Here is a 57,671-nt window from a genome sequence, read left to right as displayed (position 1 = left end):
TGCGGGGGGCGCAGATTCTGGCGGCCGCGCGGCGGCCGGAGCAGGTCAAGGAGTTGCAGGCGCAGGGTTATTCGACGATTCAGCTGGATAAACCCGAAGACCTCGGCGCGCAGGTCAACGCGGTATACAGCGGCGGCGCCGACGTGATCTTCGATACCACCGGTTTCTGGCTGCCGGCCTCGGTAGCGGCATTGGCACCGTTCGGGCGCATTGCGATCATTGCCGCACCGATCGACGGCCATGTGCAATTGCCAGCGCTGGCGCTGTACCGCAAGGGTGGTTCGGTGGTCGGGATCAACTCGCTGCTGTACAGCGTGCAAGCCTGTGCGGCGATGCTCGAGCAGTTCGGACGCTTCTTCGATGAGGATCGGCTGCCGTTGCCACAAGGCCTGGTGGAGGTGCCGCTGGCGGAGGGGTTGCAGCGCTATGCGGAGGTGAATCAGGGCGGTGGCGACAAGATTATCCTTATCCCCTAACACCGCAAAACAACTGTGGGAGCGGGCTTGCTCGCGAAAGCGGTCTGTCAGTCACCGGATTTGTTGACTGGTAAGACGCCTTCGCGAGCAAGCCCGCTCCCACATTTTTTGCTGCGCAGGTTTCAGGATTGCGGGACGCCGTTTTCCCACGCCGACCAGTTTTTCAGGATGTCCTGCACCAGCGGATTGCCGGCGCGATAGAGGTTTTCCAGCGCCGGCACGAACCCGCCCTGATCGGCGTATTTCAGCAGGTTGTCCACCTCACTGCCGCCCGGAGCCGGGCGATCAAAGTCGGAGCCGGCGCGTACCACGGCCAGACGCTGCACATCCACCAGACCTTCACGACTGGCGCGTAACAAGGCCTCGTAGGTGGAGTTGTCTTCCTGTTGCGTGGTGCAATATTCACCCTTGTTATCGGTCAGCAGTTTGGTCCAGACCTCGGCGCGTTCGCTCAGGCGTGTACCGGAGAACCAGGTGTTGCCCGCCAGCGTGTCGCAGCGCGTAACCACCGGCGGCTGGTTGGCCGGGGCGGACGGGTATTTCAGGCGCCAGGCCGCCGATTCCTTGCTCTCGCTCAGCTCGACCTTGTGGCTCAGGGCGAAGGCTTTGGCCTGCAGTGTCGGGTTGAGTTCGAAGACTTCGGTCTTGTAGTCCAACGGCGGTTTTTCGTTCGGGCCTTTGGTATTGATGCCGAGGTAACCGGTCGGCCAACTCGACGGCGCATCGCGCGAATCCAGCTCCCATTGCGTACCGAACTCCACCAGATAATGCGCCCATGCCGCGGTGCCGATGGTCCCGTGTTTCGGGCTGATGCCGGCGATCCCGGCGATCAGGAACCAGCTTTTGCGCAGGTCGAATTTCGGCGACAGCGCCAGGGCCAGGGTCGAAGCCGCGGCGTTGGTCTGGCCCATGCCGGTGGTCATCAGGCACACCTGCTGGCTGTTGCAGCGAATGCTCGGGTACTCGGCGGACAGCCCCGGCACGCGGATTTCCTGTTTCAGGTCGAGGCGCTCGATCCAGTTCTGCGCCTCGGGGGCGAACATGGTGATCAGCACCACTTTCGGCTGGATCGGCGCTTCAGCCGCCCAAGTAGTGGAAGAGAGCAGGGCCGCAGCGGCCAGGGTCAGACGCATCATTGCTTGCATGAAAATCTCCTTGATTCAGAACTGGTAGCCAATGCCGGCGTAGTAACCCCAACCGTTGGAGCGTGCGCGGAAATTGCCGTCGCCGAAGTTCAGCTCGCTGCCGTCTTCCCAGTTGCCGCCGTTGTGGAAATAGCGACCGACCAGGGTGAAGCGCAAGTGGGTGAATGAGTACAGCAACACGTTGGTCGCCACTGTGGCGTTGGCGGTGCGCGCCGGGTTGTCCTTGTGGATGTCGGAGCCGAAATCGAAGTTGGTGAAGCCGATGTAGGTCAGCGACGCGCCGTTGCTGAATTTGTCGATCGGCACGATGTACTTGAGCTGGGCGCGGTAACCGTCCCACGAATATTCATTGCTCGCACCGTAGTTTTCCCACTGGTAGCGCCCGTACAGGTTGGCCGACAGGTTGACCCGCGAATGGGTGTCGATGTCGGTGCCGAAGCCGCTGTACAGCGTGTTGGCGCGGTTCTCCTTGCGGCTGCCGTGATCGTAGATCCAGTCGAACGCCACGTACCATTCCTTGAACGGGCCGATGGCCAGGCTGCGGCCGGCGAGGTAGTCGATGGAGATGCGCGGCTCATGCTCCATGAACACTGGCGAGCCGTGATCCCACACACCTTTGTCGTGGCTGTTGCCGATGTTGAAGATCTTCGGAATGTCTATGTAGCCGTACAGCTCGAACGGCCCCTTGCGCCCGAAGTACTCGTATTCCAGATAGATATCGTCGGCCGGTTGCGGCCCGAAGCTGATGTCCTTGCTGCCGATCAGCGTCAGGTCCTGGTTGTACCAGTCCGACAGGTAAGCGCCTTTTTTCGGCGGGGCAGCTTCCGGGCTGAGGGCCTCGCCCTGAGCGGACTCTTCGGGCAGGACCGGTTGCGCCAGTGCGGTATGGCTGAGAACTCCGGTAACGCCGGTCAGTAGCAGGGAAACAGCGAACGTGCGCGCAAATGGGGCGCGGAGAAGGGAAGCGGCGTGCATTCAAAGTCCTTTTTTGCGGATCGAGGCCCGGTTTCTGCGGGTCTGTACGTTTTTGTTACGAAAAAGCCGTTACAGGCAGGTCGCAAACGTTTGCACAAGGCGTACCAGTTTTCCAGATGTCCCCATTTCCCCTTGTGGGAGCGGGCTTGCTCGCGAAAGCGGTGTGTCAGTTGAAACAGCGCTGTCTGACACGACGCCTTCGCGAGCAAGCCCGCTCCCACAGGGGCAGTCAGCTGCCGTCGAATCCAGTGTTTACTGGCCGAAACCCTCGTTCTAGACCGCCCTAGTATTAAAGTATTAACACCATTTAATCAGTGCCCCATCGCGGGGCGTCTACTAGCTTGTCAGCCAAGACGCGGTTTTGTGATGACCGTCGCAGTCTTGATTCGCGTGTGGAATAAGCACGTTTCCCACGCCTTCAAGGAAGAATTTGGCCACGACAAGGAGTAGCCCGTGGAAGCAAGGTTTGGTGTCGCCCTCGTTTCGCGTTTTTCCCCACTTTCCCTTGCTGTGCACCTGAGCGTCGCCGGACTGTTGTTCGGCGGCGTCAGTGCACCTGCACTGGCCACGTGTTCCACGGCCGGTTCCACGGTGACCTGTACCGGGGTGCCGACGCTGCCGCTGTTTCTCAACAATTTCGCCAGTGCCACCAACGGTCTGACGGTCAATGTCAACTCGGGGGCGGCAATGAATGCGACCCTCGGCGGCCATGTGATGGACCTGACCGGCGTCAACATCACTCTGAACAACTCCGGCACCATTGACCCTGCCTTTATCGGGCTTGTGTCGGTCTTGAGCGGCGGTGCGTTCATTGGCACCGGTGCGACCAGTACGGTCAATGTGCTCAACAACGCCAGCGGGATCATTCGCGGCACTGGCATGCTGCTCGGGCTCAACCTGACCAGCATCGACGGTCTGGGCATCGCTGTGAACAACGCTGCAGCCGGCACCACCAGTATCACCAACAACGGCACCATCACCTCGACCGGACTGTCGGTCGGCGGCATCACCCTGGCGGATACTCCGGTGGTCGGCGTCTACGGCGGCTCGCAGGTCAACATGACCAACAGCAGCACCGGCACCATTACTGGCCGCGTCGCCTTCGAAACCTCGGCGGCGGGCAACACGTTCACCAACGCCGGCGCGATCACCGGTGGCGTGTCGATGGGCGCGGCCAGCACCAACACCTTCACCGCTGTGACCGGTTCTTCGGTTCAGGTCGGTGACGGCGTGCAGGTCAGCGTCGGTCTCGGCGGACTGATCGGTATCAACCTGACCTTTGCCCCCACCGGCACCGTCGACGGCGGCGCGGGCGGCACCAACAGCCTGATTCTGCAGAACCCGCTTGGCGTCGGCGGCGGCACCACCGGGGTCGGCACGGCGTCGAGCGCCACCTACGTCAACTTCAACAACCTGACCATCAACAGCGGCACCTGGACCTTGCAGGGGCCACTGGTCAGCGGTGCGACCACGCTCAATGGCGGTGTCGCCCAGTTCAACAACAACGCTACGTTCGGCAGCGGGGTGCTCACCTCCAACGGCGGGATCCTCCAGGCCAGCAACGCCGGGTTGAACATCAGCAACCTGATCTCCCTCGGCGCCGGTGGCGTGACCGTGCAGGGCACCAACGCCACGACTCTGAGCGGAGTGATTTCCGGCAGCGGTGGCCTGACCAAAGTCGGTGCCGGGCAATTGAGCCTCAGTGCTGCCAACACCTACCTGGGCAACACCACGCTCAACGGCGGCACCGTGCAGTTGGGCAACAATCTGGCGCTGAGCACCGGTACCCTTAACGTCACCGGCGCGACAACCTTGAGCGCACCCGGCACGATCAATCTGGGCAACGCCATCAGCCTCGGCAGCACATTGACGGCCGGCGGCACCGGTTCACTGACGCTCGGCGGCCTGATCACCGGCAGCAGCGGCTTGACCAAGACCGGCAGCGGAAGCCTGACCCTCAGCGGTGCCAACAGCGGTTACACCGGCACCACCACCCTGAGCGCCGGCAGCTTGCTGGTGACCAACAACAACTCACTCGGCAGTGGCGCGCTGAACACCGCCGCCGGCACCAGTCTCGACAGTACCGCCAACGTGACGCTGGCCAACAACATCGGCATGACCGGCGCGCTCAACGTGCTGGGCAGCAACGCCCTGACCCTGGGCGGCGTGTTGTCCGGCACTGGCGGCATCACCAAGTCTGGCACCGCGAGCCTGACCCTGACCGGTAACAACACCAACAGCGGCAGTACGGCGCTTAACGCCGGTAGCCTGTTCGTTGGCAGCAACACCGCGCTGGGGACCGGTGCGCTGAGCGCGGCGGCCGGCACCACGCTGGATGCGACCACCGCGGTGAACCTGGCCAACGCCGTCGCGCTGGCGGGAGGAGTGACCATCGGCGGCACCCAGGCACTGGGCCTGAGCGGCGTCGTCAGCGGCACCGGCAACCTGATCAAGAATGGCACCGCGAACCTGAGTCTCAGCGGCAACAACACCTTCTCCGGCGGCACCGCGCTTAACGCCGGTACGCTGATTGTCGGCAGCAACACCGCGCTGGGCACTGGCGCATTGACCACGGCGGCAGGCACCACCCTCGACAGCAGCACTGCCGTGGCGCTGACCAACGCGGTCAGTCTCGGTGGCAACCTGAACATCGGCGGCAGCGCCAACCTGACCTTGGGCGGTATTGTCAGCGGCAGCGGCGGACTGACCAAAAACGGCGCAGCCAACCTGATTCTCAATGGCGCCAATACCTTCCTCGGTCCCATCGCGTTGAACGCCGGCACCCTCACGGCGGGCGCCAATGCGGCGCTCGGCAGCGGCGACATCACCGTCGGCGGCGTGGCGACGCTCGACAGCAATGCGGCGGTAACGCTGAACAACAACGTCATCCTCAACAACAGCCTGGGGATTGGCGGCGGCAACGCGCTGACCCTCGGTGGCGTGATCAGCGGTATCAGCCAACTGGTGAAAAACGGCACCGCCAATCTCACGCTCAACGGCAGTAACACCTACAGCGGCGGTACCACGCTCAATGCCGGCAGCCTGACCGTCGGCAACGGCGCTGCGCTGGGCTCGGGCGCCCTGACCGTGGCCGGGGCAGGAACACTCAACAGCAGCTCGGCGGTAACGCTGAACAATGCGATCACTCTCAATGCCAACCTCACCGCTGGCGGCGCCAACGCGCTGACCCTCGGCGGGGTGATCAGCGGCGTCAACGGATTGATCAAGACCGGTGCGTCGAGCCTGACCCTCAACGGCAACAACACCTACACCGGCACCACCGCGTTGACGGCCGGTTCGTTGATCGTCGGCTCCAATACCGCACTCGGCACTGGCGCGCTGAATGCGTCGAACGGCACCACGCTGGATGCCGGCACGGCGGCGACCCTGGCGAACAATATCAACCTCGGCGGTAATCTGACCTTGGGCGGGAGCAATGCGCTGACCCTTGGCGGCGTTGTTGCCGGCATCGGTGGTCTGGTCAAGAACGGCGCCGCCGACCTGACCCTCAATGGCGCCAACACCTATTTTGGCAACACCGCATTGAACACCGGCAAGTTGATTGTCGGCAGTAACACTGCGCTGGGCGCCGGTACGCTGAACGCGGCGGCCAACACAACGCTGGACGCCAACACCGCGGTCAGCCTGAACAACGCGGTGGCGCTGGCCGGTGCCTTGAACATCGGCGGCACCGCAGATCTGACCCTGACCGGTCTGGTCAGCGGCGCCGGCAGCCTGGTGAAGAACGGCACGGCCAATCTGATTCTCAATGCGGCCAACAGTTACGGCGGCGGCACCACGCTGAATGCCGGCACCGTGACCGTTGGCAACAGTTCGGCACTCGGTAGCGGCGCCGTGACGGTGGCTGGCGCGGCGACGCTGGACAGCAACTCGCCGCTGGTCAACCTCACCAACGGCATCGGCCTCACTGCTGCGCTGACCATCGGCGGTACGCAGAACCTGAGCCTCAGCGGTGTCACCAGCGGCAGCGGTCAGTTGATCAAGAACGGCGCGGCCAACCTGACGCTCAACGGCAACAACACTTTCAGCGGCGGCACCACCCTCAACGCCGGTACCCTGACCCTGGGCAATGCCAACGGTCTGGGCAGCGGCGGCTTGACCGTCGGCGGCGCGGCGACCCTGGATAACAGCGCCTCGTTCGGCATCGGCAATGCGATCACCTTGAACGCCGGGTTGACGGTGGCCGGCAATAACGACCTGGCCCTCAACGGCATCATCGATGGTGCCGGCAGCCTGACCAAAAACGGTTTGTCCGACCTGACGCTGGCCGGCAGCAACACCTTTACCGGCGCCGTGAATATCATCTCCGGCAGCGTTACCACGCTGAACAGCGCTGCATTGGGCAATACCTCCGGCGTGAACATCAGCGCCGGCGCCGGTCTCAATCTGGGCAGCGATGCCAGCCTGGCCGGGTTGTCCGGCAGCGGCAGTGTGCAACTCACCGGCAGCAACACCTTGACCGTGGGCGGGGTCAGCACCAGCAGCACCTTCGACGGTGATCTCAGCGGCAGCGGTGGCCTGACCAAAATCGGCACCGGCACCCTGAACCTCACCGGGATCAGCGGGCTTAGCGGCAACACCACGGTCAATGGCGGTGTCCTCAACCTCACAGGATCGCTGAACAGTACACAGCTCAACGTCAACAATACTGGCACCTTGACCGGTACCGGCTCGGCGATCGGCACGGTGAACATCAACAACGGCGGCCATCTGGCGCTGTCGTCGGGCAACACCCTGTCGGCGAGTAATCTGACCCTCGGTGCGGGCAGCAACGTTGATGTGGCGCTAGCGACACCGTCGACCACGTCACTGATGAACGTCGGCGGCAACCTGACCCTCAACGGCAATCTCAATGTCACTGATGCCGGTGGTTTCGGTGTCGGTGTCTATCGTCTGTTCAACTACACCGGTGCCCTGACGGATCTGGGGCTGGACGTCGCCAGTGTGCCGGTCGGTTACGCTCTCGGCGATCTGCTGGTGCAGACCAGTGTGGCCAATCAGATCAACATTCAAGTGTCGGCCCCGAACAGCAACATCCGTTACTGGGATGGCAGCCAGACCATTGCCAACGGCGTGGTCGACGGCGGCACCGGCACGTGGAACGCGGTCGGCACCAACTGGACCGATGCCAACGGCCTGGTCAACCAGCCTTGGGCCGGCGACTTCGCGGTGTTCCAGGGCACCGCCGGCACCGTGACCGTGAATGGCACGCAGCTGTTCACCGGCATGCAGTTCCTCACCGACGGCTACAACCTGGTGAACGGCGCAGCGGGGCAACTGACCGCCGTCAATGGCAGTGGTGGGACCACGGCGGTGCGGGTCGATCCGGGTGTGACCGCGACCATCGGCGCCAGCATCAACGGCAGCGGCATCCTCAATAAACTCGACGCCGGTACCCTGGTGCTCAATGGCGCCAACACCTACAGCGGCGGTACGCAACTGGACGGCGGCAAGATCATCGTCGGCAGCAACACCGCGCTGGGCAGCGGCACGCTGACCGCCAACGCTGGCACACAACTCGATAGCAACACAGCGGTCACTTTGGCGAACGCGGCAACGCTCAACGGCAATCTGACTCTGGTCGGCAGTAATGCGCTGACCCTCAACGGCGTGATCGGCGGGACTGGTGGCCTGATCAAAAATGGCGCGGCGAGCCTGACCCTTGGCGGCAACAACGCCTTTCTCGGGCCGGTGGCGTTGAATGCCGGCGCACTGATTCTGGCGTCGAACTCGGCGCTGGGTTCCGGCACGCTGAACGCGGCTGGCGGCACCACGCTGGATGCGAGCACAGCAGTCTCGGTGAACAACGCGGTCAACCTTGCCGGCAACCTCGGCATTGGCGGCAATGCCGATCTGACCCTGGCTGGCACCATCAACGGCGCGGGCAGCCTGACCAAGAACGGCGCGTCCAACCTGACCCTGAGCGGCAACAACAATTTCCTCGGCGGCACTACGCTGACGGCGGGCACCCTGACCGCTGGCAGCAACTCGGCACTCGGCCTGGGCAACCTGACCGTGGCCGGTACCTCCGCGCTGGACAGCAGCGCTGCGCTGAGCCTGGGCAACAACGTGGTGCTCAACGCCAACCTGAGCAACACCGGCAGCAACAACCTGACGCTCGCTGGCGTGGTCAGTGGCGCGGGCGGGCTGATCAAGAACGGCACGTCGAACCTGACGCTCAACGGCATCAACACCTACAGCGGCGGTACTACGCTGAATGCGGGTACGCTGACCCTCGGCACCGGCGCAGCACTGGGTAGCGGTGTGCTGACAGTGGCTGGCGCTTCGAGTCTCGACAGCAGCTCCCCGCTGGTGCTGGCGAACAACATCAACCTCAATGCCAACCTCGGTCTGACCGGCAACAACAACCTGACCCTCGGCGGTGTGATCGCCGGGGCCGGCACCCTGACCAAAAACGGTCTGGCCGATGTGACGCTGTCGGGCAACAACACCTTCAGCGGCACCTTCGATGTGCTGTCCGGCAGCCTGACCACCCTGAGCAATTCGGCGCTGGGCAACAACGCCACGGTCAATCTCGCGGGCGGCGCGGCGCTGAATCTCGGCGCTTCGGGCAGCCTCGCCAGCCTGACCGGCAGCGGTACCGCGTTGATCGGCACCGGGAGCACCCTGAGCCTCGGTGGCAACAACGTCAGCAGCACCTTCGCCGGTGTCCTCAGCGGCGACGGCGGCCTGACCAAACTCGGCACTGGCACGCTGACGCTCAGCGGCATCAGCGACCTGACCGGCGATACCAACGTCAACGCCGGCACCCTGCAGGTCAACGGTTCGCTGGCCAGCGGCAACGTGCTGGTCAACAGTGGCGGCACTCTCGGCGGCAGCGGCACCTTGACCGGCGCCGTGACCGTGGCCGATGGCGGGCATCTGGCAGCTGTCACCGGCAGCACGCTGGCGGTGGATTCACTGGTGTTCAACGGCAACGCCAACTTCGATGTCGGCCTGGGTGCACCGGTCTCCGGTGGCGGTAATGCGCTGGTGAATGTCGGCGGCAACCTGACCCTCGACGGCACCTTGAATGTCAGCGATATCGGCGGCTTCGGCAGCGGCGTGTATCGCCTGATCAACTACACCGGCGGCCTCACTGACAACGGCATGCTGATCGGCACTGTGCCGGGCAGCGTGACCCCTGGCGATCTGACCCTGCAAACGGCGCTGGCCAACCAGATCAATCTGCTGGTGAGTGCACCGGGCGTCACCGTGCAGTTCTGGGACGGCAATCAACTGATCGCCAACGGTTCGGTCGATGGCGGCAGCGGCACCTGGGGCACCGGTACCACCAACTGGACCGACGTCAACGGCATCACCAATCAGGCCTGGACCAGCAACTTCGCGGTGTTCCAGGGAACGGCGGGCACTGTGACCGTCAACGGTGCGCAAACCATCACCGGCATGCAGTTCGTCACCGACGGCTACAGCCTGCAGAACGGCACGGCGGGTTCGCTGAACCTGGTCAACGGTTCGCTGGGCAATGCCTCGGTACGCGTCGATCCGAACGCCACCGCGACCGTCGGCGTCGCGCTCAACGGCAGCGCCACCCTCGGCAAATACGACACCGGTACGCTGGTGCTCAACGCTGCCAACGGCTACACCGGTGGCACCGCGCTCAATGGCGGCAAGATCGTGGTCGGCAACAATGCCGCGCTCGGCAGCGGCGTGTTGACCGCTGCCGACGGTACCGCACTGGACAGCAACGCCGCGGTCAGCCTGGCCAACAACGTGGTACTCAACGGCGGCCTGACCGTAGCCGGCAGCAACGCCTTGACCCTCGGCGGTGTAGTCAGCGGCAGCGGCAGCCTGATCAAGTCCGGTGCTTCGAGCCTGACCCTCAATGGCAGCAACACCTACAGCGGCGGCACTCAACTCGCAGGCGGCACGCTGGTGCTGGGCAACAACAGTGCAATCAGTAGCGGTGCGCTCAACGTGACCGGCAACGGCACCCTCGACAGCACTTCGGCGCTGCAACTGGCCAACGCGATCAATCTGGGTTCGCAACTGACCCTGGCCGGTAACCAGAACACCACACTGCTTGGCGCCGTCACCGGCACTGGCAGTCTGGTGAAAAACGGCAGCGGTGATCTTGTGCTGAGTGGCGCCAATACCTACAGCGGCGGGACCACGCTGACCGGTGGCACGACCACTGGCGACACCAGCAGCCTGCAAGGCGCGATCGTCAACAACGCGGCGCTGACCTTCGCGCAGAACGCCGACGGCAGCTATACCGGCAACCTCACCGGCGCCGGCACGCTGAACAAAACCGGCACCGGCCAATTGCTCCTGACCGGCAATAACACCTTCACCGGCAACACCTCGGTGCAGGCCGGCAACCTGATCGTCAATGGCGTGCTCAACAGCGCCAACGTCAACGTTGCCAGCGGCGCGAAAGTCGGCGGTAGCGGGCAACTGGGCGGCAACGTGCAACTGGCCAATGGTGCGACGCTGATCGGTGGCGGCAGTGCCACACCGTTGTCGGTCGGTTCGCTGGCGTTGTCCTCGGGCACCAACCTGGACTTCAGTCTCGGCTCGGCCGCCAGTTCCACCACGGTGGTCAACGTCGCCGGCAACCTGACCCTCGACGGCACGCTGAATATCAGCAACGCCGGCGGCTTTGGTACCGGGGTCTATCAACTGTTCCGCTACGGCGGCAGCCTGACCGACAACGGTCTGGTCTACGGCAGCCTGCCGGTATCGGCGGCCAACCTGACGCTGCAAACCGCGATCGCCAATCAGGTCAACCTGCTGGTGCAGGGCACACCGGGTGAAGTGCAGTTCTGGAACGGCGGCACCACCAATCCTGACGGCAGCATTGGTGGCGGTAGCGGCGTGTGGGGCCCGGGCACCAACTGGACCGATCCGAGCGGTACGCAAGCGTTGGCGTCCAATGGTCAGTTCGCGGTGTTCGGCGGTCAGGCTGGTACAGTCACCGTGCAGGGCAATCAAAACTTCACTGGCCTGCAGTTCCTCACCAGCGGCTACAGTCTGGCTCCGGGGGCTGGCGGTACGCTGACGCCGGTCAACGGTGCCGACGGCAGTCTGGCGCCGGTGCGGGTCAATGCCGGGGCCAGTGCGGAAATTTCCGTACCGCTGGTAGGCACGGGGGGGATCGAGAAACTTGACTCCGGCACATTGGTGCTCAGTGGCGCCAACACCTACAGCGGGGGTACCACCGTCAGCGGCGGTACGCTGATCGGCAACACCACCAGCCTGCAAGGCAACATCACCGACAACGCCACACTGGTGTTCCAGCAGAATGCCAATGGCCAGTTCAACGGCATCCTCAGCGGACTCGGGGCGATGGCCAAACGCGGCGCCGGCACGTTGTTGCTGACCGGTAATCAGCCGTTCAGTGGCACCGTCTCGGTCGATCAAGGCGTGTTGCAAGTCGGCAGCCGTGCGGCCCGGGCTTCGTTGGGTGCACAAGTCACGGTCGCCAACGGCGCAGGCCTGAGCGGTAATGGCAGCGTCGGCTCAGTGGTCAACCACGGTGTGGTGGCTTCCGGTGGCGCTGACGGCACCTTGAGCGTGGCCGGCAACCTGACCAACAGCAGTGATGGTGTACTGGCGCTGACCGTCAGCTCGCCAACCGCCACACCGCTGGCGGTAGGTGGCACGGCAGCCCTGGGCGGCGGTCTGGTGGTCAACAGCCTGGCGCCGTTCACCGGCAACACCACTTACTCGCTGATCACAGCGGGCGGTGGGGTGACCGGTACCTTCAGTGCCGCCGATCTGCCGCAGTACGCGTTCCTCGACAGCTCGCTGGTCTACGGTGCCGACTCGGTCACCCTGGCCGTGAGCCGCAACGGCAACTCGTTCGCCGATGTCGCTGCCACGGGCAACCAGCGCGGCACCGCCACGGCACTGTCCAATAACGGAGCGGCCGGCGCGGCGTTGCAGAACCAGATCGTCAACCTCAGCGTGGCCGGTGCGCGCAATGCGTTCGACAGCCTCTCCGGAGAAATCCACGCCAGCACCGCCAGCGCGATGCTGGAGGATTCGCGCTTCATCCGCGAGGCGGTCAATGACCGCATGCGCCAGCCATCGTGCAGCGCCGCCGATGATCCACGCAAAACCCTGGCACCGAGCGACACGCAACTGAGCAGCAACGGCTGCCACGGTGAAATGGTCGGCTGGATCCGGGCTATCGGTGCCTGGGGCGACATGGGCGGCGACAGCAACACGGCGAAAGTCGATCGCAACCTTGGCGGTTTCATGCTCGGCACCGACAAGGCCCTGGATGACACCTGGCGTGCCGGGATGGCGGCCGGCTACACCCGCAGCAACCTCAATGCGCACGATCGCAACTCGGATGCCAAGGTCGACAGCTACCACTTGGCCGGTTATCTGAACTCGCAATTCGATGCACTGGCGGTGCGCCTTGGCGCGGCTTACAGCTGGCACAGCATCGAGACCAAACGCGATGTCAGCGTCGGTACTTACAACGATCGCCTGAAGGCCGATTACGACGCACGCAGTGCGCAGGTGTTCGGTGAAGTGGGTTACGCGATCAACGCGGCAGGCGTTGCCATCGAACCGTTCGCAGGGCTGGCCTACGTCAACTACGACAGCGACACCGGCAAGGAAAAAGGTGGAGTGGGGCGCCTGAAGGCCGACGCCGATCAGGACATCACCTACTCGACCCTCGGGGTACGCGTCGGCAAGTTGGTGACCCTGGCCAACGGCAGCCAACTGACGCCGCGCGCGGCCATCGGCTGGCGGCATGCCTACGGCGACACCAAACCTGACGCCGACCTGACCTTCATCGACGGCGGCGCCTCGTTCAGCACCCAGGGCGTGCCGATTGCCAAGGACAGCGCATTGCTCGAAGCCGGCGTGGACTTCCAGGTCACCCCGACCGGCAAGCTGGGCATCGGCTACTCGGGCCAGGTGTCGAGCGACAACAACGACAGCGCGTTCAACATCAGCTTCAGTCAAAGCTTCTGAATCATGGTCGAAGTACTTTAGCCGCCCGAAAGGGCGGTTTTTTTTGCACTGCAAAAGATCCCGGATGCGTCCTACACAAATAAGCGACTTTCCCGACTGCGGCTATCTGTAGATCCACGCAAAGTCCCGTGCCTAAAAAGACACAGGGAAATGTGGATGCTGACCGTCGGCAAACCTATTGTTTTCAGACTTGATATCGAAGGTGTCTCCAGCGATCTTCAAGTGCTCGAATTCCGAGCCAGGGAGGCGCTTAACCAAACCTATGAGGTCGAACTCGAACTGGTCAGTGAACGCCGTGACCTGGATCTCGAGTCTCTTCTGCATCGCCCAGCCTTTGTGTCTTTCTGCGCAGGTTCGGGCCTTCATGGGCAGGTTTATCGAGTTGCCCAAGGCGACTCCGGCGCACGTCTGACGCGCTACCAGATCCTTTTGGTGCCGCATCTGGCCTATCTCGCTCATCGTCACAATCAGCGCATCTTTCAGCATCAGAGCGTGCCGCAAATCATCGCGCGAGTGTTGAGTGATCACGGCATGCAGGCCGATGCCTGGCGCTTTGTGCTCAATGCCGAGTACCCGGCGCGCCTGTATTGCGTGCAATACAACGAGAGCGATCTGCATTTCATCCAGCGGTTGTGCGAGGAGGAGGGGCTGCATTTTCATTTCCAGCACAGCCCCGATCGGCACCTGTTGGTGTTCGGCGATGACCAGACCGTGTTCCCCAGGCCCGACGCGCCGACTGCCTATGCGCAGGGCAGCGGCATGGTCGCCGAGGCGTCGGTGATCGAGCGTTTCACCGTGCGCCTGGAGACCCGTCCCACCCAGGTCAGCCGCCGTGATTACCATTTTGAAAACCCCACCGTGCAACTCGATGCCGCGGCCAGGGAAGCGCGGCTTCCTGTACTCGAGGATTACAGCTTTCCCGGGCAGTTCACCCACCGTGATCGTGGCAGACATCTAAGCCAGAGAAGCCTCGAACGGCATCGCGCCGATTACCGTCAGGGAAAAGGTCGCAGCGACCAAAGCCTGATGCGCAGTGGCAGCTTCGTAGACATGGGCGGACATCCGCGCGCCGACCTCAATGGTTTGTGGCTGCTGACCAGCGTCGAGCACATTGGCAAGCAGCCGCAAGTGCTGGAGGAGTCGGCCACCGGCACTGATTCCGGTGACGGCTTCAGTCAGGGTTATCGTAATGACTTCGTCGCGACACCTTGGGACGTCATCTTCCGCCCTGCGCTTGAACACCCCAAACCCCGAATGACCGGCAACCAGCATGCCGTGGTCACCGGGCCTCCCGGCGAGGAGATTTACTGCGACGCCTATGGCCGGGTAAAGGTCCAGTTGCTGTGGGACAGGGAAGGGCAGCGCAATGAACAATCCAGTTGCTGGCTGCGGGTCACCAGTGGCTGGGCCCATGATCAATATGGCAGCGTGCAGATCCCGCGTGTCGGCATGGAAGTGTTGGTCGGTTTCACTGACGGCGATCCCGACAAGCCGTTTGTCCTCGGTTGTCTGGCCAACGCCGCGACGCCCGTGCCGCTCAATTTGCCCGCTGAACAAACGCGCACGGTGCTTCGCAGTCACAGCACCCCCGGTGGAGGCGGCTACAACGAGCTGCGTATCGAGGACAGGAAAGGTGCCGAAGAAATCGCCATCCGCGCCCAGCGTGACTTTGTCCAGTTGGTACTCAATGACCAGCGGGTGCAGGTCGACAATCAGCGCACGGTGGTGATCGGTGGTCTGGCCAGCCACGACCTGCGCAGTGATGAACATCATCTGACCCATGGCAACCGTCTGACCGAGCTCAAGCAGGATGATCACCTGTGGGTTCAGGGCGACCGGCACGTTCGGGTAGCCAGCCAAAGGCTTAGCGCAGCGCAGCAGATCCACCTCGGCGCGGGCCAGCAAGTGGTGATCGATGGTGGTACGCATGTGACGATCACGGCCGGCGGGCATTGGTTGACGCTGGGGCCGGAAGGTATTTGCAGCAGCGTGCCGATTGTCCAGGGCGGTGCGCCTGCTCTGGGGATGGCGGCAGAGCCTTTGGTGCCAGGGGCGTTGCCATTGATGAAGGTGGCGTTCGATCCGGTTCAGCAGCGCCATGCATTCGTTTCCGCACGCGGCTCGCGTTGCCTGGCCTGCGAGGCCGCCCACGCATGAGCTTGTCGAGCGCTTTTCCCGAAGGTCTGCCGTGGACCGAGCAACAGGCCTTTCTGTTGCTGGATGGTGCGACGATCACCGACTTGCCGGCGCGGCTGAAACAGCACAGTTCGGCGCCCGGCACCGTTGCTCTCTACGACCAGCCACCCTTTTCAGCGCTGCGCGACATTTCGCCCCTGTTGGTCGCGATTGCGCATGCGGACGATCCGCTGGCCCGGTTCCATCTGCAACATGCGCAGGCGGAGTGGGGCGTGCTGCTGTTCAGCGCCGCGCCCATGCATAGCGTTGCCGAGCACCTGCGCAAATTGCTGGTCGTCGAGTTACCCGCCGGGCAATCGGCATTTTTGCGCATCGCCGATGCGGCGGTGGCGCACGCGTTGTTTGCCCATGCCGATCAGCGATTGTTCGGACCTTTGACCTGTGTGGTGACGGCGGACTGCGTCAATGATGTTTGGCACAGTCATCGACCTCGGCTGGCTGAGTGTCCGGCGCTTGCCGTGCCGTATCGCCTTGATCCGGAGCTGAACGCGGCGTTGGATCAGGTTGACCGGCGTCGCAGGTTGCTGGAGCTGGATGCGCATCTGTTGAAGCACTTCCGTGAATTCCATGTCGGGGAAACGCTGGGCCAGCGCTGGCCATTACTGGATCTTATGGAAACCCAAGCCAGTGCCCTCGGCCTGAGCAGTCAATCCGAGTTGTTCAACTACGCCAACCTGCTTGCGCTGCTCGACAGCCACGACATCACCGAACACCCGCCAATCCACCACGTGCTCCACACGCCCTCCCTGCAATCACCGGGCGAGCGTGTCACGCTGGCCGTTGATATGGCGCAGCGGTGGGTCAGCCAAAGGGAACGCCCATGACCCATCCCGCCATCCTCGACGCCGCCGCAGCCTCCAAGAAACCCTTCGGCTCCCTCGACAGCTGCCCGCTACGGCAAACCCACGTGCAGTTGCTGCCGTTGAGCTACGGTCTGGTGGAGCGAGCGTTCGATCCGAGTTCAGAATTGAAGATGCCGTACACCCTGACTGCCCGCCCGCTGGGCATTCGCCGCTTGCGCGACGGCTGGCTGTACATCATCGACAGCCTCAGCGGCGAGTTGTACGAGTACCGAATGCTCGACGGCATCGTCACCGCGTTTTTGCATCAGGGTAAAACGGTGGCTGAGGATCAGCGCGCCGCCATCGAGGAGCGTCCGGCGCTGATCTTCTCCCGCCAAAGCACGCTGTACGTGACCTTCGCCGAAGTGCAGTGGACGGCAGGCAAATGCCATCAGGTGCTGGACAGCCGCGAGGAGCGAGACCACTTCATGCAAGCGGTCGATCTCGGGCCGGTGCATTGTCTGACCGGCGGCGAGCATTTACTGACCGTCGCCCAGACCCGACAGTGGCTGGCGGAGGTGGCGACCGGCGCTGCGCCTGTCGCTGAAGGTGACGCCACGCGCATGCCGACCGTGCAGGTCAGCGACGCCCCCGAGCACGAACGCGAACCTTATCTGTGGGAGCAGCCGCAGCGTTTTCGCGCGGCACACATCGGCGAATTCCTCGGCCGGGTACGCGGGCCCTATCAGGACGACACATTGTTTCTGCTGGTCAACGACGATCTGGGGGTGATGCGCGATCTGGCCGAGTATCAGGACACTGTGGTCGGTTGGGTCGATGAATGGAGCAACAGTGGCAACAACGCGCGCGATTACCTGCTGGCCAGTTACATCGAGTCCTTGAGCCAGCTCAGTGATCAGGACTTCGACGGTCTGGCCAAGGCCAGTGAGCAACCGCAGGCCAAGGCGCTGTTTGCCGATCTGGAACAACTGCCCGAGCCGGATCGGGAGAACACGCGCCGGGCGTTGCTCGACTATCTGAACAAGGGCGGGGATATCCAGCCCGATACGCCGGCACCGCCCGAGCTGCAAAAATTGCGTGCCAAGGGGATCGACGACGAAATGCAACCCAACCGTGCCGCGCCCACGGCTGAGGTGGATCGGCGTTTTTACACGCGGCGGTACTTTCTTGCAGTCGCCCCTGAGGACTTTGTCGAACGGCACCTGGAAATCCTGCTCAGCCTCGGCAAGGATCAGGAGCGTCGCATCAAGGATGTGCTCGACGGCCCGCTGCTCAGCGGCAAACGCGGGGTCAACGACCTGATCGACCGCCCGGCCATGGACGAGCGACTGAACCTGCTGCGCGACGATCTCGGCCGCTGGAATCGCCTGCTCGAACGCATCACCGTCGACCGCACGCAACTGCTGCTCGCCGGACGCTTCCACCGCGCCGCCTGGTACTACGACGCGCAAGTGGCGGCGCAACTTCATCAAGCGCTCAGCGCCGAGTACGCCTGCCTCAAGGATCTATGCCGCAGCGACGAAGCCAGCGAGAAAATGCTCGGGTTTGTGGAGCAACACCCGGAACTGACCCGAACCGCCTTCTACACCTTGCCGCTGCGCCTGCAATCGGAGCAGAGCGGGCAATACTCGACGCTGATCAACGCCGGTATGGCGACGTTCAACAACCTGCCGGACTGGCTGGCCAAACTGAAAAAGATCGAACAACCGCAACTGCCGGCCCTCGACGATATGCCCGAACACACCCGTGTTGTCGCGGCTGCCGTGCAGGACACCTACAGCCCGGCACTGAACCTGGGCCTTGACCGGGCGCTGGAAGGTTTCGACCTTGCGGGCGAGAAAATCCCCGACCTCGATGAACTGTTCCAGCGCCTGCCCAAAGCACTGCGCCTGCGCCTCTTCGACGCGGCAAAAACCAGCGGCGTGACCTTCACCGTCGCCAGCCCCGCAGAACAGGCCGCGCTGCAAACCGTGATCAAAGAGCTGCTGCGCGAACGCGAGTACCTCAAGACCCTCAACCGCGAACGCAACCAGATCACCCACAACAAAAATCGTCCGGGCCACAAGACGCCAAGGGCGGTGGAGTTGCAGGAAGAGATTGTGCGGGTGCGGGCACAACTGACCCAAGTGGAAGGACGGCTGGCGGCGGCGTTGAGCCCGATTGAAGAACTACCGGATCGCTCGGCCCGGTTGTACGGCGCGACGCCTGCAAGAGCGGGGGTGACAGTGGTGTTTCCACCGGCACAGCAGGGGGAGTTGCGGAGTTTGTTGGGGAATATTCGGTTGGGGATTGGAGGGCTGTCCAGGACCAGTCTGGTGAAGACGGAGGGGATGGGGTTGGTAGTGGTTTTGGTGCAGGTGGTGAATTTGGTGGGGGTATTCCGGGAAGTACGAAAGCAGGCTCGTAATGAGAGGGTATGGAAACCGTTTGCTGAATCGGTTGCAGCTACTGGAGCAGCTGGGTTTACTGCGGCGCAGAGTCTTGCGGATACGGCGATGAGGGCTCGGAGTGCTGAATTGGTTGCAGGGCTTCAGCGACATGCCTTGTTGAACGTGCATGTGCAGATGGGGAAGGTGCATGTTGGATTGGGCATATCCACTTATGGGCTTGGCCTATTGTCCTCGGCAATAAGCCTTAAAAAACAATACGAAAATTGGCAACAGGCAGTTCGCAGTGGCAATCATTCGGCGCAAGGTGCTGCCGAATTGGCCACACTAGGTGCCGGAGGAATGACTGCCGTCAATGCTTATGGTTTAGGCAACACCTTGCATGCGGGCTATACCGTCTTCACTGCATCAAATCGTAGTGCACGGATCGCAGCTTGGGCCGCCGCCGGTACACGTCTCTCCACGGTGTTCTTCCGCTTCAATCTTGCGGGGGCTCTATTCACCGTGCTCGAACTGAGCGGGAGCTGGTTGTTTAACCGTTACAACCTCAGTGCCCATGACAAATGGCTGAAAATCACGCCCTGGGGGCGGGATGCCGAAATGCGCGGTGACCACTCGCTGGAAGACTATCAGAGCTATCTGGCCTTTCTGATCCACGCGCCTTACGCCCATCTGGGACCCAATTCGTATGACTCCTGGCTGAAGAACCTGCTGTTCAAAGCCAGACCCAGCGATATCCATCTCGTGCTGCCCAGGCTGACGTTGGGTGATCTATTGCCGCCTCTCTGCGGGAAAGCTACTCACCTATTGGGCATCGGCGCTCACCGTATTTCGATGCCGCTTCACAGTCGCGGAACCCCACGAGAGCGCAAGGATGTGGTCAGCGAAGAGATCCTCCGTAGCCTGCGCATCGTCAAATCATCAGCGGAAGGCTTGGTGCTTTGCCTCCAGTACCCGGTAAATCCCAATTCCGAATTCACCCCAGCCAAAGAAACATTGGAGTTGGCCGTTTGTGTTCAGAACCTGAACGACAAAGGTGAGTGGACATCTCGCACCCGTATCATTCATATCGACCCACGGGGGGAGGGACACTTTGTAGTGATTGCTCCGCAACTGGTGAAAGAGAAACCACCGGTTTTGCTTGTTGAACCCCAATTTTTGGAGCAGGCCGATCATGCTGAATAATCCAGTAGAACCGGTAGTTATCCCGCAAGTCGAGACACGTCGAAAAGCAGGGGATGTCGAGCCGTTTCCAAGTGGTAAGGTCACCTATCTATCCCCTTTACCCTTACCAACACCGATTTCACCTTATGGTCCACATATTGGTGAGCTGAATGATGTTTGCATGGATTTTGGGTTGGGGAAGCCAGAGGTTTTTATGTGGCAAATGACTTTGGGCGGGCCATTCAGCGTGTCTTTCTCAGTCGCTTTTCTCTTTCCATTGGTCGGCGGCTTTCTCGGACTGATGTTTGGAGATAGTTGGGACGAAATCTGGAGTTACATAGAAGGAATTTTTCAAGAGACAAAAGGACTTGCCATTGAAACCTGTTTTCTAATGCTGCTCATCAGCCTCGGCGTCTGGCACCACAACCACAAAAAACGCGCCACCCTCATCCCAACCCGCTTCAACCGCCAACGCCGCGAAGTCTGCTTCATGCCCGCAGGCGAAACCGAACCTGTCTTCGTCCCTTGGGAATCCCTCTCCGCCTGGATCATCGAAGCCCAGGGCGCCACCCAATACGGCATCCACCGCCAGTACGGCATGGGCATCGGTTTCTACCACGGCGAAACCCTCACCAGCCTCGAATTCCCCTGCGCCGCGCTGCCACTCGCCATCAGCCATTGGGAAGCCATTCGCGGCTACATGGAATACGAAGTCAACGACCTCAAATCGATTCAGGATCTGCAAGACCTGCAAGGCCCCGACGACCCGCCCCACGAAGGCCTGCACACCTTCCACAACGCCCGCGCACGCATGCATCAGCAGATTCGCGACGGTTCACGCACGCGGCTGTCCGGCTTCTTTTGGTACCTGTATCACGTCATGACCCTATGGACGATTCCCAACCGCCTCGTCGAATGGGAAGTGCGCCGCCTCGAAAGAATCGGCAAGCAAACCCTGCCTGAGGTCATGCGCGAGTGGTCGGAGCCGCTGCCGGAAGAGCATTGGGCGAAGCCGAGCGAAGAGTTGCTGCGACTCAGTGAGCAAGTACGCCAAATGCAAAAGCGTCAGCCGAATCGGCCGATCACCGAGATCTTTGCCGAGGTGCAGCGCACGGCATCGACGGGTAAGCGTCGTGCATGAGCTGCTTTTCAATTGTCATTCACCAGGCTTTCAGACGTGGGCAACTCCATCAGGCCCTCAGCGCCGAATACGTCTGCCTCAGGGACCTATGCCGCAGCGACGAAGCCAGCGAGAAAATGCTCGGGTTTGTGGAGCAACACCCGGAACTGACCCGAACCGCCTTCTACACCTTGCCGCTGCGCCTGCAATCGGAGCAGAGCGGGCAATACTCGACGCTGATCAACGCCGGTATGGCGACGTTCAACAACCTGCCGGACTGGCTGGCCAAACTGAAAAAGATCGAACAACCGCAACTGCCGGCCCTCGACGATATGCCCGAACACACCCGTGTTGTCGCGGCTGCCGTGCAGGACACCTACAGCCCGGCACTGAACCTGGGCCTTGACCGGGTGCTGGAAGGTTTCGACCTTGCGGGCGAGAAAATCCCCGACCTCGATGAACTGTTCCAGCGCCTGCCCAAAGCACTGCGCCTGCGCCTCTTCGACGCGGCAAAAACCAGCGGCGTGACCTTCACCGTCGCCAGCCCCACAGAACAGGCCGCGCTGCAAACCGTGATCAAAGAGCTGCTGCGCGAGCGCGAGTACCTCAAGACCCTCAACCGCGAACGCAACCAGATCACCCACAACAAAAATCGTCCGGGCCACAAGACGCCAAGGGCGGTGGAGTTGCAGGAAGAGATTGTGCGGGTGCGGGCACAACTGACCCAAGTGGAAGGACGGCTGGCGGCGGCGTTGAGCCCGATTGAAGAACTACCGGATCGCTCGGCCCGGTTGTACGGCGCGACGCCTGCAAGAGCGGGGGTGACAGTGGTGTTTCCACCGGCACAGCAGGGGGAGTTGCGGAGTTTGTTGGGGAATATTCGGTTGGGGATTGGAGGGCTGTCCAGGACCAGTCTGGTGAAGACGGAAGGGATGGGGTTGGTGGTGGTTTTGGTGCAGGTGGTGAATTTGGTGGGGGTATTTAAGGAAACATTCAAACAGTCAAAAAACAAGCGAACTATTGGACCGCTTTTTTCTGCTGTTGCGGCGGCTGGTGCTGCTGGTTTTACTTCGGCCCAAAGTCTTGCCGACACCGCGTTAAAGGCTCGCAGTAAAGCCCTTGTTGAAGCACTCCAGCCCCATGCTTTGCAAAATGTACACGTGCAAATGGGGAAATTGCATGTTGGATTAGGCATGTTCACCTATGGTCTAGGTCTGGCCTCTTCAGCGATAGGTCTTCAGAAACAAGTAGTAAATTGGCAGGAAGCAATTCGCAGCGGAAACCAGTCCACACAGGGTGCGGCAGCATTGGCAACATTGGGTGCTGGGGGTATGACGACAATCAACACCTACGGCCTGAGTAACACTGTTCACGCTACATTTAAGGTGTTGACCGCTCCGAACAAGGCTGCACGAACAGCCGCTTGGGCCGCGGCTGGTACACGCCTTTCCTCCGTGTTTTTTCGCTTCAATCTGGCGGGTGCCTTATTTACTGTCTTGGAGTTCAGCGGTACTTGGTTATTCAATCGCTATAACCTCAGCGCACATGATAAATGGCTGAAAATCACACCCTGGAGTCATGATGCGCAGATGCGCGGTGATCACACGCTGGAGGATTATCAAAGTTATCTGGCCTTTCTGATCAATGCTCCGTACGCACAACTTGGCCCAAATCCATACGACTCTTGGCTGAAAAACCTGTTGTTCAAAGCCAAGCCCAGCGATATCCATCTGGTCCTGCCTAGACTGACATTGGAAAACCTTCTTCCTCCTTTGGGTGGGAAGCCGAAACACCGGCTGGGCATTGGCGCACACCGTATCTCCATGCCCCTCCACGGTCGAGGCGCGCCGCGAGAACGTAAAGACGTGCTTAGCGACGAAGTGTTAAGCAGCCTGCGAATCGTCAAGTCATCGCCAGAAGGATTGGTGCTCTGCCTTCAATACCCGATTGATCATAGCGCCGAGTACACGCCAGCAAAAGAAACACTGGAATTGGCCGTATGCGTTCAAAACCTGAACGACAAAGGTGAGTGGGCGTCGCGAACCCGTGTCATCCATATTGACCCGCAGGGTGACGGGCATTTTGCGGTGGTTGCTCCTCAACTGGTCAAAGGAAATCCGCCCATGTTGCTAGTAGAAATCCAGTTTCTGGAGCAAGCCGATCATGGCGAATGACTACAATCCATCTGTCAGCGCACTGCAGGTTGCACGTCCGCGAAAAGCCGGCGATATCGAACCTTTTCCGAGCGGAAAAATTACCTATCTCGCGCCGCTTCCTCTCCCAACACCGATGCCACCTTATGGCCCGCACGTTGGGGAATTGAATGATGGTTACATGGATTTCGGTTTGGGATCACCACAGGTTTTTTCATGGCAGGTGATTTTAGGTGGATCTACAACAATGACATGTATGTGGACTGTATTACTGCCTCTTTTCAGTATTTGTGTTGGCCTCGTTTTAGGATACGACTGGCAATACTCCTGGGAGTTTGCGGAGGAGTTGTTTTTGCCGTCAACAAAACTCGGATTGAAAACAGCATTTGCCATGTTGTTCATCGGTCTATGCGTCTGGCACCACAACCACAAAAAACGCGCCACCCTCATCCCGACCCGCTTCAACCGCCAACGCCGCGAAGTCTGCTTCATGCCCGAAGGCGCCACCGAACCTGTCTTCGTCCCATGGGAATCCCTTTCCGCCTGGATCATCGAAGCCCAGGGCGCGACCCAATACGGCATCCACCGCCAGTACGGCATGGGCATCGGTTTCTACCACGGCGAAACCCTCACCAGCCTCGAATTCCCCTGCGCCGCGCTGCCACTCGCCATCAGCCATTGGGAAGCCATTCGCGGCTACATGGAATACGAAGTCAACGACCTCAAATCGATTCAGGATCTGCAAGACCTGCAAGGCCCCGACGACCCGCCCCACGAAGGCCTGCACACCTTCCACAACGCCCGCGCACGCATGCATCAGCAGATTCGCGACGGTTCACGCACGCGGCTGTCCGGCTTCTTTTGGTACCTGTATCACGTCATGACCCTATGGACGATTCCCAACCGCCTCGTCGAATGGGAAGTGCGCCGCCTCGAAAGAATCGGCAAGCAAGCCTTGCCCGAGGCCATGCGCCAATGGTCGGAGCCGTTGCCGGAAGATCAATGGGCCAAGCCGAGTGAGGAGTTGCTGCGGTTAAGCGAGCAGGTAAGGCAGATGCAAAAGCGTCAGCCACACAGACCGATTACCGAGATATTTGTCGAGGTGCGACGCTCGGTAGTTACAGATAAGAGCCGTGTATGAGGAGTTACTTGCTAAAACGCTATGTCGTCAGCATTGTTTCCCAAATGATCAAGGGCGCTCCGCCCATGCTGCTAGTCGAAACCCAGTTTCTGGAGCAAGCCGATCATGGCGAATAAGTGCGATCAAACCGCAGGTTGTGTGCGGTTTGAACAACCGCGAAAGGCCGGAGATATCGAAACTTTTCCGAGCGGCAAAACTACCTATCTCGCGCCGCTTCCGCTGCCAACACCGATGTCACCCTATGGCCCGCACATTGGTGAACTGAATGATGTGTACATGGATTTTGGATTGGGTTCGCCACAAGTCTTTTCTTGGCAGGTCGTATTGGGTGGACCATTCAGCGTGTCTTTCACAGTAGTTTTCTTATTCCCACTAATCACCGGTTTTTTGGGAGTTATTTTTGGGTATGGACAGGAATTCATTTGGGACTCGATGGTCGGCATCTTTGAAGTAGCCTGCGAGAACATACTATTTACAGGTCCATTGATGCTCCTGATCTGCTTAGGAGTCTGGCACCACAACCACAAAAAACGCGCCTCAATCATCCCGACCCGTTTCAACCGCCAACGCCGCGAAGTCTGCTTCATGCCCGAAGGCGAAACCGAACCTGTCTTTGTTCCCTGGGAATCCCTATCGGCCTGGATCATCGAGGCCCAGGGCGCGACCCAATACGGCATCCACCGCCAGTACGGCATGGGCATCGGTTTCTACCACCGCGAAACCCTCACCAGCCTCGAATTCCCCTGCGCCGCGCTGCCACTCGCCATCAGCCATTGGGAAGCCATTCGCGGTTACATGGAATACGAGGTCAACGACCTCAAATCGATTCAGGATCTGCAAGACCTGCAAGGCCCCGACGACCCGCCCCACGAAGGCCTGCACACCTTCCGCAACGCCCGTGCGCGCATGCACCAACAGATTCGCGACGGTTCGCGCACGCGGCTGTCCGGCTTCTTTTGGTACCTGTATCACGTCATGACCCTGTGGACGATTCCCAATCGCCTCGTCGAATGGGAAGTGCGCCGCCTCGAAAGAATCGGCAAGCAAACCCTGCCTGAGGTCATGCGCGAGTGGTCGGAGCCGCTGCCGGAAGAGCATTGGGCGAAGCCGAGCGAAGAGTTGCTGCGACTCAGTGAGCAAGTACGCCAAATGCAAAAGCGTCAGCCGAATCGGCCGATCACCGAGATCTTTGCCGAGGTGCAGCGCACGGCATCGACGGGTAAGCGTCGTGCATGAGCTGCTTTTTAATTGTCATTCACCAGGCTTTCAGACGTGGGCAACTCCATCAGGCCCTCAGCGCCGAGTACGCCTGCCTCAAGGATCTATGCCGCAGCGACGAAGCCAGCGAGAAAATGCTCGGGTTTGTGGAGCAACACCCGGAACTGACCCGAACCGCCTTCTACACCTTGCCGCTGCGCCTGCAATCGGAGCAGAGCGGGCAATACTCGACGCTGATCAACGCCGGTATGGCGACGTTCAACAACCTGCCGGACTGGCTGGCCAAACTGAAAAAGATCGAACAACCGCAACTGCCGGCCCTCGACGATATGCCCGAACACACCCGTGTTGTCGCGGCTGCCGTGCAGGACACCTACAGCCCGGCACTGAACCTGGGCCTTGACCGGGTGCTGGAAGGTTTCGACCTTGCGGGCGAGAAAATCCCCGACCTCGATGAAATGTTCCAGCGTCTGCCCAAAGCACTGCGCCTGCGCATCGTCAAATCATCAGCGGAAGGCTTGGTGCTTTGCCTCCAGTACCCTGTAAATCCCGATTCCGAATTCACCCCAGCCAAAGAAACATTGGAGTTGGCCGTTTGTGTTCAGAACCTGAACGACAAAGGTGAGTGGACATCTCGCACCCGTATCATTCATATCGACCCACGGGGGGAGGGACACTTTGTAGTGATTGCTCCGCAACTGGTGAAAGAGAAACCACCGGTTTTGCTTGTTGAACCCCAATTTTTGGAGCAGGCCGATCATGCTGAATAATCCAGTAGAACCGGTAGTTATCCCGCACGTCGAAAAGCAGGGGATGTCGAGCCGTTTCCAAGTGGTAAGGTCACCTATCTATCCCCTTTACCCTTACCAACACCGATTTCACCTTATGGTCCACATATTGGTGAGCTGAATGATGTTTGCATGGATTTTGGGTTGGGGAAGCCAGAGGTTTTTATGTGGCAAATGACTTTGGGCGGGCCATTCAGCGTGTCTTTCTCAGTCGCTTTTCTCTTTCCATTGGTCGGCGGCTTTCTCGGACTGATGTTTGGAGATAGTTGGGACGAAATCTGGAGTTACATAGAAGGAATTTTTCAAGAGATAAAAGGACTTGCCATTGAAACCTGTTTTCTAATGCTGCTCATCAGCCTCGGCGTCTGGCACCACAACCACAAAAAACGCGCCTCAATCATCCCGACCCGCTTCAACCGCCAACGCCGCGAAGTCTGCTTCATGCCCGAAGGCGCCACCGAACCGGTCTTCGTCCCTTGGGAATCCCTCTCCGCCTGGATCATCGAAGCCCAGGGCGCCACCCAATACGGCATTCACCGCCAGTACGGCATGGGCATCGGTTTCTACCACGGCGAAACCCTCACCAGCCTCGAATTCCAATGCGCCGCGCTGCCCCTCGCCATCAGCCATTGGGAAGCCATTCGCGGCTACATGGAATACGAAGTCAACGACCTCAAATCGATTCAGGATCTGCAAGACCTGCAAGGCCCCGACGACCCGCCCCACGAAGGCCTGCACACCTTCCACAACGCCCGCGCACGCATGCATCAGCAGATTCGCGACGGTTCACGCACGCGGCTGTCCGGCTTCTTTTGGTACCTGTATCACGTCATGACCCTATGGACGATTCCTAACCGACTCGTCGAATGGGAAGTGCGCCGCCTCGAAAGGATCGGCAAACAGGCGCTGCCCGAGGCCATGCGCCAATGGTCGGAGCCGTTGCCGGAAGATCAATGGGCCAAGCCGAGTGAGGAGTTGCTGCGGTTAAGCGAGCAGGTAAGGCAGATGCAAAAGCGCCAACCGAGCCGGCCGATTACCGAGATTTTTGCCGAAGTACAAAGCGCGACACCCAGCGGTAAGCGTTGAGTATGAATAGCTATTCTTTGAACCTGTTCGTCTTCAGCAGCCTTCAAATCGTCAAGTCCGGACGACTCTGGCGTTGTCGTAGGCAATGACGCAAGGCGATGTAGCCTCGGGATGTAAGACGCTATTTCTTGTAGGACCTGCCGAAGACGGCGACTGTTTGACCTCGTGCTTCAACAGAAGGGTTTATGCCATGGATCTGTTACACCATCTGCTGCATCTTGAGCAGCGCCTGCTATCCCGTGCTGTGCGCGAGGACGCCGCTGAACTGGCACTGCTGATCGCGGACGACTTTGTCGAATTCGGCGCCAGCGGCGGCATCTGGAACAAATCTGATGTGCTGGAAGCGCTGCCGCAGCAAGCATTCGCACAACGTACCGTCAGTCAGTTCACGCTCAAGCCGTTGTCGGAAGATTCGGCGCTGGTGACATATCACTGCCATACCGGCGCTGTCGGCCAGCGGGTGCCGGCGGACAGTCTGCGCAGTTCGGTATGGCGGCGGCAGGGCGAGCAGTGGCAAATGGTTTTTCATCAGGGCACCTTTTGTGTCCAGCCGTGAAATCGTGGTGACCCGTCGATAGCTTTCGCGAGCAAGCCCGCTCCCACAGAGGATCTTCAGTGAAAGCAGGATTTGTGGATGGCAGCGATCAAGTGTGGGAGCGGGCTTGCTCGCGAAGGGGGCCGGACAGTCAGCGCAAAAATCAGCCGGCCCGCGCTCTGCTAGAATCCGCCCCATCAACTGCCAGAGACTCTCCCATGAGCGAGCCGATTCGTCTGACCCAATACAGCCACGGTGCCGGTTGTGGCTGCAAGATTTCCCCGCAGGTGCTGGAAGTGATTCTGGCCGGCAGCGGTGCGCAGAACCTTGACCCGAAACTGTGGGTCGGCAATGCCTCGCGTGATGATGCGGCGGTGTACGAGATCGATGCCGAGCGCGGTGTGGTGTCGACCACGGACTTCTTCATGCCGATCGTCGACGACCCGTTCGACTTCGGCCGTATCGCCGCGACCAACGCGATCAGCGACATCTATGCGATGGGCGGCGATCCGTTGATGGCGATTGCGATCCTCGGCTGGCCGGTGAATGTGCTGGCGCCGGAAGTGGCGCGGGAAGTGATTCGCGGCGGGCGCGCGGTGTGTGACGCCGCCGGCATTCCGCTGGCCGGTGGGCATTCGATCGATGCGCCGGAGCCGATCTTCGGCCTGGCCGTGACCGGTCTGGTGGAAAAGCGCCACATGAAGCGCAACGACACCGCCAGCGCCGGTTGCCTGCTGTACCTGACCAAGCCGCTGGGCATCGGCATCCTGACCACCGCCGAGAAAAAGGGCAAATTGCGCCCCGGCGACATTGGTGTGGCCCGCGACTGGATGTGCACCCTGAACAAGCCCGGCAGCCGTTTCGGCAAACTCGCCGGGGTCGCCGCGATGACTGACGTCACCGGTTTCGGTCTGCTCGGGCATCTGGTGGAAATGGCCGATGGCAGCCACCTGACCGCACGCATCGGCTACAACCACGTGCCGCGTCTGGACAGCGTCGAATACTACCTCGAACAGGGCTGCGTGCCCGGCGGCACCCTGCGCAACTTCGACAGTTATTCGAGCAAGCTTGGCCGTCTGCAGGAGCTGCACAAGCGCGTGCTGTGCGACCCGCAGACCAGCGGCGGCCTGCTGATTGCGGTCACCCCTGAAGGTAACGACGAGTTCCTCGCCGTGGCTGCCGAACTGGGCCTGGACTTGGCGCCGATCGGCGAGCTGGTCGAGCGACAGACCCACGCAGTCGAGGTGAATTGATGACACTCGACTGCACCGATTACCGCGATATTTTCCTCAACGACCGGCCGATGATGGATGCCCGTGCGCCGGTCGAGTTTGCCCACGGCGCGTTTCCCGGCGTGGTCAACCTGCCGCTGATGAACGACCGCGAGCGCGAACAGGTGGGCACTTGCTACAAGCAGCATGGACAACAAGCCGCCATCGCCCTGGGTCAGCGGCTGGTGTCTGCCGAAGTGCGGGAGCAGCGGATTCAAGGCTGGGTCGAGTTTGCCCGGGCACACCCCGACGGCTATCTGTATTGCTTTCGCGGCGGTTTGCGTTCGCAGATCGTCCAGCAATGGATCAAGGAGCAGGGCGGCATCGATTACCCGCGGGTCGGCGGTGGCTACAAGGCCATGCGCACGTTCCTGCTGGAGACGGTCGATCAGGCCGTGGCCGAGTGCGATCTGGTGCTGCTGGGCGGGATGACCGGCACCGGCAAGACCGAACTGTTGGTGCAGTTGAGTAATGGTCTGGATCTGGAAGGCCACGCCAATCATCGGGGCTCGAGTTTCGGCAAGCGTGCCACCGGCCAACCGACCAACATCGATTTTGAAAACCGTCTGGCCGTGGATCTGCTGAAAAAGCGCGCGGGCGGAATCCAGCAGTTTGTGTTGGAAGACGAGAGCCGGGTAGTCGGCAGTTGTGCCTTGCCACTGCCGTTGTACCGAGGCATGCAAGTGGCGCCGATGGTCTGGCTCGAAGACAGCCTGGAGCAGCGGGTCGAGCGGATCCTGCAGGATTATGTGATCAACCTGCACGCCGAGTTTGTCGCGGTGCATGGCGAGCAGGGCTTTGCGCTGTATACCGAGCGGCTGATTGCGAGTTTGAACAATATCCAGCGCCGGCTGGGCGGCGAACGCCATCAGCGGATGTTCCTGCAGATGGAAGAGGCCTTGGCGGAGCAGGCGCGCAGCGGATCGGTCGAGGCGTTCCGTGACTGGATCAGCGTGTTGCTGCGCGAATATTACGACCCGATGTATGCGTTCCAGCGTGAGAAGAAGGGCGGGCGGATCGAGTTTGCCGGGGAGCGCGGGGCGGTGTTGGAGTATTTGCGCGAGCGGGTGAATCAGCGGGTTTGAGGGTGTTCTTACGGGCCTCTTCGCGAGCAAGCCCGCTCCCACAGGGGATCTGCGTCAGGCACAAAATTTCTGCCCAGTGAAGATCCAGTGTGGGAGCGGGCTTGCTCGCGAAAGGGCCGGCACAGGCACCGCAAGAATCAAGTCGGACAGGTCACCTTGCCGTTATCCAGCCCCTGCTTGTAGCTGTGGCTCTGCAGGCTGGCCTTGCCGTTGTGCCAGGTCAGGGTCAGCACGTACAGCGAATCGAAATCGCCAGCCGCCCAGTCATCGGTGATGGTCTGCTTTTCGCCGACGGCCTTGCCGGCAACCTTGTTGATCAGCTCCGGCAGATAGCCGTGCGACCACGCGGTGTAGATCGTTGCGTTGTGGTACTTGTCTTCGGTCAACTCGCGCGCCAGGTCACTGGTGTCGTTGGCGGAGAACTCGATGTTCACCGGCAGGCCGAGCTTGATCGCCGCGGGACTGATGGTCATCAACGGGCGGATGTAGCTGTAGGAGTTGTCTTGTTCGCCTTCCTCGACATTGCGCGTGGGGTTGGCGGCAAACACGTAATCGGCCTTGCCGAATTTTTCCGGCAGCAGGGTCGACAGTTCGATCGCCCGGTTCAGACCCTGGCAGTTGAGCTGGCCGAGACCGCCGGCGGGCTTTTCCGCGTGGCGCAGGAAAATCAGGGTCTGGGTGCCGTCCACCGGTTGCGCGCGAATCTGGCTCGATTCGAGCGACAAGGTCAGCGCACTGACCGCCAGCAGGGAGGGCAGGGCCACGTAGGCGCGATGTTTGAAGCGTTTGGCGAAACTCATGAGGTTCGTCATCGAATAAAGGATTCTTCAGCAGATTCGGTTGGGGTTGACCAACCCTTACACCGCGGGCTCCCAGCACCGGATGTTGTCCATGTCGTGTCGTTCTTCCCTTGCAAAGACATAGCTCAGAGTCCCCTGAGGCCGCTTGGTTCGATCCGGGCTTCTGCACTCTAACTGCAGAATGTTACGGTTCCTGGATTATGATCAGCGCTTTCCATGTGACTGGATGCTTCCCATGACCGATCTGTCCGCGTTCCCCATCACCCACAAATGGCCCGCGCAGTACCCTGACTGGATTCAGCTCTATTCCCTGCCGACCCCCAACGGCGTCAAGGTCTCGATCATGCTCGAAGAGATCGGCCTGCCCTACGAGCCGCACCGCGTGGGCTTCGACACGCAGGATCAGCTGTCTCCCGAGTTCCTGTCGCTGAACCCCAACAACAAGATCCCGGCGATCCTCGACCCCCACGGCCCGCAGGACCAGCCGCTGCCGCTGTTCGAGTCCGGCGCGATCCTGATCTACCTCGCCGACAAGAGCGGCCAGTTGCTGGCGCAGGAAGGCGCGTTGCGTTACGAGACGATTCAGTGGCTGATGTTCCAGATGGGCGGTATCGGCCCGATGTTCGGCCAGCTCGGTTTCTTCAACAAATTCGCCGGCAAGGACTACGAGGACAAGCGTCCGCGTGACCGCTATGTCGAGGAGAGCAGACGCCTGCTCAACGTGCTCGACAAACGTCTGGAAGGTCGCGAGTGGATCATGGGCGAGCGCTACACCATCGCCGACATCGCCACGTTCCCGTGGGTGCGTAACCTGATCGGGTTCTATGAGGCAGGGGATCTGGTCGGGATCAATAACTTCCCGAACGTGACCCGCGTGCTGGAGCGCTTTCTGGCGCGGCCGGCTGTGGTGCGCGGGTTGACCATTCCTTCCTGATTTGCGCACGACCCCCTGTAGGAGTGAGCCTGCTCGCGATGGCGCCGTGTCAGCCAACATGGACGTCGACTGATACACCGTCATCGCGCGCAGGCTCACTCCTACAGGGCAACGTGTGTTGTCTGACGGATTATTGCACCCCCGGTAATGCACTCTTGATTGATCCAGGTTTGTACCTGCGCCCACCGAAGGCATAAGCTTCGCCCCCTACGACTTTCGTCTCATCTGCCGTTTTCAGGAAGATCCATGTCCAGCCAGTTCCCCGAAGCACGTCCCCGCCGTCTGCGCCGCAATGCGAGCCTGCGCAGTCTGTTCCAGGAAACCGAGTTCAGCCTGAATGATCTGGTGCTGCCGATTTTCGTCGAAGAAGAGATCGATGACTTCGTGCCGATCAAGAGCATGCCGGGGGTGATGCGCATTCCCGAGCGCAAGCTGGCCAGCGAAATCGAGCGCTATGCCCGTGCTGGCATCAAGTCGGTGATGACCTTTGGCGTATCCCATCATCTGGACGCCAACGGCAGCGACACCTGGCGCGAAAACGGCCTGGTTTCGCGCATGTCGCGGATTGCCAAGGACGCGGTGCCGGAAATGATCGTGATGTCCGACACCTGCTTCTGCGAATACACCGATCACGGCCACTGCGGTGTGATGCACAACCACGAAGTCGACAACGACCAGACCCTGATCAACCTTGGTAAACAGGCGGTGGCCGCGGCGCGTGCTGGCGCTGACGTGATTGCCCCGTCGGCGGCGATGGACGGTCAGGTGCGGGCGATTCGCCGCGCGCTGGATGACGCAGGTTTCACCCAGATTCCGATCATGGCTTATTCGACCAAATTCGCCTCGGCGCTGTACGGCCCGTTCCGCGAGGCCGGTGGCAGTGCGCTGAAGGGCGACCGCAAAAGCTATCAGATGAACCCGATGAACCGCCGCGAAGCCCTGCGTGAATCGCTGCTCGACGAGCAGGAAGGCGCCGATGCGCTGATGGTCAAACCGGCCGGCGCGTACCTCGACATCATCCGCGACATTCGTGAAGCCTCGAACCTGCCGCTGTCGGCGTATCAGGTCAGCGGCGAGTACGCGATGATCAAGTTCGGCGCGCAGGCTGGCGCGATCGACGAGGACCGCGTGGTGCGTGAAAGCCTGGGCGCGATCAAGCGCGCGGGTGCGGATCTGATCTTTACTTACTTTGCGATGGATCTGGCATTGGCCGGGATCTGACAGACACCACAGAACCCCTTGTGGGAGCGGGCTTGCTCGCGAAGGCGGTGTATCAGCAACGAATGGGCTGACTGACCCGCCGCCTTCGCGAGCAAGCCCGCTCCCACAGTGGGGTTGTGCTGTGTCAGGGGCAGGCGAAGAACGGCCGGATCCCGTGATCCCGAAAGTACCGCTCGATCACCTTCGGATCCGCACTGTTATCGGCAATCGCCACATAGGTATCCGGGCGCAGCAGATAAAACCCGTTACGCGCCAACCCCGCCGTATCAAACGCCGGCCGCCAGTCGAACACGTGCAGGGGCAGGTTGTGTTCATTGCACCAGGCGATCATCTCGTCGCTGGTGTCGCCGTACACATGCACCTGCCAGCACGGCTGCCGCAGCGGTTCGTAATTATCCCCCTCACCATCATGCGCCCACGGCAAGCGGTCACCGCCGTGGACGTGGCCGGCCGTACCCTGGCTCAGCGGCATGCCGCGGTAGTTGAGGGTGACTTGCGAGACGGTGCGGAAGAGGAATTCGCGGCTGGCCTCGAATGAGGCCATTTTCGGGATCAGAAACGGTGCCAGGCGCGTGCGCAGCAGATCGGCGATGCGCCCCTCGGCGGTGACGAAACTGAACACTTTGTCGGTGGTCGATACCAGTCGCCGGGCGAAGGCGATGCGTTCGGTTTCGTACGTGTCGAGCAGCTTAGCCGTGGCGCTGCCGTTGAGCACGGCGGCGAGTTTCCACGCCAGGTTGATCGCATCGCCGATGCCGGTGTTCATGCCCTGACCGCCCGCCGGGCTGTGCACGTGCGCGGCGTCGCCGAGGAGAAATGCCCGACCGCTGCGGAAGTGCTCGGCCACGCGGTGATGCACACGGTAGGTCGAGAACCAGTTCACGTCTTCGATGTGCACTTTCAGGTGTTCGATGGCGCGGCTGCTGACATCGGAGAATTCCAGGCTTTCGGCGCGATCCGCGCGCTCGTCACGCACCGTGCCGATCAGGCGGGCACGGCCTTCGCCGGCCAGTGGAAACACCGCAAGGAAGTCCGCTTCATCCAGATCCAGGTGCAGCTCACCGTTCATCGCCGGGCCGCTGGCCTTGACGTCGGCGACGTAGAAAATCTGCTGATAGGTGCCGCCGGGAAAACCGGTGTCGAGGGTTTTGCGCACCACTGAGCGGGCGCCGTCACATCCCGCCAGATAGCAGGCCTGGCAGATTTCCTGTTCGCCATCGGGCAGGCGCAAGTGCGCGGTGAGGCCGTCGCCGGTCTCTTCGAAACTTTCCAGCGTGGTGTCGCGTTCGACGGTGACGCCGTAGTCTTCGAGACGCTCGATCAGCAGCCGTTCGTGTTGATCCTGCGGGAAGATTTCGACGAATGCGTACGGCGTCAGGCCTTCGCCGATGCGGTTCAGCGGCAATTGCGCGACCGGTTTGCCGTTGACCCAGAAATTCGCCGCCGCCACCCGATGGCCGTTGCGCACCACGGTGTCGGCCAAGTCCAGTTGCCGGTACAACTCCAGCGTGCGCGCCTGCACCGCCAGCGCTCGTGACGTGCTGCCGGGGGCGGAGGCCTTGTCGATGATGCGCACGCGCACACCGAGTTTGCTCAGCCACAGGGCCAGCACCAGACCGGTGGGGCCGGCGCCGATGATCAGAACGTCGCTGCGGTTCATGGGCCTGTCCTCCGTTGGCTGTGCAGCAAGTATGGATCAGATGGAAAGGGTAGCCAGTGCCGGCCTCTTCGCGAGCAAGCCCGCTCCCACAGTCGAACGCATTCCAAGGTGGGAGCGGGCTTGCTCGCGAAGGGGGCTTATGACCCGGCGCAAAAAAAGGCCCCGCAACGGCAAAGCTGCGGGGCCCTTGTTACGAAGGGATGACGTTTAGAAATCGATGGTCCCCGACAACTTCGCCACGCGCGGCTCACCCTGAGTCAGATAGCCACCCTGCGCCGATTCCCAGTATTTCTTGTTGGCCAGGTTTTCGACGCCCAGACGCAGGGTCACGTCTTTCTGCGAGACCTTGAACGCGTAACGCGCACCCGCGTCGAAGCGGTTCCAGGTCGGCAGACTAAGGTTGTTGGCTGCGTCGGCATATTGGCCGCCGGTGCGCAGCATCCGCGCATTCAGCGCCACGCCTTGCAGGCCCGGTACATCCCAGTCGGCGCCGGCGTTGAACTGGAAGCTCGGCACGCCAATGGCACGGTTACCGTCGTTGGTGCCGTTCTGGGTGTTCTTCAGTTCGGTGTGCATCACGGTCACGCCACTGAGCAGGCGCAGGCCGCTGATCGGCTCGCCGAAGACGTTCATTTCCACGCCTTTGTTGATCTGCTCGCCTTCACGCACGTAGGTGCAAGTGGTGGCACTGTTGATTTCACAGTAACCATCGCTTGGCTGCTCGATGCGATACACGCCCAGGCTCGCACCGTAAGTGCCCATGTCGACTTTGACTCCGGCCTCGGTCTGCTTGGAGCGTGCCGGCGCGTAGACTTCGTTGCCGTTGGTTACCTGGAAGCCACCGGTGCTGGTCGGCGAAGTCGGACCCTGTGCCAGTCCTTCGATGTGGTTGGCGTAGAACGACACGTGCTCCCACGGCTTGAACACGATGCCGTAGACCGGCGTGGTGATCGATTCGTCGTAGCTCGACTTGCGGCTGCCGCTGCCGTAACTGGCGTAGTTGTAGCCCTGCACCACCAGTTGCTGGCGACGCAGGCCGGCGGTGATCAACAGGCGATCATCGAAGAAGCCGAGAGTGTCGGAGAGCGCGAGGCTGCGGTTGAAGGTCTTGCCGACAACGCCCGGATCGCTGACGTCGCCTCCGGAAAAGTTGCCGACCGGCGACGGGGTTTCCACCGGGTGGTAGATGTTGTTGGCGTACTTGGTCAGGTCGAAATCATAGGCGCTGCGCTGCTCGGCCCACAGACCGCTGAGGCCGAAGTTGAGCTTGTGGCTGACAGCACCGGTGTTGAACTTGCCGTTCAGGCCGGCCATCAGGCTGGTGTTGTCTTCATCGTGAGGAATGAACGAGCCGGTGGTGAACGAGGCGCCGTTGTTGCCCACCAGCGTGGTCGAATTGTAGCGCCCGACTTCGCGGGTGTGCTTGGCGCCGCCGGCGACGTACGCTGTCCAGTTGTCGTTCAAATCGTACTCGGCGCGGAGCATGCCGAAGGTGTCTTCGATGTCGGTGTAACCCCACTTCGGCGCGTAGTTGGTGTCGGCCGACGGTGCGTCCGGAATGTGCGTGGCGGTGCCGAGGTTGACCGAGTTGCGGCCACCGTTGACGCGTTCCTTCTGATAGGCGAAGTCGCCGGAAATACGCAGCGCGTCACCGCGATAATCAAGGCCGAGACTGAACAGTTTCGAGCGCTGGTTTTCGTGGTCGATGCCAGTGTCGCCTTCGCGCTGGGACAGGTTGATCCGCGCGCCGAAGCGATTGTCTTCGCCGAAACGCTGGCCGATGTCGAAGTGCTGACCGATGCGGCCTTCGCTGTTGATGTCGGTGGTGTAGCGGCGCAACGGCTCGTCGCCGGCGCGCTTGGGTTGCAGATTGACGCCACCGCCGATGCCGGAGCCGGTCGGGGTCACGCCGTTGATGAAGGCGTTCGGGCCTTTGAACACTTCCACGCGCTCCAGGGCGTCGGTGGAAATGATCTGCCGCGGCAGCACGCCGTACAGGCCGTTATAGGAAATGTCGTCGCCGTTGAGCGGCAAACCGCGGATCATGAACACCTGCGCCTGGTTGGAGAAACCCGAGGCCTGACGTACCGAAGAATCGTTGAGCAGCACATCGGCGACGTCTTCGGCCTGCTGGTCCTGAATCAGCTGTTCGGTGTAGGACGTGGCACTGAACGGCACATCCATCATGTCCTGATTGCCCAGCACGCCGAGCTGACCGCCACGGGCGACCTGACCACCGGAATAAACCGGGGGCAGGGCGCTGGGCGTCAGCGCCTGGGCATTGATGTTGACGTTGTCGAGCACCAACGCCTTGCTGTTTTCATCGGCCGCGTAGGCAGTGACCGTCAGGGAGCACAGCAAAGCGAGAAGCGTTGGGCGAAAAGGAACACCGGGTCGAGCTGGAGTGGACATGTTTCGTACCTGGCGGCGCGCCGCCGATGAGAAAATTTGAACGGCGCGGGGAACTCCTTGCGCAAATGCGACTCCAGGCGCAAATGATAGGAGTTCGCAGTAACGTTTTGCAAACGGTTTATCTTGCTGAAGTTCCAGATTCGAATGGATACCTGTGGTGAGGGGATAAATCCCCTCACCACAAAGGTCACAGTCCTAGCCTGCGTCACACTTTTGATCGTATGGTGAACCCGCCTCAATGCACGCCAAGGAGCGCCATGCACACCCCTCGATTACTGATTTCCCTCGCCGCGCTGCTGGTGCTCGCCGGTTGCGCGGGGCAGCGCAGCCAGGCGCCGGCGCCGCGTGCGCCCGCCGAAGTGAAGGCCGAAATCGTGCGGCTGATGCCGGCGAAAGTACCCGACCGTCAGGGCTGGGCCACCGACATCTACGCCGCGCTCGCCGCCCAGCACATCAGCCCGACCACGCAAAATCTGTGCTCGGTGCTGGCCGTCGCCGAGCAGGAATCGACCTATCAGGTCGACCCGACGGTGCCGGGCCTGGGCAAGATCGCCCGTGACGAAATCGACCGCCGTGCCGGCAAGGCACACATCCCCGGAATGCTGGTCAGCGCCGCACTGGCCGTGCGTTCGCCCACCGGCAAAACCTATAGCGAACGCCTCAACGCGGCACGCAGCGAGAAAGAGCTGAGCGCAATCTTCGACGACTTCATCGGCATGGTGCCGATGGGCCGCACCTTGTTCGGCGGCTTCAACCCGGTACACACCGCCGGGCCGATGCAGGTCAGCATCGAATTCGCCGAGCAGCACACCAAGGATTATCCGTACCCGGTCAACGGCACCATCCGCCACGAAGTGTTCACCCGCCGTGGCGGCATGTACTTCGGCATCGCCCATTTGCTCGGCTATCCGGTGAGTTATCGCGAGCCGCTGTACCGCTTTGCCGACTTCAACGCTGGTTGGTACGCCAGCCGCAATGCCGCGTTCCAGAACGCCGTCAGCCGAGCCTCGGGCATCCCGCTGGTGCTGGATGGCGATGTGATCCGCTACGACTCGATCATGCCCGGTAGCACCGAGCTGGCGGTGCGCACCCTCGGCAAGTCGCTGGGCATGCGCAACCCGACCATTCGCGATCAACTGGAGAAGGGCAAGACTCTGGAGTTTGAAGACACCAAGCTTTATCAACGAGTGTTCGAACTGGCCGAGAAGGCCGAAGGCAAGACTTTGCCGCGCGCGGTGTTGCCGGGGATCGTGCTGCAGAGCCCGAAAATCACCCGCAAATTGACCACGGCATGGTTCGCCAAACGGGTGGACGAGCGCTACAAACGCTGCATGGCGAGGGGCGGGTGAGACGCCGTCACAGCACTTTGACCGCGCGACCAATCGCCTGAATCGGCCCGGTCGGTTTACCGATCGGCGAGCCATTGGCGCCTTCCAGCGTCAGCTCGAACAGCTGATTCGGTTGCAGCGGCGGCAGCTTGTCCAGCGGCACCGACAGCGCCTCGCCCGGTTTGACCAGCCCCAGCGACACCGGCCCTTGCCAGCCGTCAGCCTTGGTCCAGAACTCCAGCGCCTTGTCCGCCGGCACTTCGACCACGCCTAGCGGGATCAACTGAATTTCCCGTGGATTACTGGCCTGAATCACCCAGCCTGGCGCCTTGTCCTGCGGCGCGACCAGCACCACCAGATAATTCGGCTTCGACGGGGTCTGTGTCAGCAGAATTGCCCCCAATACCAGCGTGGCCGCCAGTCCGGCGGCGCTCAGCCCGCGCCACAGCGGCAGCAGATTCCACCACGAGGTTGACGGCGCAGCCGGCGCTTTTTGCGCGAACCGCTCGACACTGCGCTCGATGCGCGGCCACAAGTGCGGCGAAGGCTGCTGCGTCCCGGCAAATTCGGTCAGGTCGAGCAAGCGTCGCTCCCAGGCATCCACCGCCGCTTGCAGTTCGGGGTCGTGGGGCAAGCGCTGTTGCAGCGCTTCACGCTCCGGCGCCGACAGGGTGCCGAGCACGTATTCACTGGCCAGTTCATCACGTTCCTGCGCCGATTCAGTGGTCATCCCATGCACTCCCGCAAAGCGTTGAGGCTGCGTTTGATCCAGGCTTTGACCGTGCCCAGCGGCGTGTCCAGGCGCGCGGAAATCTGTGCATGACTGTAGCCGTCGACATAGGCGTGGAGAATGCAGCTTCGCCGCTGCGGGTCGAGTTGTTCCAGACAACGATGGATCCGCGCCGAATGGCCCTGCACATCGAAGGCGTCCTCGTCAGGCTCGGCATCGTGTTCTTCGTTGAACGGCGCCTCCCGGCTTTGATCACGCAGCTGGTTCAACGCCAGATGCCGGGTCACGCTGAACATCCAGCCGCGCGCTGAACCGCGCGCCGGATCAAATTGCGCCGCACCGTTCCAGATCTTGATAAACGCCTCATGCACGATGTCTTCGGCCAGCGCCGCGTCACGTACCAGTCGTTTTGCAACGCCGAGCAGGCGCGGGCCTTCCTGCACGTACAAATCGCGCAGGGCCGACTGCTCGCCGCGGGCACAGGCAGCGAGACGGGCTTCGTAATCAAACACCGGTTCAGGCAAAGACATGGGGTGCAATCTAGCTCACATTCCGCAAACATCCAGACAACCCGGGTGTCCCTGTGGATGCCTGTGTGGGAGGGGGCTTGCTCCCGAATGCAGTGTGTCAGTGAACGATAGGGTGGCTGACACACCGCCTTCGGGAGCAAGCCCCCTCCCACAAGGAAGATTTGTGCGAGAGCGGAAAGTCAGTTCGCCGCCCAGAAAATGTAGTCGGCCTGATACTTCACTACTTCCTGCTTGCCCTTGGTCGCCGCCGTGCATTCGCTGCCTGGCGCTACGCCGCCCTTGAGCGCGACACGCTGGATGTAGCTCACGCCGCTCATCGCGCCTTTGCCTTCAGCAGGGTTGGCCTTGACCAGTTGATAGGGCAGGTTGCCCGGGCTCGACGGGGCGACTGCCAGTTGCGTGCCGGTGACTTTCGAACCGTCCTTGGCCTGCCAGGTGGCGGGCGGGCCGAAGTAGGTACCGACCTGCTTGCCGCTGCGATCATTGAGCACCGCTTTCGGGCCGACGAAAGTCCATTCGGTCTGCCCGGCCGCGTTGGGCTTGTCGCGGCATTCGTAAGTGATCTCGCCGACGCCGGTGGTTTCCAGAGCGATCTTGTGACCGTCCGGGACTTTGATTGCGTCGGGATAGTTGCTTTGGGCGAAGGTTGTCGAGGACAGGGCGAGCAAACCGGTGAGGCCAATCAGTTGAGTGATGTTCATCAGTGTTATCTCCGAAAGGGTAGATCGCTGGCAGCCAACAGTGGCTGTTACAGGGACTACCCGTGGCGGAGGCGTTTGGATGCAGTGCCCGACAAATATTTTTCAATCTCTGCAAATCAAAACTGTGGGAGCGAGCTTGCTCGCGAATGCGTAGTGTCAGTCGACTCATTTATATCTGAACCACCGCTTTCGCGAGCAAGCTCGCTCCCACAGGGGGCTTCAGCGGGCTTGAGGCCGGAGGCTTTCAGCAGTTCCTGGGTATAGGGATGCTGCGGTGCGGCAAAAATCTCCCGCGACGAGCCCTGTTCCACCACCTTGCCATCCTTGATCACCATCAAGTCATGGGCCAGCGCATGCACCACCGCCAGGTCATGGCTGATAAACAGATACGTCAGTCCATGCTTGATCTGCAATTGCCGCAACAGGTCCACCACTTGTTTCTGTACCGTGCGATCCAGCGCCGAGGTCGGTTCGTCGAGCAGGATCAGCGCCGGCTCCAGCACCAGTGCGCGGGCGATGGAGATGCGCTGGCGTTGACCGCCGGAGAATTCGTGGGGATAGCGATGGCGACTCTTGGGGTCGAGGCCGACTTCCTCCAGCACGCGAATCACCGCTGCTTCGCGCTCGGCCTCGGTGCCGATGCCGTGGGTCAGCAACCCTTCGGCAATGATCTGCTGCACCGACATGCGCGGGCTCAGGCTGCCGAACGGGTCCTGGAACACCACCTGAATCTGCCGCCGTAATGGCCGCATCAAGCGTTGATTGAGCAGGCTCAACTGCTTGTTGCCGAAGCGGATATCGCCCTCGGATTCCACCAGCCGCAGGATCGCCTGACCCAGCGTCGATTTGCCCGAACCGGACTCGCCGACAATCCCCAGCGTCTTGCCGCGTTGCAAGCGGAAACTGACCCCGTCCACCGCTTTGATGTACGCCTGCGAACGACTGAACAAGGCCTTGGGCAGGGCAAACCAGACCTTCAGATCATCGACTTCCAGCAGGTTGTGCTGGTACGGACTCGGCACCGGCGCACCGCTCGGTTCAGCCTCGATCAGCAAGCGGCTGTAAGGGTGCTGCGGCGCGCGAAACAGCGTCTCGCAGGCGGCCTGTTCGACGATTTCGCCGTGGCGCATCACGCACACCCGTTGCGCGATGCGCCGCACCAGATTGAGATCATGACTGATCAGCAGCATCGACATGCCGAGCCGCTGTTGCAGCTCGATCAGCAGCTCGAGAATCTTCTGCTGCACGGTGACGTCCAGCGCCGTGGTCGGCTCATCGGCGATCAGCAGTTCCGGCTCATTGGCCAGCGCCATCGCAATCATCACCCGTTGCCGCTGACCGCCGGAGAGCTGATGCGGGTAGGCTTTCAAGCGCTGTAGAGGTTGGCGAATGCCCACCAGTTCGAGCAATTCCAAAGTGCGCTCACGGGCGGCGCGGCCCTTGAGGCCCTTGTGAATCTCCAGCACTTCGCTGACCTGTCGTTCCACGGTGTGCAGTGGATTGAGCGAGGTCATCGGCTCCTGGAAAATCATCGCAATCCGGTTGCCGCGCAAACCGCGCATCTGCTGCTCGCTGGCGTCCAGCAAGTTCACCCCGTTGTAAGCAATCGAACCGCTGCTGCTGACGGTTTTCCCCGGCAACAGGCGCAAAATCGAATGTGCCGTGACCGACTTGCCCGAGCCGGACTCACCGACCAGCGCCAGGCATTCGCCGCGGCGGATCTCGAGGTTCAAACCGTGCACAACCGTCTGTTCGCCAAAGGAAACACGCAGGTCGCGGATCTCGATCAAATTGTTTTGCATGTCAGCTCCTTGGATCAAGATCGTGGATCAAACGCATCTCGGCAAGCCTCGCCGATGAACACCAATAAAGACAAAATCAGCGCCAAGGCAAAAAACGCCGTCAGCCCCAGCCACGGCGCCTGCAGATTGCGCTTGGCCTGGCCGATCAGTTCGCCCAGCGAGGCGGTCCCGGCGGGCATGCCGAAACCGAGGAAGTCCAGCGCGGTGAGGGTGGCGATGGCGCCGGTCAGAATGAACGGCAGGTAGGTCAGGGTGGAGGTCATCGCGTTGGGCAGGATGTGCCGCAGCATCAGTTCGCTATCGTTGAGGCCCAGCGCCCGCGCGGCTTTGACGTATTCCAGATTGCGTCCACGCAGAAACTCGGCGCGCACCACATCCACCAATGCCAGCCAGGAAAACAGCGCCATGATCCCCAGCAGCCACCAGAAACTTGGCGAGACAAACCCGGACAAGATGATCAGCAGATACAGCACCGGCAGCCCCGACCAGATCTCCAGCACGCGCTGCCCGAGCAAATCGACCCAGCCGCCGTAATAACCCTGCAACGCCCCGGCAACGATGCCGACCAACGCACTGATGCCGGTGAGGATCAGCGCAAACAGAATCGAAATTCGTGTGCCGAAAATCACCCGCGCCAACACGTCCCGGGCCTGATCGTCGGTGCCCAGCCAATTGCTTGAAGAGGGTGGGCTGGGTGCCGGTTCAGTCAGGTCGTAATTGACCGTGTCGTAGCTGAACGGGATCGGCGGAAACAGCATCCAGCCGCCCTGATCCTCGATCAGCGAGTGCACGTAAGCGCTGGCGTAATCCGGCTGGAACGGCAGCTCGCCGCCGAAATCGGTTTCCAGGTAATCGCTGAGGATCGGGAAGTACCAGGCGTCGTGGTAGCGGATCACCAACGGCTTGTCGTTGGCGATGAGTTCGCCACCGAGGCAGATCAGGCACAGCCCGAGGAACAGCCACAACGACCAGCGCCCACGGCGATTGGCCTTGAACTGCGCGACCCGGCGCTGACCCAGAGGAGAAAGTGTGAACATCAGGCAGTCCTCGCCGAGAAGTCGATGCGCGGGTCGAGCAGGGTGTAGCTGAGGTCGCCGATCAGCTTGATCAACAGGCCGAACAGGGTGAACAGGAACAACGCGCCGAACACCACCGGGTAGTCGCGCGACACCGCCGCCTCGTAACTCATGCGCCCGAGGCCGTCGAGGTTGAAGATGGTTTCGATCAGCAAGGAACCGGCGAAGAACACCTCGATCAGCGCCGAGGGCACCCCGGCCACCACCAGCAGCATCGCGTTGCGAAATACGTGGCCGTAGAGCACGCGGCGCTCGGTCAGACCCTTGGCCCGCGCGGTGATCACGTACTGGCGGCTGATCTCGTTGAGAAAGCTGTTTTTGGTGAGGATGGTCAGGGTGGCGAACCCACCGATCACCAGCGCCGTGACCGGCAGCACCAGGTGCCAGAGGTAGTCGCCGACCTTGCCCAATGTACTAAGGCTGTCGAAGTTGTCCGACACCAGGCCCTGCACCGGAAACCAGTTGACGTAGCTGCCGCCGGCGAACACCACGATCAGCAGAATCGCAAACAGAAACGCCGGCATCGCGTAGCCGATGATGATCGCGGTGCTGCTCCAGACATCGAATGCGCTGCCGTTCCTGATTGCTTTGCGGATGCCCAGCGGAATTGAAATCAGGTAGGTGATCAGCGTCGCCCACAGGCCGAGCGACAACGACACCGGCAGCTTCTGGGCGATCAGATCGGTGACCTTGGCGCCGCGAAAAAAACTGCTGCCCAGATCCAGCTGTGCGTAGTTTTTCAGCATCAGCCACAGGCGTTCGTGCATCGGCTTGTCGAAGCCGTAGTGGTGTTTGATTTCCTCGATCAGCGCCGGATCGAGGCCGCGGCTGCTGCGCCCGGCACCGCCAACCGCGGCGACTTCGCCACCGCCGCCCATGCTGTGTCCGCCGAAACCTTGCAGGCGCGCAATGGCTTGCTCCACCGGGCCGCCCGGCGCGGCCTGCACAATCAGGAAATTGACCACCAGAATGCACAGCAGCGTGGGGATGATCAGCAGCAAGCGTCGACTCAGATAACGCAGCATGTCACTGGCCCCCCGCGAGCTGGGTGTGCATCTGTTGCGTGGTCAACGGCTTGGCCGAGACCTCCCACCAGGTGTTGAGGCCTTCGTCGTACGCCGGTTGCACCGGCGGCATGCCGAAGCGGTTCTGATACACCGTCGGCGTGCCTTTGGAGTAGTAGTTGGGAATCATGTAGTAACCCCATTGCAGCACCCGGTCGAGGGCGCGGGCGTAATGCACCATGGCTTCGCGGGTGTCGGCCTTGACCAGCCCGTCGATCAGTTGATCGACCGCCGGGTTGGCCAACACCATCGAGTTCGAACTGCCGACTTGCGTGGCACTTTGCGAGGCGTACAGGCTGTACAGCTCGCGGCCGGGGGAGACGATCGGATCGCCACTGCGCGGAAAACTGGTGACGATCATGTCGTAGTCGCGGGCATTGAGCCGATTGACGTATTGCGCCGAGTCGATCCGGCGCAAATTCAGGGTGATGCCGATCTGCGCGAGGGTGCGTTTGAACGGCAACAGCATGCGATCAAAACCGCCCTGACCGTCGAGGAAGGTGAACTCCAGCGGTTCACCGGCGGCGTTGAGCAGCCGATTGTTGTGCGGCGTCCAGCCGGCCTCGGCGAGCAGCTTCAGGGCTTGCAACTGCTTGTCGCGGATGTAGCCGCTGCCGTCGGTTTTCGGCGCCTGATACACCGTGGTGAACACCTCGTCGGGAATCTGCCCGCGCAACGGTTCGAGGATCTTCAGTTCCTCGGCGTCAGGCAGGGCGGTGGCGGCCATTTCACTCTTCGGCCAGAAGCTGTTCTGGCGCACGTAGAAGCCGCGCATCATCTGCTTATTGGTCCATTCGAAATCCCACAGCAGGCTGATCGCCTGACGCACGCGGCGATCCTGAAAAATCGGGTTTTGCAGGTTGAACACGAAGCCTTGGGCCGCCGTCGGTTTTTCCGGGGCGAGGATCGCCTGTTGCAAGCGCCCGTCACGCAGCGCCGGGCTGTCGTAACCCACCACATAACCGGATGAGGAAAACTCGCGGTTGTAGTCGAACGCCCCGGCCTGCAACAGCTGGCGGGCGACGTCGGTGTCGCCGTAGAAATTCACCGTGAGCGTGTCGAAGTTGTACATCCCGCGACTGACCGGCAGGTCTTTGCCCCACCAGTCCGGGTCGCGCTGGAAACTGATGCTGCGCCCCGCGTCGACCTTGCTCACCCGATACGGGCCGCTGCCTAGCGGTGGCTCGAAGCCGCCGCCGTTGGCGAAATCGCGAGTCTGCCACCAGTGCTCGGGTACCACGCGCAGCGTCGCCAGATCCAGCGCCAAAGTGCGGTTGAGGTTGTTCTTGAAAGTGAAACGAATCTGCCGCGGATTCTCGATCAGCACCTCCTGCACATCGGCGTATTGCTGGCGATAGCTCAGGCTGCCTTTGGTCATCAGCAGGTTGAAGGTGTAGCGCACGTCCTCGGCGGTGATCGGCGTGCCGTCGGCGAAGCGGGCCTTGGGGTTCAGGGTGAAACGCACCCAGAGCCCTTCGGGATCGCGCTCCATCTGTTGCGCGACCAGACCGTAAACGGTGTAGGGCTCGTCGAGCGAACGGAACGCCAGAGGCGCATACACCCAGTCGTTGACCTGCACCACGGAAATGCCTTGATCGGCATACGGAGTGATGTAGTTGTACTGACCGATTTCCATCGACGCGCGACTGAGCGAACCACCCTTGGGCGCGTGCGGATCGACGAAATCGAAATGCTCGAAACCCGCCGGATACTTCGGCGCCTCGCCGTATACCGTCATTGCGTAGCTGCCGGCGGCCATTGCCGGCACGGCGGCGCAGAGCAAAACGCCGCCGAGCAGCAGGCCTGCCATGTTGCGCATGAATCTCATGAAGTTTTTCCTCTGTCCCTGAAGCAACACAGTTCAAACTGTGGGAGTGGGCCCTGTGGTGAGGGGATTTATCCCCGACCGGCTGCGAAGCTGTCGCAAACCCATTGCATGCGGTGTTTCTGGTCATCCGCAGTTGCAGGTTTTTGGGGCGCTTCGCACCCCATCGGGGATGAATCCCCTCACCACAAAAGGCTGCTCCCACAAGGAGTTGCGGTGCTCTCGGTCAGAAGTGATACGTCATGCGCGCAAACAGCGTGCGGCCCAGCGGGTCGGTGTAGCGCGGGTCATAGCCGCTCTGGAAGTTGTAGGCCTGGTTGGTGAAAGGCGGGTTGCGGTCGAACATGTTCTTCATCCCCGCATCCACGTCCAGCACCTTGTTGAAGGTGTAGCCGGCCGACAGGTCCCACACCGAATACGACGCGACGCGCGCATGGGTATCGCGGTCGTAGTCGTTGTAGCCGGTGGTGAAGCGGTTGGTCAGCGACGCGCGAGCCGCGCCGAAGGTCCAGCTGCCGGTGAGGTTGTGTTTCCAGCGCGCGATCACCCCGTCCCCTTCGAAGTCGCCGACCTTGTCGGTGAACGGGCCCTTGATGGTGCTCTGAAAGTCGTAACTGTCGACGTAGGTGCCTTGCAGCCCCAGACCGAACTGGCCGTAAGGGGTGTTCGGGAAGCGGTAATCCAGCGATACATCGACACCGTTGGTCTCGACGATGCCGAGGTTGGCGTTGCCGGTGACGATGTAGTTGAGCGTGCCGTCGGCGTTGCGCACGAAGCGATCCGGGTAGCTGCCGGCCTGATCGAACACGGTGGATTCGGGGAACGGCTGGATCTGGTTGGAAATGTGAATCCACCAGAAATCCAGACCCACCGACAGGTTGCTGACCGGTTGGTAGACGAAGCCCAGCGTCACGTTGCGCGCTTTCTCCGGGGCGAGATCTTCGTTGCCGCCAATCTGGTTGAGGAACTGCTGGCCGCAATCGCGCCCGCCGTTGCCGCCCGGTTGCACCACGCCACCGGTACACAGCACCGGGTCGTTGTAGTAGCCCTGGGTGTAGGTGATGCTGCGCGGCGAATACAGCTCGTAGAGTGACGGCGCACGGAAACCTTCACTGTACGCGCCGCGCACCACCAGCTCTTTGAGCGGCTGATAACGGAACGAATATTTCGGGTTGGTGGTGCTGCCGAAGTCGCTGTATTTGTCGTGGCGCACGGCGGCGGACAGTTCGAGGCTGTCGAGCACCGGTACGTTGATTTCTGCGTAGGCAGCTTTGACGCTGCGGTCGCCTTCGACACTGCCGTTGGGGTCGATGCCGAGGCTCTGAATGTCACCGGCAAACTGTTCGAAGTCCTGGTGGAATTTCTCTTTGCGGTACTCGCCACCCAGTGCCAGACCGGAAGGGCCGGCACCGAACCAGTCGCCGATCTCGCGGCTGATGCGTCCGTCGAAACCGGCCACGCGGCCGACAGCGGTGGAATAGGCGCCGTGATACATGGCCTGGTCGATGTACTGCTGACCGGCGGCGGATTGCGGGCCGAACGGGTTGAGCAGACCGCTGGCCAGACCGTTGATCATCGCCTGATCGCTGACATAACCGCTGGTGACGCTGGAGACGATTTTGTTCTGGTTGTACGAGGCGCCGACGTTGTAATCCCAGCCGCCGACCAGACCGTCGAAGCTCAGCAGAAAGCGCTGGCTGGTGTTCTGGTCTTTCGATTCGCGCGGGCCGGCAGCAGTCTCGCGCCAGTTGACATCGACCGGTTGCGTCGGGTCGAGGGCGAAGCCGGTCGGGCCGGGCGTGATGCCGTTGCCGGGGTAGTAGGGCGACGAGGAATCCAGGCTCAGGCCAGTGAGCGGTGCCGGGCCGACCGCTGTGGCGTTGTTGTTGCGCGACCAGAAGTATTCGAGGTTGACGTTGTGGTCATCCGCCAGCTTGCCGGTGGTCTTGCCGAAGAACGACGTCTTTTCGGTTTGCGGAATCAGGTCGATGTATTCGCGGGTGCTGAAGCGGCACAAACCGTCGCGCGCCACCAGATTGGGGCCGTTGCAATTGCTGTTGGCCAACGGGTTGGTGGCGTTGCCGTTCTGGCTGTAGTTGCCCGGGAACGCGGTGCCGGAGGTCTGATCCAGACCGCGGTCGGGCACATAGTCGCGGGCGAAGGAGCGGTCGTTGGCGTCGAGGTTCTGCTGCTTGTTGTAGTTGAACACGCCGAGCACGTTGAAGCGGTCTTGTTCCAGATCACCGTAGCCCCAGCTGGCGCTCATGTCTTTGGTGGCGCCACCGCCGCTGTGGGTCGGGGTTTCGCCACCGAGGGTCAACTGGCCGTCGGTCATGGATTTCTTGGTGATGAAGTTGATCACGCCGCCGATGGCGTCGGTGCCGTAGAGGGCCGACGCGCCGTCGCGCAGGACCTCCACGCGCTCGATGGCGGCAAACGGGATCATGTTCAGATCCACCGCGCCGCCGGCCGAGTTGGTGCCGGACAAGGCATTGTTGGCCAGCCGTCGACCGTTGAGCAGCACCAGGGTCTTGTTCGCGCCGATGCCGCGCATGTCGGCAAACGAAGCGCCACCGGTGGCGGCGCCGACCGAACCGGCGCTGTTGTTGATCGACTGGCTGCCGGTGATCCGCTGCACCAGTTCGGCGGTGGTGGTCACGCCCTGTTTGCGCAGCTCATCGGCCTTGAGAATGGTGATCGGCACAGCCGTTTCCGCATCGACCCGGCGAATCGCCGAACCGGTCACTTCCACCCGTTGCAGTTGCGTGGTCGGCGCCACCACCGCTGCCGCAGCGGGCACGGCCGCGTTGTCATCCTCGGCGGCTTGCACTGTCCCGGCGCCCATCCCCATGGCCACCAGATACAACGGAACAAAACGGTGACGAGAGATCGTGGCCACCAAAGGTTTGAGCGTAAAGCGTGGAGTGTTCATCAGCATGGTTGTTTCCGACTTTATTAGACGTTATCGAAATGGCCTTGTGAGCCCTGATTGCGCAGGTCACGGGGGTGCCGCGCCGCGAAAAACCACTTTCTTCAAGCAAGCCGATCCCCTCCGAACACGCGTTGCGTTTTTTCGGTCGGCTGATTGCGACGGGATTCTTCAGCGGTGCCGGGCGCGCTTCTCAACGCGCGCCCGGCACCGCACTCAGTGGGTGGTCATCACCGAAATCTTGCTGATGCCCGAGCGCTCGATGGACGCCATGGCCTTGGCCACCTGGCCGTAATTGACGTTGGCGTCGGCCTGCAGCTGCACGCGCACTTCGGCGTCCTTGGCCTTGACCTCCTTGAGGCTGGCTTCCAGCGATTCCGGCGCCAGTTCGGTTTTTGCCAGATAGAACTTGCCGTCCTGATCGACGCTGACCACCACCGGGTCTTTCTTCTCGGCGGGGGCGACGGCGTCGGTTTTCGGCAGGTTGACCTTGATCGCGTTGGTCATCAGCGGCGCGGTGACGATGAACACCACCAGCAGCACGAGCATCACGTCCACCAGCGGCGTGACGTTCATTTCGCTGAGCACTTCATCGCTGTCTTGCGTGGAAAAGGACATCAGCTGGCCTCCCGCACGGCGGCTGTGGTTTTGCTGGCGATGGCCTGACGGCTGATGGAAAACGCGCTGCGTGAAGCGAGGGCGTCGAAGTCGTGGGCGAAGTCATCCATGTCTGCCGAAGCGAGTTTCAGGCGGCGCAGGAAGAAGTTGTAAATCAGCACCGCCGGAACCGCGACGGCGATCCCCACGCCAGTGGCGATCAGTGCATGGCCGATGGGGCCGGCGACCGCCTCAAGGCTGGCCGAACCGGTTTCGCCAATGCTTTGCAGGGCTTCCATGATTCCCCATACGGTGCCGAACAGACCAATGAACGGCGCGGTGCTGCCGATACTGGCGAGGATCGCCTGACCGTTTTCCAGGGAGCGGCGTTCTTTCTGGATCTGCTGGCGCAGGTTGCGTTCCAGGCGATCGGAACGGTTGATGGTGTGCGCCAGTTGTTGCGTGGTGCGCGGCGATTCTTCCACCAGCAAGGCTTCGAAACCGCTGCTGGCGATGCGCGCCAGCGAGCCCGGATACTGGCTGGCGTGTTCGGCGGCAGTGAGCAGATCCGGCGCGCCCCAGAAGGCTTTGCTGAATTGTTTGTTCTGGGCTTTCTGGCGCAGGTATTGCGCCGACTTGACCAGCAGGATTGCCCAGCTGACCACGGAAAACAGCACCAGGCCCCAGAGCACACCGGGGACAATCATCGAAGACAGTGAAGAGTTCATGGCTACACCTCGCTTGCATTAAGTCGGTTATGAGTTGGGTCTGCCGTTATTGCGGCAATTTGAAATCGATGGTCTGGGTGGCGAAGCCGTCAATCGGCGTATCACCGCGCTTGGCCGGAATGAACTTCCAGTTCTTCACCGCCGCGACGGCGGCGTCATCCAGTTGCGGCTTGCCGCTGGACTTGGTCACCGTGACCGAACCGGCGCGACCGTTGGCCAGCACCTGAATGCGCAGCACCACGCTGCCTTCCCAATTGCGCCGCAGCGCCAGCGACGGGTACTCCGGCGGTGGGTTGCCGAGGCTGGCGAGACCGGAAATCGCTGCCGATTCCTTGACCGGGCCGGGCGCGGCGGCAGGGGCCGGTGGCGCGCTTGGTGTCGCCGGCGCAGCGGGAGCGGCCGGTTGTGCCGGGGCAGGCGGAGCTTTCGGTGGCTCGACTTTTTCACCGGTTTGGGCTTTTCGAGCGGCTTCGGCTTTTCGATCGGCTTGGGCTTCTCCACCGGTTTGGGCGGTGGCTTGACCGCATCTTCGTCCTCCACCGGTTGTTCAGGCTCCGGAGGTGGAGGGGGTGGCGGTGGTGGCTCCGGCGTGGGCGGCGCAGGCGGTGTCGGGCTGCTCAGCTCGACAGTCATTTCCGGGATCTGCGGCGGTGTCGGAAGGGGCTCGGGTCGAGTCTGCTGGAGAAACCACCAGGCGCCGCCGTGTATCAGCGCCGATACCGCTACCAGCAACAGCATCTGCTGTTTATTCAACCCGCCGGGTTGCGACGTGTTGGCTGCGAAAACCGGCCTGTCCGGTGGCGGCGGGATTGGCGTTTGCCGTAACGGCCCCGGCAGGGTTCTGTGCTTTACCGCATCGTTCATTAAAGCTCCCTCGGGTTGATGAAGGGCAATAAGGTGCCGTCCGAACATAGGGGGGATGTTCGAGTGGATGGGTGCAACTTTCTTCAAGGTGTACGCAAGCCGATAGTTGAACTATCTATTGAACAGGGCTTGCTTACAGTTACTGGCTTAGAGCCATCGACTTCGAGTGTTCATTAGCCATTCCCTGGTTGTTCTTGTGCTTTATGTAGGAGCGGCCCGAGCCTTCGGCAGCTCCTACAGTTGATTACTCAAATTTTGTTTTGCAACCGCTGTGCCAAATGTTGCGCAAATGTACAGCGGTTATTTCATGGCTGTTACCCGTGTCGCATTTATATAAGTTTTACTGGTGGTCCAAGTTTTCTTTAATGCGTGACTGTCCACGGCCCCGAATCCCGGGGCTTTTTTACAGGCGAGTCAGGCCTGGCGCTGTATCCGGCGGATCAGCCAGATAGAGCCGCTGAACTCGAGTCTGCCAAGGCACTTGATGGTGCGCGGCGGACTGATTTGGTGCGGGTCAATGGATTAGCGGGTCACAGGCTGTATTCCTTGTTCTTGTTCAATTGAAATCACTGTTTTAAATGTTGGTTAGTTATGCTCGGGAGTGCGCTTTTGGTGCAATAATAAAAAGCCTTAAGTTATTGTTAGACAATCCTGTTGCCAGTCATCGATTGATCGTTTGTGCAATAACTTCATGCGGTGTATTTAAAAAATAAATAGTGTATTGCCGCTGGCGCAGCCAATGGCGCCAAACGCAGTGCAGGAGTGTCGGGTTCAGGTAATAAGATAAAGGTATTGATTGCCGGGACTGTGGCGGTGAACTCGGCGTTGCGCCAATTGATACCCACAGGCAGTAGTGATGCGGCAGAACGATTGAAGATTCACGCAGTGACCTCCTTGTTGCCAGCTCGGATACGCGAACTTTTGGTTCGGTATCGCACCTTACAAGAACGCGGATAGCGTTCGATGATTGCTCTTGGTGCGGGATGGGCACCGCCAGCGCTGTTTTGCGAGGTTTAAATTCGCAAGTCGCGAGTGCATGGAAAAAATGTGCCAAAGCCGATACACCCGCTATAAATAGGGCTACACCAGACCTGTCGAGATCGAGGAGGGGACATGTATCAACTTTACGGACATCTCAATTCAGGTGCTGCCGCGATCGAAGCGGCGCTGGAGTTGTGCCAGATCGCCTACCGCTTCATCGATAGCCAGGCCTCGAGCGAAGCCGCCGAGGCACTGGCGCTGCTTAATCCACTGAAGCAGGTGCCGACCCTGCAATTGCCCGATGGCAGTGCGATCACCGAGAGTGTGGCGATTCTGATTCACCTGGGCCTGAGCTTTCCCGAATCCGGCCTGTTGCCGGACAAGCCGGCGGACCGCGATCAGGCGATTCGCGGCATGGTCTACATCGTCAGCAATTGCTACGCGGCCATCGGCGTCATCGATTACCCCGAGCGCTGGCTGGTGATGCCCGACGAGGCCTCACGGCAAAACCTGATGGCCGGCGCCCGCGAGCGTTTGCACTGGAGTTGGGAGGTGTTCGCCGACCAGTTTTCCGCCGAACTGTATCTGGACGACGAAAAACCGGGAGCACTGGACGTGCTGGCGGCCGTGGTGACGCGTTGGGCGGGGAGTCGCGAGCATCTGCGCCAGACGCGGCCGGGGTTTCATGCGTGGTTGCAGCGCATTGACCGGCACCCGGTGCTGGCGCCGGTATTTGCCCGGCATTGGCCTTCCTGAACACCCCATAAACCAAAATGTAGGAGTGAACTCTGTGGTGAGGGGATTTATCCCCGATGGACTGCGAAGCGGTCCCGGCTTTTCTGGGGGTGCTTCGCGCCCCATCGGGGATAAATCCCCTCGCCACAGGGCTCACTCCTGTAAGTGGGAAGGGTTTATTCCCCGCGAATGTACTGCTCCAGCTGTTTGATCAGCTCTGCCTGTTCGGCAATCGCCTCTTTTACCAGGTCGCCGATCGACAACAGACCGATCAGCTTGCCGTTCTCCACCACCGGCAGGTGGCGCAGGCGTTTGTCGGACATGATGCTCAGGCAGGTGTCGACGGTCTGGTGGGTGTCCACGGTGATCACCGGTGAAACCATGATGTCGCGCACCGGTGTGCCCACCGAGGAACGCCCGTGCAGCACCAGTTTGCGCGCGTAGTCACGCTCACTGATGATGCCCAGCACTTCGTCGTTCTCCACCACCAGCAAGGCCCCGACGTTTTTCTCGGCCATCTTCATCAGCGCTTCGAGCACCATGTGACCGGGTTTGATCTGGTGTACTTCCTGATTTTTCTGATCTTTGAGCTTGAGCAGTTGGGCGACGGTCTTCATGGCGGTTACTCAGGTGTTGTCGTTGTTCTCCAAGCATCGTAGACGCTGGCGCGCAGAGCAAGGTGGCAAAGCGGCAGATAGCACGCAAAAAACGTCATTTGCCGGTTTTTCCGGCTTTGCTCCAACCCTGTGGCGAGGGAGCTTGCTCCCGCTGGACTGCGTAGCAGGCCCAAACCCTGAGAATTCGGTTTGCCTGATGCACCGCATTGCCTGGTTTTACGAATGCTGCGCAGCCGAGCGGGAGCAAGCTCCCTCACCACAGGGAATGGGGTTATCGCTTAAAGGGCAGCGTAGAATGCCCCTCTGATTCAATTCCTGAGGTTGCAGTGGTGGATTTACAGCAGGGCTTCGTCCTGACCCGGCATTGGCGCGATACCCCGGCCGGCACCGAAGTCGAGTTCTGGCTGGCGACCGACGCCGGGCCGCGCCGTGTGCGCCTGGCGCCGCAGACCTCGGTAGCGTTTATCCCCGCCGCCCAGCGCGAGGCGGCCGAACGCCTGCTGCACGACGAAAAGAACGTCGAACTGCGCCCGCTGGCCCTGCAGGATTTCGAGCATCGCCCGGTGCTGGGCCTGTATTGCCAGCAACACGGCCAGTTGATGCGCCTGGAAACCGCGCTCAACCGCGCCGGTGTCGACGTTTATGAAGCCGACGTGCGCCCGCCGGAACGCTACCTGATGGAACGCTTCATCACCGCGCCGGTGCTGTTCAGCGGCACTGCCGATGCCGACGGCGTCTTGCTCAATGCCCAACTGAAGCCCGATCCCAAATACTGGCCCAAACTGCGCCTGGTCTCGCTGGACATCGAGACTACCGAAACCGGCGAACTGTATTCCATTGCCCTCGAAGGCTGCGGCCAGCGTCAGGTGTACATGCTCGGTGCGCCCAACGGTGACGCGAGCATCGTCGACTTCGATCTCGAATACTGCGACTCGCGCACCGTGATCCTGAAGAAACTCAACGACTGGTTCGCCCGCCACGATCCCGACGCAATCATCGGCTGGAACGTCGTGCAGTTCGACCTGCGCATCCTCCACGAACATGCGCGGCGCCTCGGCGTGCCGCTGAAAATTGGTCGCGGCGGCGAAGAGATGCAGTGGCGCGAACACGGTAGCCGCACGCACTACTTTGCCTCGGCGGCGGGGCGGCTGATCATCGACGGCATTGAATCGCTGCGCTCGGCGACCTGGAGTTTCCCCTCGTTCAGCCTGGAAAACGTCGCCCAGACCCTGCTCGGCGAGGGCAAGGCGATCGACAACCCGTACCAGCGCATGGACGAGATCAACCGCATGTTCGCCGAGGACAAACCGGCGCTGGCCAAGTACAACCTCAAGGACTGTGAGCTGGTCACGCGGATCTTCGCCAAGACCGAGTTGCTGACGTTTCTGCTCGAACGCGCCAGCGTTACCGGGCTGCCGGCGGATCGCAGCGGTGGCTCGGTGGCGGCGTTCACTCACCTGTATATGCCGCTGATGCACCGCCAGGGTTTCGTCGCGCCGAATCTGGGCACCAATCCGCCTCAGGCCAGCCCGGGCGGCTTCGTCATGGATTCGCAACCGGGCCTCTACGAGTCGGTGCTGGTGCTCGATTACAAGAGCCTGTATCCGTCGATCATCCGCACCTTTCTGATAGACCCGGTGGGGCTGATCGAAGGCCTGCAACACCCGGACGATGCCGATTCAGTGCCGGGGTTTCGCGGCGCCCGATTCTCGCGCACCCGACATTGCCTGCCGTCGATTGTCGCGCGGGTCGCCGAAGGCCGCGAGACCGCCAAGCGCGAGCACAACGCGCCGCTGTCGCAGGCGTTGAAAATCATCATGAACGCCTTCTACGGCGTGCTCGGTTCCAGCGGTTGCCGATTTTTCGATACGCGTCTGGCGTCGTCGATCACCCTGCGCGGTCACGAGATCATGCTGCGCACCCGTCAGCTCATCGAAGCGCAGGGCCACGCAGTGATCTACGGCGACACCGACTCGACCTTCGTCTGGCTGCGCCGGCCGCACGGGCAGGAGGAAGCGGCGCAGATCGGTCAGGCGCTGGTCAAGCATGTCAACGACTGGTGGCGCGAGCATGTGCGCGAGGAGTACGGCCTGCAAAGTGCCCTGGAATTGCAGTACGAAACCCACTACAAACGTTTTCTGATGCCGACCATTCGCGGCGCCGAGGAGGGCAGCAAAAAGCGCTACGCCGGACTGGTGACCCGCGCCGACGGCAGTGAAGAAATGGTCTACAAGGGCCTGGAAACCGTGCGCACCGACTGGTCACTGCTGGCCCGGCAGTTCCAGCAGGAGTTGTACGAGCGAATCTTCCAGCGCAAGCCGTATCAGGATTACGTGCGCGATTACGTGCGCAAGACCCTGGCCGGCGAATTCGATGAGCGACTGGTCTACCGCAAGCGCCTGCGCCGCACCCTCGATGACTACGAACGCAACGTGCCGCCGCATGTGCGCGCAGCGCGGCTGGCCGACGATTACAACGTACAGCATGGGCGCCCGCGGCAATATCAGAACGGCGGCTGGATCAGTTACGTGATCACCCTGGCCGGACCGGAACCGCTGGAAGTGCGCCGCGCCGCCATCGACTACGATCACTACATCACCCGCCAGCTGCAACCGGTGGCCGATGCGATTCTGCCGTTCGTCGACGACGATTTCTCAACCCTGATCGGGGGGCAACTGGGCCTGTTTTGAGTCCAGCAGTTGCAGGGTCCATTCGTCGAGGATGCCGTGGAAGTAACGCTCCAGTGCCTGATTGAACAGACTGTCCTCGGCGCCAAACTGGGCAAACAGCGTCATCGAGGAGTGAAACTTCAGGTCATCGGGGTGGCCGAAAATCTCGGCAATCGAACGCTGACGGATGTTCAGCACCAACTGCGTGCAGGTGCGCAGTCGAGCGCCGAGCAGGTCATGGTCCAGGTAAGCCTCGGCTTCCTCGGCAGACTGAATGGCGAAGCGCCGCGACATTTCGCTGCCACCGAGCCCGGCGAACTGCGGGAACACAAACCACATCCAGTGGCTGCGCTTGCGCCCCTCGTCGAGTTCACGCTGGATCCGTTCGAATACCGGATCCTGGGCCTGGACGAAACGCTGAAGATTGAACGGATCGCACTGATCAGTGCTTCTCACGACGAAGCCCTCGCCAGCCGGCAGCGACTCAGACCATCGCCAGCCGCTGCTTGCGTTGTGGCGCTTTGAATACCTGGTCCAGCGCCGCCAGATCCCCGGCATCCAGTTGCAACTGCGCCGCTTGTGCATTGAGTTGCACGTGTTCCGGTCGCACAGCCTTGGGAATCGCAATCACATCATCCTGACGCAGAATCCACGCCAGTGAAACCTGTGCCGGGGTCACGTTGTGACGAGTGGCAATCTTGTTCAGCACCGGTTCAGCCAGCATCGCGCCACCCTGGCCAATCGGACAGTACGCCATCAACGGCATGCGCTGCTGTTGGCACCATGGCAGCAGATCGAATTCGACGCCGCGCTCTTCCAGGTTGTACAGCACCTGATTGGTGGCGCACGCCGGGTTGGCCAGTTCTTCGAGGTCATCGACATCGAAATTCGACACGCCCCAGCGGCCGATCTTGCCGTCCTCGCGCAGGCGTTCGAACGCTTCGACGG

37 protein-coding genes and 1 pseudogene (2 of these 38 cut by a window edge) are annotated in these 57,671 nt (G+C 61.3%); 19 read left to right on the top strand and 19 right to left on the bottom strand.

What is annotated here, in order from left to right; all coding sequences use genetic code 11:
• Nucleotides 1-476, top strand: the final stretch of a protein-coding gene (locus JFU48_RS26945) for a quinone oxidoreductase family protein (protein ID WP_201138226.1). 481 nt of this gene lie to the left of the window's left edge; the window shows 476 of its 957 coding nt (coding positions 482-957); its start codon lies off the left edge, out of view; its stop codon occupies nucleotides 474-476.
• Nucleotides 477-598: 122 nt separating this feature from the next.
• Here the strand turns inward: JFU48_RS26945 and JFU48_RS26940 are convergent, their stop codons facing one another.
• Complete coding sequence (locus JFU48_RS26940; RefSeq protein ID WP_201138225.1) at nucleotides 599-1,621, bottom strand: purine-nucleoside phosphorylase; 1,023 nt, start codon at nucleotides 1,619-1,621, stop codon at nucleotides 599-601.
• Nucleotides 1,622-1,636: 15 nt separating this feature from the next.
• Complete coding sequence (locus tag JFU48_RS26935) at nucleotides 1,637-2,596, bottom strand: nucleoside-specific channel-forming protein Tsx (protein ID WP_003223538.1); 960 nt, start codon at nucleotides 2,594-2,596, stop codon at nucleotides 1,637-1,639.
• Nucleotides 2,597-3,049: 453 nt separating this feature from the next.
• Between JFU48_RS26935 and JFU48_RS26930 the strand changes: the two genes are divergently transcribed.
• The 13 genes from JFU48_RS26930 (at nucleotide 3,050) to mnmH (ending at nucleotide 30,520) form a co-directional block, all read left to right on the top strand.
• Complete coding sequence (locus JFU48_RS26930) at nucleotides 3,050-13,573, top strand: autotransporter-associated beta strand repeat-containing protein (protein ID WP_201138224.1); 10,524 nt, start codon at nucleotides 3,050-3,052, stop codon at nucleotides 13,571-13,573.
• Between the two features lie 156 nt (nucleotides 13,574-13,729).
• A complete protein-coding gene (locus JFU48_RS26925) occupies nucleotides 13,730-15,730 on the top strand; it encodes a type VI secretion system Vgr family protein (RefSeq protein WP_201138223.1) in 2,001 nt (666 codons plus the stop codon).
• Complete coding sequence (locus JFU48_RS26920) at nucleotides 15,727-16,593, top strand: DUF4123 domain-containing protein (RefSeq protein WP_201138222.1); 867 nt, start codon at nucleotides 15,727-15,729, stop codon at nucleotides 16,591-16,593. Before JFU48_RS26925 ends, JFU48_RS26920 begins: the two co-directional genes overlap by 4 nt.
• Nucleotides 16,590-20,144, top strand: a complete 3,555-nt coding sequence (locus JFU48_RS26915; protein WP_201138221.1) for a toxin VasX — start codon at nucleotides 16,590-16,592, stop codon at nucleotides 20,142-20,144. Before JFU48_RS26920 ends, JFU48_RS26915 begins: the two co-directional genes overlap by 4 nt.
• Nucleotides 20,134-21,264 carry a hypothetical protein gene (locus tag JFU48_RS26910; protein WP_201138220.1) on the top strand — a complete coding sequence of 377 codons (1,131 nt, stop codon included), beginning with the start codon at nucleotides 20,134-20,136 and terminating at the stop codon, nucleotides 21,262-21,264. The genes JFU48_RS26915 and JFU48_RS26910 overlap by 11 nt, the downstream gene beginning before the upstream one ends.
• Nucleotides 21,261-23,417 carry a hypothetical protein gene (locus JFU48_RS26905; protein ID WP_201138219.1) on the top strand — a complete coding sequence of 719 codons (2,157 nt, stop codon included), beginning with the start codon at nucleotides 21,261-21,263 and terminating at the stop codon, nucleotides 23,415-23,417. Before JFU48_RS26910 ends, JFU48_RS26905 begins: the two co-directional genes overlap by 4 nt.
• Nucleotides 23,407-24,537 (top strand): hypothetical protein, encoded by a 1,131-nt coding sequence (locus JFU48_RS26900; protein WP_207199240.1) that lies wholly within the window; start codon nucleotides 23,407-23,409, stop codon nucleotides 24,535-24,537. Before JFU48_RS26905 ends, JFU48_RS26900 begins: the two co-directional genes overlap by 11 nt.
• 486 nt (nucleotides 24,538-25,023) lie before the next feature.
• Complete coding sequence (locus tag JFU48_RS26895; protein ID WP_242486723.1) at nucleotides 25,024-25,773, top strand: hypothetical protein; 750 nt, start codon at nucleotides 25,024-25,026, stop codon at nucleotides 25,771-25,773.
• Nucleotides 25,770-26,525 (top strand): hypothetical protein, encoded by a 756-nt coding sequence (locus JFU48_RS26890; protein ID WP_201138217.1) that lies wholly within the window; start codon nucleotides 25,770-25,772, stop codon nucleotides 26,523-26,525. Before JFU48_RS26895 ends, JFU48_RS26890 begins: the two co-directional genes overlap by 4 nt.
• A 360-nt stretch (nucleotides 26,526-26,885) precedes the next feature.
• Nucleotides 26,886-27,629, top strand: coding sequence for a hypothetical protein (locus JFU48_RS26885; RefSeq protein WP_242486722.1), 744 nt, complete (start codon nucleotides 26,886-26,888; stop codon nucleotides 27,627-27,629).
• A 190-nt stretch (nucleotides 27,630-27,819) separates the two neighbouring features.
• On the top strand, nucleotides 27,820-28,185 hold the full coding sequence (locus JFU48_RS26880) for a nuclear transport factor 2 family protein (protein ID WP_201138216.1): 366 nt from the start codon (nucleotides 27,820-27,822) through the stop codon (nucleotides 28,183-28,185).
• Between the two features lie 197 nt (nucleotides 28,186-28,382).
• Complete coding sequence (selD, locus tag JFU48_RS26875) at nucleotides 28,383-29,417, top strand: selenide, water dikinase SelD (RefSeq protein WP_201138215.1); 1,035 nt, start codon at nucleotides 28,383-28,385, stop codon at nucleotides 29,415-29,417.
• Entirely contained in the window at nucleotides 29,417-30,520 is a 1,104-nt protein-coding gene (mnmH, locus tag JFU48_RS26870; protein ID WP_201138214.1) for a tRNA 2-selenouridine(34) synthase MnmH, read from the top strand. The genes selD and mnmH overlap by 1 nt, the downstream gene beginning before the upstream one ends.
• Before the next feature lie 137 nt (nucleotides 30,521-30,657).
• On the opposite strand, the gene JFU48_RS26865 is transcribed toward mnmH, so the two are convergent.
• Nucleotides 30,658-31,332, bottom strand: coding sequence for a hypothetical protein (locus tag JFU48_RS26865; protein ID WP_045122368.1), 675 nt, complete (start codon nucleotides 31,330-31,332; stop codon nucleotides 30,658-30,660).
• A 223-nt stretch (nucleotides 31,333-31,555) separates the two neighbouring features.
• Between JFU48_RS26865 and JFU48_RS26860 the strand changes: the two genes are divergently transcribed.
• Nucleotides 31,556-32,254 carry a glutathione binding-like protein gene (locus tag JFU48_RS26860; protein ID WP_201138213.1) on the top strand — a complete coding sequence of 233 codons (699 nt, stop codon included), beginning with the start codon at nucleotides 31,556-31,558 and terminating at the stop codon, nucleotides 32,252-32,254.
• A 246-nt stretch (nucleotides 32,255-32,500) separates the two neighbouring features.
• Nucleotides 32,501-33,475, top strand: a complete 975-nt coding sequence (gene hemB / locus JFU48_RS26855) for a porphobilinogen synthase (RefSeq protein ID WP_003223551.1) — start codon at nucleotides 32,501-32,503, stop codon at nucleotides 33,473-33,475.
• 124 nt (nucleotides 33,476-33,599) lie between these two features.
• Here hemB and JFU48_RS26850 read toward each other — a convergent pair whose 3' ends face one another.
• Together JFU48_RS26850 and JFU48_RS26845 are read right to left on the bottom strand one after the other, a co-directional pair.
• Complete coding sequence (locus tag JFU48_RS26850) at nucleotides 33,600-35,135, bottom strand: FAD-dependent oxidoreductase (RefSeq protein ID WP_201138212.1); 1,536 nt, start codon at nucleotides 35,133-35,135, stop codon at nucleotides 33,600-33,602.
• A gap of 207 nt (nucleotides 35,136-35,342) precedes the next feature.
• On the bottom strand, nucleotides 35,343-37,547 hold the full coding sequence (locus JFU48_RS26845) for a TonB-dependent receptor (protein WP_201138211.1): 2,205 nt from the start codon (nucleotides 37,545-37,547) through the stop codon (nucleotides 35,343-35,345).
• A gap of 257 nt (nucleotides 37,548-37,804) precedes the next feature.
• Here JFU48_RS26845 and JFU48_RS26840 point away from each other — a divergent pair, with 257 nt between their 5' ends.
• Nucleotides 37,805-38,896 carry a DUF1615 domain-containing protein gene (locus tag JFU48_RS26840; protein WP_201138210.1) on the top strand — a complete coding sequence of 364 codons (1,092 nt, stop codon included), beginning with the start codon at nucleotides 37,805-37,807 and terminating at the stop codon, nucleotides 38,894-38,896.
• Between the two features lie 7 nt (nucleotides 38,897-38,903).
• Here the strand turns inward: JFU48_RS26840 and JFU48_RS26835 are convergent, their stop codons facing one another.
• From JFU48_RS26835 to JFU48_RS26785, 11 genes and pseudogenes are all read right to left on the bottom strand, one after another.
• Nucleotides 38,904-39,605, bottom strand: coding sequence for an anti-sigma factor (locus JFU48_RS26835; RefSeq protein ID WP_003223560.1), 702 nt, complete (start codon nucleotides 39,603-39,605; stop codon nucleotides 38,904-38,906).
• Nucleotides 39,602-40,135 (bottom strand): sigma-70 family RNA polymerase sigma factor, encoded by a 534-nt coding sequence (locus JFU48_RS26830; protein ID WP_201138209.1) that lies wholly within the window; start codon nucleotides 40,133-40,135, stop codon nucleotides 39,602-39,604. Before JFU48_RS26830 ends, JFU48_RS26835 begins: the two co-directional genes overlap by 4 nt.
• Nucleotides 40,136-40,314: 179 nt before the next feature.
• Entirely contained in the window at nucleotides 40,315-40,836 is a 522-nt protein-coding gene (locus tag JFU48_RS26825) for a DUF3455 domain-containing protein (protein ID WP_201138208.1), read from the bottom strand.
• A 116-nt stretch (nucleotides 40,837-40,952) separates the two neighbouring features.
• A complete protein-coding gene (locus JFU48_RS26820; protein ID WP_201138207.1) occupies nucleotides 40,953-42,638 on the bottom strand; it encodes an ABC transporter ATP-binding protein in 1,686 nt (561 codons plus the stop codon).
• 14 nt (nucleotides 42,639-42,652) lie between these two features.
• Nucleotides 42,653-43,675, bottom strand: coding sequence for an ABC transporter permease (locus JFU48_RS26815; protein ID WP_201138206.1), 1,023 nt, complete (start codon nucleotides 43,673-43,675; stop codon nucleotides 42,653-42,655).
• Nucleotides 43,675-44,739, bottom strand: a complete 1,065-nt coding sequence (locus JFU48_RS26810) for a microcin C ABC transporter permease YejB (protein WP_201138205.1) — start codon at nucleotides 44,737-44,739, stop codon at nucleotides 43,675-43,677. Before JFU48_RS26810 ends, JFU48_RS26815 begins: the two co-directional genes overlap by 1 nt.
• Before the next feature lies 1 nt (nucleotide 44,740).
• Nucleotides 44,741-46,606, bottom strand: coding sequence for an extracellular solute-binding protein (locus tag JFU48_RS26805; RefSeq protein ID WP_201138204.1), 1,866 nt, complete (start codon nucleotides 46,604-46,606; stop codon nucleotides 44,741-44,743).
• Between the two features lie 223 nt (nucleotides 46,607-46,829).
• A complete protein-coding gene (locus tag JFU48_RS26800) occupies nucleotides 46,830-49,541 on the bottom strand; it encodes a TonB-dependent receptor (protein ID WP_201138203.1) in 2,712 nt (903 codons plus the stop codon).
• A gap of 207 nt (nucleotides 49,542-49,748) precedes the next feature.
• Entirely contained in the window at nucleotides 49,749-50,150 is a 402-nt protein-coding gene (locus JFU48_RS26795; RefSeq protein WP_003223575.1) for an ExbD/TolR family protein, read from the bottom strand.
• Nucleotides 50,150-50,857: a MotA/TolQ/ExbB proton channel family protein gene (locus tag JFU48_RS26790; RefSeq protein WP_003223576.1), complete on the bottom strand. Its 708-nt coding sequence runs from the start codon at nucleotides 50,855-50,857 to the stop codon at nucleotides 50,150-50,152. Before JFU48_RS26790 ends, JFU48_RS26795 begins: the two co-directional genes overlap by 1 nt.
• A gap of 46 nt (nucleotides 50,858-50,903) precedes the next feature.
• Nucleotides 50,904-51,721 (bottom strand): annotated as a pseudogene (locus JFU48_RS26785) (energy transducer TonB).
• Between the two features lie 1,113 nt (nucleotides 51,722-52,834).
• Between JFU48_RS26785 and JFU48_RS26780 the strand changes: the two are divergent.
• Nucleotides 52,835-53,458, top strand: a complete 624-nt coding sequence (locus tag JFU48_RS26780) for a glutathione S-transferase N-terminal domain-containing protein (protein ID WP_103484133.1) — start codon at nucleotides 52,835-52,837, stop codon at nucleotides 53,456-53,458.
• A 155-nt stretch (nucleotides 53,459-53,613) separates the two neighbouring features.
• On the opposite strand, the gene JFU48_RS26775 is transcribed toward JFU48_RS26780, so the two are convergent.
• Nucleotides 53,614-54,054, bottom strand: coding sequence for a CBS domain-containing protein (locus JFU48_RS26775; RefSeq protein WP_045122370.1), 441 nt, complete (start codon nucleotides 54,052-54,054; stop codon nucleotides 53,614-53,616).
• Between the two features lie 329 nt (nucleotides 54,055-54,383).
• Between JFU48_RS26775 and JFU48_RS26770 the strand changes: the two genes are divergently transcribed.
• Nucleotides 54,384-56,744, top strand: coding sequence for a DNA polymerase II (locus JFU48_RS26770; RefSeq protein WP_201138202.1), 2,361 nt, complete (start codon nucleotides 54,384-54,386; stop codon nucleotides 56,742-56,744).
• On the opposite strand, the gene JFU48_RS26765 is transcribed toward JFU48_RS26770, so the two are convergent.
• Together JFU48_RS26765 and JFU48_RS26760 are read right to left on the bottom strand one after the other, a co-directional pair.
• On the bottom strand, nucleotides 56,709-57,179 hold the full coding sequence (locus JFU48_RS26765) for a DUF1810 family protein (protein ID WP_201138201.1): 471 nt from the start codon (nucleotides 57,177-57,179) through the stop codon (nucleotides 56,709-56,711). The genes JFU48_RS26770 and JFU48_RS26765 overlap by 36 nt on opposite strands.
• A gap of 28 nt (nucleotides 57,180-57,207) precedes the next feature.
• Nucleotides 57,208-57,671, bottom strand: partial view of an aldo/keto reductase gene (locus JFU48_RS26760; protein ID WP_201138200.1) — the 3' portion only. Its footprint extends 358 nt past the window's final position; 464 of the gene's 822 nt are visible here — the last part of the coding sequence; the start codon falls outside the window, past its right edge; its stop codon occupies nucleotides 57,208-57,210.

The sequence above is a fragment of the Pseudomonas sp. TH49 genome (assembly GCF_016650625.1).
Classification (GTDB): domain Bacteria; phylum Pseudomonadota; class Gammaproteobacteria; order Pseudomonadales; family Pseudomonadaceae; genus Aquipseudomonas; species Aquipseudomonas fluorescens_H.
This window is presented reverse-complemented; position numbering and strand designations above follow the sequence as displayed.

What these genes read in the sequence shown, in the direction of transcription:
- JFU48_RS26860 (WP_201138213.1), top strand. Translation starts at nt 31,556, where the DNA reads ATGACCGATCTGTCCGCGTTCCCCATCACCCACAAATGGCCCGCGCAG.
- JFU48_RS26820 (WP_201138207.1), bottom strand. Translation starts at nt 42,638, where the DNA reads ATGCAAAACAATTTGATCGAGATCCGCGACCTGCGTGTTTCCTTTGGC.
- JFU48_RS26935 (WP_003223538.1), bottom strand. Translation starts at nt 2,596, where the DNA reads ATGCACGCCGCTTCCCTTCTCCGCGCCCCATTTGCGCGCACGTTCGCT.
- JFU48_RS26890 (WP_201138217.1), top strand. Translation starts at nt 25,770, where the DNA reads ATGAGCTGCTTTTTAATTGTCATTCACCAGGCTTTCAGACGTGGGCAA.
- JFU48_RS26845 (WP_201138211.1), bottom strand. Translation starts at nt 37,547, where the DNA reads ATGTCCACTCCAGCTCGACCCGGTGTTCCTTTTCGCCCAACGCTTCTC.
- JFU48_RS26805 (WP_201138204.1), bottom strand. Translation starts at nt 46,606, where the DNA reads ATGAGATTCATGCGCAACATGGCAGGCCTGCTGCTCGGCGGCGTTTTG.
- JFU48_RS26825 (WP_201138208.1), bottom strand. Translation starts at nt 40,836, where the DNA reads ATGAACATCACTCAACTGATTGGCCTCACCGGTTTGCTCGCCCTGTCC.
- JFU48_RS26940 (WP_201138225.1), bottom strand. Translation starts at nt 1,621, where the DNA reads ATGCAAGCAATGATGCGTCTGACCCTGGCCGCTGCGGCCCTGCTCTCT.
- JFU48_RS26910 (WP_201138220.1), top strand. Translation starts at nt 20,134, where the DNA reads ATGCTGAATAATCCAGTAGAACCGGTAGTTATCCCGCAAGTCGAGACA.
- JFU48_RS26780 (WP_103484133.1), top strand. Translation starts at nt 52,835, where the DNA reads ATGTATCAACTTTACGGACATCTCAATTCAGGTGCTGCCGCGATCGAA.
- JFU48_RS26895 (WP_242486723.1), top strand. Translation starts at nt 25,024, where the DNA reads ATGCTCCTGATCTGCTTAGGAGTCTGGCACCACAACCACAAAAAACGC.
- JFU48_RS26885 (WP_242486722.1), top strand. Translation starts at nt 26,886, where the DNA reads ATGCTGCTCATCAGCCTCGGCGTCTGGCACCACAACCACAAAAAACGC.
- JFU48_RS26865 (WP_045122368.1), bottom strand. Translation starts at nt 31,332, where the DNA reads ATGACGAACCTCATGAGTTTCGCCAAACGCTTCAAACATCGCGCCTAC.
- JFU48_RS26775 (WP_045122370.1), bottom strand. Translation starts at nt 54,054, where the DNA reads ATGAAGACCGTCGCCCAACTGCTCAAGCTCAAAGATCAGAAAAATCAG.
- JFU48_RS26905 (WP_201138219.1), top strand. Translation starts at nt 21,261, where the DNA reads ATGAGCTGCTTTTCAATTGTCATTCACCAGGCTTTCAGACGTGGGCAA.
- JFU48_RS26835 (WP_003223560.1), bottom strand. Translation starts at nt 39,605, where the DNA reads ATGACCACTGAATCGGCGCAGGAACGTGATGAACTGGCCAGTGAATAC.
- JFU48_RS26915 (WP_201138221.1), top strand. Translation starts at nt 16,590, where the DNA reads ATGACCCATCCCGCCATCCTCGACGCCGCCGCAGCCTCCAAGAAACCC.
- hemB (WP_003223551.1), top strand. Translation starts at nt 32,501, where the DNA reads ATGTCCAGCCAGTTCCCCGAAGCACGTCCCCGCCGTCTGCGCCGCAAT.
- JFU48_RS26810 (WP_201138205.1), bottom strand. Translation starts at nt 44,739, where the DNA reads ATGCTGCGTTATCTGAGTCGACGCTTGCTGCTGATCATCCCCACGCTG.
- JFU48_RS26800 (WP_201138203.1), bottom strand. Translation starts at nt 49,541, where the DNA reads ATGCTGATGAACACTCCACGCTTTACGCTCAAACCTTTGGTGGCCACG.
- JFU48_RS26925 (WP_201138223.1), top strand. Translation starts at nt 13,730, where the DNA reads ATGCTGACCGTCGGCAAACCTATTGTTTTCAGACTTGATATCGAAGGT.
- JFU48_RS26900 (WP_207199240.1), top strand. Translation starts at nt 23,407, where the DNA reads ATGGCGAATGACTACAATCCATCTGTCAGCGCACTGCAGGTTGCACGT.
- JFU48_RS26790 (WP_003223576.1), bottom strand. Translation starts at nt 50,857, where the DNA reads ATGAACTCTTCACTGTCTTCGATGATTGTCCCCGGTGTGCTCTGGGGC.
- mnmH (WP_201138214.1), top strand. Translation starts at nt 29,417, where the DNA reads ATGACACTCGACTGCACCGATTACCGCGATATTTTCCTCAACGACCGG.
- JFU48_RS26920 (WP_201138222.1), top strand. Translation starts at nt 15,727, where the DNA reads ATGAGCTTGTCGAGCGCTTTTCCCGAAGGTCTGCCGTGGACCGAGCAA.
- JFU48_RS26830 (WP_201138209.1), bottom strand. Translation starts at nt 40,135, where the DNA reads ATGTCTTTGCCTGAACCGGTGTTTGATTACGAAGCCCGTCTCGCTGCC.
- selD (WP_201138215.1), top strand. Translation starts at nt 28,383, where the DNA reads ATGAGCGAGCCGATTCGTCTGACCCAATACAGCCACGGTGCCGGTTGT.
- JFU48_RS26850 (WP_201138212.1), bottom strand. Translation starts at nt 35,135, where the DNA reads ATGAACCGCAGCGACGTTCTGATCATCGGCGCCGGCCCCACCGGTCTG.
- JFU48_RS26880 (WP_201138216.1), top strand. Translation starts at nt 27,820, where the DNA reads ATGGATCTGTTACACCATCTGCTGCATCTTGAGCAGCGCCTGCTATCC.
- JFU48_RS26795 (WP_003223575.1), bottom strand. Translation starts at nt 50,150, where the DNA reads ATGTCCTTTTCCACGCAAGACAGCGATGAAGTGCTCAGCGAAATGAAC.
- JFU48_RS26840 (WP_201138210.1), top strand. Translation starts at nt 37,805, where the DNA reads ATGCACACCCCTCGATTACTGATTTCCCTCGCCGCGCTGCTGGTGCTC.
- JFU48_RS26815 (WP_201138206.1), bottom strand. Translation starts at nt 43,675, where the DNA reads ATGTTCACACTTTCTCCTCTGGGTCAGCGCCGGGTCGCGCAGTTCAAG.